Raw genomic sequence first — 52,470 nt, forward strand, 5'->3', positions numbered from 1 at the left:
AGCCTGGCCATTGCGCTGCTCACCCTGGCCATCATGCTGCTCTGGCCCCGGCTGAAAACCGGGGTGCCGGCGCATCTGCCGGCGGTGATCCTGGCCAGTGTCATCACCCTGTTGCTGAATCGCCAGGGCATGGAGATTGCCACCATCAGCAGTCAATTCAGTTACCTGTTACCGGATGGCAGCATCGGCCAGGGCATTCCGCCGGTATTGCCCGAGTGGGTCTGGCCCTGGCTGCAGCCGGGGCCAGATGGTGCTGCCTTGACGCTGAACTGGACCTTGTTGCGCGACCTGCTGCCGGCGGCCTTTGCCATCGCCATGCTGGGAGCCATAGAGTCGCTGCTGTGTGCCGTGGTGCTGGATGGCATGACCGGCAAGCGCCACAGCGCCAACAGCGAGCTGCTGGGGCAGGGTATCGGCAACATCATAGCGCCGTTTTTCGGCGGTATTACTGCGACGGCCGCCATTGCCCGCTCTGCCGCCAACGTCAAGGCCGGGGCCGAGTCGCCGGTGGCGGGCATGGTGCATGCGCTGGTGGTGCTGGTCGGGCTGGTGCTGCTGGCGCCCATGCTGGCCTACCTGCCGATGCCGGCCATGGCCGCCCTGCTGATGGTGGTGGCCTGGAACATGAGCGAGGCCCACAAGGCGGTCAAACTGCTGAACACCGCGCCTGTGGGCGATATGCTGGTGTTTTTGACCTGTTTTTCGCTCACCATACTGTTCGACATGGTGCTGGCGATTACCGTCGGCATGCTGGTGGCGGCGGTGCTGTTCGTGCGCGATATTGCCGCCATGACCCGGGTGTCGGATATTTCCTCTCATCGGCGACTGCTGGACGGCGACTTGCCGACGGGCTGGTCGGCATTCAAGATCAAGGGCCCTTTGTTTTTTGCCGCCGCCGAGCGGGTGTTCGGCGAACTGGCAGGATTATGCCGGCAACGACGGGGCGTTATCCTGTATATGGATGCGGTGTCTATTCTGGATGCCGGCGGACTGGCGGCCCTGAATCGCTTCGTGGAACAATGCCGACAGCGAAAGATTGTGGTAGTCATGGCGGATCTGCAATATCAGCCGCTCAAGACCCTGGCCAAGGCCGGGGTAAAACCCGTTCCCGGTGAGCTGGTTTTTTATCCCACACTGCAGGAAGCGGTGGAGCAGGTAGCCAGGGCACCACTGACGGCAGTCGGGTAAGCCGGCTTTGCCGGTGGTGTGCACCTTGATGACGCCAATCCGCAGCTACGCGTATCAGAGGGCATTGAGCCCGAGCTTGAGGTAGTCGAGCAGCATGCGGGAAGCGGAGGTCAGCTTGTTTGGATCGTAACTGAAGCCAATCGACATATTGCCAAGGGGCGGGCAGGGGGGATAGCTGGCCGAGGCTTCCAGCCCCTCGGGTACCGTGCTTCTGGTCAAGGCGCTGACCCCCAGCCCCGCCTTGATGGCGGCATGGATCCCCAGCAGGCTGGAGGTGCAGTATACGATGCGCCAGGGCTGGTTGGCCTGGGTCAGGGCGTTGATGATCGCCTTTCGATACAGGCAGCCCTTGGGATAGAGGATCAGCGGCAGCGGCGCCTCGGGCTCCAGTATCAGGTTATTACCGCGTACCCACACCAGCGGCTCTATGATGTAATCGGTCAACTGCGGCTGGGGCCGGTCGCTTTCTTCTATCGCCATCACCAGATCGTATTCGCCCTTGCCGTAGTCATGCAGCAGGTTGGCGCTGATGTCGCTGCTCACGTCCAGGGTGACGTTGGGGTAGGCCTGAGCAAAACGCCCTATGGTGGTGGCCAGAAACGAGACTTCGAAGTCGTTGGGGATCCCCAGCCGCACCGAGCCACTGACCTTGGGCGAACTCAATCGCGACACCACCGCATCGTTCAAGTCCAGCATTTTCTGGGCATAGCCCAGCAGCAGCTGACCTTCTTCGGTCAGCTGCAGGCCGCTGGCACGGTGAAACAGCCGGATATCAAGCAGCTCTTCCAGTCGTTTCACCTGCAGGCTGACGGCGGGCTGCGAGCGGCCCAGTCGCTCACCGGCCTGGGTAAAGCCTCCCAGCTGATTGATGGTGACGAAGGTGCGTAGCAGATCCGTGGGCAGATTCTTCATCCTGAAATCTCGACATTGTATAAGTCAATGAACACATTATTAACATTTAATTAATAAATGAAAGCCCCAATAAAGAAAAACAGACGAACTTGGTCGGGCTTTTGGCTACCATCGAGTCATTGCGTGTCACGGAGCCGACCCCCATGTCTATCTTGTTTGAATCCCAATCTGGTCATGGTCTGACCCGAGAGCTGATCGAAGTGCTGTTCCCCATGTGCGAGCAGGCCAGTGCCGGCGCCATTGCGGTCGACAAAAACGCTTGTATCAGCTGGATTAACCGTCGTTATGCCAGCCTGCTGGGGCTGGCCGATACTCACGGTGTGATAGGCCGGCCCGTGCTGAGCGTGATCCCTCACAGCCGGATGCCGGAGGTGCTGGAAAGCGGCCGGCCCCTGCTGCTCGATATCATGGAATACCGGACCCAGCAGCTGGTGGTGACCCGATTGCCGTTTTTTGATGAACAGGGGCAGGTCAGCGGTGCCGTGGCCTTTGTATTGTTCGACGACCTGCAGCCCCTGACGCCGCTGGTAAGCAAGTACCGCCGCCTGCATCAGGACTTGCTGGCCGCCAAACGGGCCCTGGCCAAAACCGGGCGGGGCACCCGTTACCATCTTGGTGATTTTATCGGTGCCAGCCCGGCGGCACTGGAAGCCAAGCGTCGGGCCCGGCTGGCGGCAGCGCGCGATATTCCGGTGCTGCTGCTGGGGGAAACCGGCACCGGCAAGGAGGTGCTGGCCCAGTCTGTTCATACCCTTTCTGCGCGGTCCGGAGGGCCCTTCGTGGGGGTGAATCTGGCGGCCATTCCCGAGAACCTGCTGGAAGCCGAATTCTTCGGGGTAGCGCCCGGGGCCTTTACCGGCGCCGACAAGCGCCTGCGCAAGGGCAAGTTTCAGCACGCCCAGGGCGGCACCCTGTTTCTGGACGAAGTGGGCGACATGCCCCTGGGCCTGCAGGCCAAGCTGCTGCGCGCCCTGCAGGAACGAGAAATAGAGCCGCTGGGCTCGAATCAGGTGGTGCCGGTGGATGTGCGGGTGATTGCCGCCACCAGCCGGGATCTGGATGCCATGATGGCCGAGGGCAGCTTTCGCTCGGATCTTTATTACCGCCTCAACGTGCTCGAAATCAAGATACCGCCATTACGGGAGCGGCGGGCCGATATCGGCATACTGTGCGAATTTCTGCTGGAAGACATCTGCAACGGCCAGGAACGCACCGAGATCACCGATGCGGCGGTGGCGCTGCTGAGCCAGCATGACTGGCCGGGCAACGTGCGCGAGTTGCACAACGTGCTGGAGCGGGCCTTTACCATGAGCGAAAGCGCGGAGGTGCTGGACACAGACATGATTCGCCGCGTATTGCCGGTGCCGGAGCGGCAGGTTGAAACGCCGCCGAACGCCGCGAGCAGGGCCCGGGACAGCTCGGACGGGGGCTGCTTGGACGGGGATAGAACGGACGGGGATAGAACGGACGGGGATAATTCGGACGGAGAAAGCCCGGACATACGCCCGCTGGCAGAGGTGCTGGCCAAGGCCGAAGCCGACGCCATTCGGGCCGCCCTGGCCCGGTGCGGGAACAATCGCAGCCAGGCCGCCCGGCTGCTGGGCATCTCCCGCTCCGTGTTTTACGACAAGCTCGCCCGATTGTCCTGAAAACCAGACACCTGTCCGGATTATCGGATGGTTCAAATGATTCCTCACTGACGCTGTCCGGTTTTTCGGTCAGTGGCCGCCATGGTTATCCTGGTTACCTATTGCAAGCCACTGTTTAACATTGCATTTACATAAGTGGCACGGCTTGTGCTCATATCTGGATGGAATATATCGCGCTCCATGGCTTCGGCAGCTGGAGCCAAAGGACTGAAGCAAGCAGAAGGAAATCTCCATGATCATCAAGCACACGCTGTCCAGATTACCCCATGCCATGACCGCCGCCGCCCTGTGCGCCACCGTCATCAGCGCCCCGGTGGCCGCCACCGAAAAGGTACGGTGGCAGGTTCCGCTGGCCTTTCCTTCCCATCTGGTGGGGCTGACCACGCCGGTCAAGCATTTGTCCGAATCGCTGGCCGCCGTCTCCGGCGGTAATGTAAAACTGCGTTACTACGAGCCGGGCGAGCTGGTGCCGCCGTTTGAAATCATGGATGCGGTCAGCGCCGGCAAGTACCCGGCGGGTTACACCTGGGTCGGTTACGATCAGGGCACCATTCCCGCCCTGCCGCTGTATTCGGGCGCGCCCTTCAACATGGAGCCGCCGGCCTATCTGGCCTGGTATTACGAAGGGGACGGCAAGGCCCTGCTGGAAGAGATCTACGCCGAGCGCAATATTCATCCCATGCTGTGCAGCATCATAGGTCCGGAAGGCGCCGGCTGGTTCAAGCAGCAGATCACCAGCCTGGACGACTTCCAGGGCCTGCGCATTCGCTTCGCCGGCATCGGCGGCAAGGTGCTGGAGAACCTGGGCGCCTCCGTGACCATGGTGCCGGGGGCGGAAATCTTCCAGGCGCTGGAGCGCAATACCATAGACGCCACCGAATTTTCCCAGCCGGCCATCGACAAGATGCTGGGCCTGGATCAGATCGTCAAAAACTACATCATGCCCGGCTGGCACCAGACCCTGACCACCTCGCATCTGCTGGTGAATCAGGATGTGTGGCAGGGCCTGGAGCCGGAAACCCGCGCCCTGATCGAAATGGGCTGCGAGTCGGCCACCCTCAAGGGCTTTGCCCAGAGCGAGTGGGCCCAGCCCACGGCGCTGCGTGACTACGAGAAGGAAGGGGTCACGGCCCAGGTATTGCCCGAGCCGGTATTGCGCGAGCTGGAAAACGTCACCAACAAGGTGATGGATGACATGGCCGCCGAAGACGAGATGTTCAAGCGGGTGCTGACCAGCCAGCGCGACTTCATGAAACATCATTCCATCTGGCACGGCAAGGGCTACCTGCCGCGCGACTTCTACCAGTACGACTGACTGATAGTCCCTTGGGGGGCGGGCTCGATGTAGCCCGCCTTGTCGCCGCTCTTGCCTGGAGATGATGATGTCCACCGATCCGTCTCGACATTTGTCCCAACATTCGTCCCAACATTCGTCTCGAGATTCATTTCAAGATGCGTCTCAAACAAAGGAGCACATTATTCCCCCCATGCACCCGGCCGCCGACGAGCTGCCGGTCAACGGGGTGTCACAATGGCTGGACGCTGTGGTGTCGGCCGTGGGCCGGCTCAGCTCCTGGCTGTGGCTGGCGGTGCTGCTGGTGGTGCTGAGCAACGTGTTCAGCCGTTTCGTGCTGTCGGCGGGCTCCATCGCGCTGGAAGAATTGTCCTGGCACCTGTTCGGCATCGCCATGATGCTGACCCTGGGTTTTGCGGTGGTGAAGGACGACCATGTACGGGTGGATGTACTGCGTGAAAAATTCTCTTTGCGTACCCAGGCCATCATAGAGCTGACGTGCATCGTGCTGCTGGCGCTGCCGATCCTGGCCCTGATGATCGACGCCCTGGTGCCCTATGCCTACAAGGCCTTCGTTTATAACGAACGATCCCAGGCGCCAAGCGGCCTGCCGTATCGCTTCATCTTCAAGAGTGTCTTGCCCATCGGCCTGCTGCTGGTGGTCATGGCGCTGTGTTCTCGTGGTCTGCGCTGCATGACCCTGTTGTTTGCCTTTCCCCGGGCCGTGCCGCCCACGGCCAGATCGGGCAGGCATGCTTCTTCCCGGTCGACATAAAAGAGGTCAAAATGGAGCTGGAAACCGTGTTGGTGGTGGCCATGTTTGCCTCCTTTATGGGGCTGTTGCTGCTGGGCTTTCCCGTCGCCTGGGTGCTGGCGGGCATCGGCCTGCTGTTTGCGCTGGCCGGCCATGTGCTGGTGGAGCAGTTTGACGCTAACCTCTGGTTCACCTGGAACGGCACCATAGGGGTGCTGGACGCCCGCATCTTCGGCATTGTCGCCAACGAACTGATGGTGGCGCTGCCGCTGTTTATCTTCATGGGCATCATGCTGGACAGATCCGGCATCGCCGAAAAGCTGATGCACAGCCTGGTGCGACTGCTGGGCCCCTTGCGCGGTGGCTACGCCATTACCGTGGTGATTGTCGGCCTGCTGCTGGCGGCCTCGACCGGCATCGTCGGCGCCTCCGTGGTGCTGCTCGGCATGCTGTCGCTCGGCCCCATGATGCAGGCCAGCTACAGCAAGAGCCTGGCGGTGGGCACGGCCTGTTCGGTGGGTACCCTCGGCATTCTGGTGCCACCCAGCATCATGCTGGTGTTGATGGCCGACCGCCTGGGTACGCCGGCCGCGTCGGTGGGCAAGCTGTTCATGGGGGCGCTGCTCCCCGGTGTCATGCTGGGCCTGATGTATGTGCTCTACATAGTGCTGCTGGCCTGGATCAAGAAGGACGCGGCACCGGCCCCGAAATACACCGAGCGCATGGATCTCCGTGCCTGGCTGGACGTCATCGGCGCCGTGGTGCCGCCCATGGTGCTGATAGTGGCGGTGCTGGGCTCCATCTTCATGGGCATTGCCACCACCACCGAAGCCTCGGCGGTCGGGGCGGCAGGGGCCCTGCTGATGGCCTTGCTGAGCAAGCGCCTGAGCCTGAAGGTACTGCAGGAATCCCTGTACCAGACCAGCCGCACCACCGCCTTTATCTTCGGGATTTTCATCGGCGCCACCGTGTTTGCCGCCGTGCTGCGCGGGCTGGGCGGTGACGACGTGATCCGTGATGCCATTACCGGGCTGCCGTTCGGCACCACCGGCATCATGATCACCATCCTCTTCATCACCTTTCTGCTGGGCTTCTTTCTCGACTGGGTGGAGATCACCCTGATTATCTTGCCGCTGGTGGCCCCCGTGGTGTTTTCGCTGGGGGTGGAGCCGGTGTGGTTTGCGGTGCTGTTTGCCCTGTGTCTGCAAACCTCGTTTCTGACCCCGCCGGTGGGCTTTGCGCTTTTCTACATCAAGGGCGTGTGCCCGCCGGGTATTACTACCCGCCATATCTATCTGGGGGTGCTGCCCTTTATCGCCCTGCAATTGCTGGGCCTGGTGCTGGTGTTCTGTTACGAGCCCCTGGCCACCTGGCTGCCGACCCGGGTCTACGGCGGCCTGTAACCAACGAATATGCTGCTTGAAAGGAGAAAGAATCATGCGTCTTGAACACAAGGTGGCCCTGATCACCGGTGCGGGCCAGGGCATAGGCCGGGCCATTGCCGAGCACTATGCCCGGGAAGGCGCCAGCGTCGCGGTGGCGGATCTGGATCTGGGCCGGGCCGAGCGGGTGGCGCTGGCCATCGTCGCGGCGGGGGGCCGCGCCATCGCCCTGGACATGGACGTGACCGACGAACAGGCGGTAGAGCAGGGCATGGCCCGGGTGGTGCGCCACTGGGGTCGGCTGGACATCGCATTGGCCAACGCCGGCATTCAGCATATCGCGCCCTTGCACAAGCTGACCTTAGATGACTGGAACCGGGTGCTCAAGGTGCACCTGGGCGGCGCCTTTCTGGTGACCCGTGCCGCCTTGCAGCAGATGTACCGCAACGGAGGCGGTGTCATGCTGTACATGGGCTCTGTGCATTCCATGGAGGCCTCGCCGCTCAAGGCGCCTTATGTCACCGCCAAGCACGGCATGCTGGGCCTGTGCCGCTCGGTGGCGCGAGAAGGAGCCGAACACGGGGTGCGCAGCAACATCATCTGCCCCGGCTTCGTGCGCACGCCATTGGTGGACAAGCAGATCCCGGAGCAGGCCAGAGAGCTGGGCATCAGCGAAGCCGAAGTAATCCGCAATGTGATGCTGAAAAACACCGTCGACGGCGAGTTCACCACCCTGGAAGACGTGTCCGAGCTGGCGGTGCATCTGGCGGCCTTTCCGTCGGCGGCCCTCACCGGACAGGCGATGGTGGTCAGCCACGGCTGGCACATGCAGTGATGGTGATAATGATGCGAGAGGTGAGAGGTGAGGCGTAAGGCGTGATACGGGAGGAGTAAATGCACCAAGGCATCACCCGGGGGTGATGCCTTGGTGTCAGGGAAAACGGTGGCCGGATCGGGGTAAAAGACAAATCCGTTGCCGTTCAGTCTTCTATCTCAGTCGTCTAGCTCAGTCTTCTAGCTGCAACACCGGTTGTCTGCCCAGCACATATTTCAGGACCAACAGATAAACCACCCCAATGGCTATCCAGGCAAGGCCCAGTGTCTGTGCTTCTTGTCCCATGCTGAACAGCACGTAACCGATGATCAGCAGACCCAGAACAGGACAGATCAGGTGACGAATAACCTGCCCGGAACGCTGGCGCACAAAATAGTGGTTGATCACCGACAGGTGCAACAGCAGGAAACCGGTCAGGGCCCCGAAGTTCACCAGCGACGTCAGCACATCCGGGCTGTCCAGGAACAGGACGCCAATCACCAGAGACAAGACGGTCACCAGATAGATGCTGATATGAGGGGTCTTGAACCTGGGGTGTACCCTGGCCAGCACCACCGGTAACTTCTTGTCTCGCGCCATGGAAAACAGCAAGCGGGATACCGCCGCCTGAGAGGTGACCGACACCGCTATGCCCCAGGCCAGGGCCGTGGCCACCGCCGCCAGGGTCGCCAGCCAGCTGCCGCCGGCCAGTCCGGCAATCTCGTAGAAGGCGGTATCCGGCGACTCGAAGGTCATGCCTACGGACAGATCGGCCGCAATCCAGGTTTGCAGCACAAACAGGCTGCCCATGATAAACAGGGTGGCCAATGCCGCCTGACCGATTTTCCTGGCCGGGTTGTCTTCCACTTCTTCGGCCAGGGTGGAGATGGCATCAAACCCGAGGAAAGACAACACGGCGATGGATACGGCCTTCATGATCAGTTCAGGCTCAAAGGTCTCCATGTTGAACAGGGGGCGCAGGGTCAGGCCGCCGGAGCCCATGCCCTGGGCATAGAGGGCATAGAGACCGACGCCGACAAACAAGGCCAGTACGATCAGCTGGCCAATCAGAAACAACCTGTTCAACCTGGCGGTAAACTTGATACCCACCAGGTTGCCGATGGTGGCGATCACCAGGAAGAAGAGCACCCAGGCGAGCTTGGGAATGAAGGGGAACAGGTGCGACAGTGCCAGGGCGCTGAATACATACAGCAGGGGCGGTATCAGCAGATAATCCAGCAACAGCACCCAGCCGGCGATAAAGCCCACCTGCTCATGAATGCCACGCTGTGCATAAGAATAAACCGAGCCGGCGATGGGAAAGGCCCTGGCCATTGACTGATAGCTGAGTGCAGTAAACAGCATGGCCACCATACCCACCAGATAGGCCGCCGGCACCATGCCGCCGGCATCGGCGGATACCCAGCCGTATACACCGAAGGGCGCGATGGGGATCATGAAAATCATCCCGTAGATGATCAGATCCGTCAGGCTGAGGGAGCGTTTAAGCTCCTGTTTATAGCCAAATTCATTGACTGACATAAGTCCTCCTTGATGTCTGGATATCAGATGGGTAATAAAGGCGCCAACCGGGCAGCCCATTGTGCAATCTGTTGTTCGTTACGCAGCAGATCATTGCGGATTTCCAGCAAGACGGCGGGCAGGCCCCTGGCGTCGCCATGAACCGGTACCGTCATGTCCTCATCCGGGTGAATGTTGTAGGGTTGATTGTCACCCACCGTCAGGGGATGGCTCGACAGCCCCTCGAGCAGCGAACAGGCGTAGTCAGAGGCTTCACCGTAGAGAATGCCTATTTCCCAGGGGCGACGCTGGCCATGGTAAACGGGGGTAAAGGAATGCACGCCCACCACCCGGGTCGCCTTACCGGCCTGCAGGCGGGCATCCAGCAACCGGGATACCTGCCGGTGAAAGGGGCGGTAAATCTGTTCGACCCGCCACTCCCGCTCGGTGGCCGTCAACGCATGGTTACCGGGAATATCATGGTGCTCACTGCGCAGAGGAATACAGTCCTCGGCCTGCAAGGGCCGGTTCAGGTCAATCAGCAACCGGGAATAATTACCCAGGATCAGCGGGGCGTTCAGTTTCAATGCCAGCGCCCGGGCCAGACCGGCTGCGCCCGGATCCCAGCTGATATGCTCTTCCAGCAGTTGCGGCGTCAGCCCCAGCCGTTGATAGCGGGCCGGTATATAGTTGGAGGCATGCTCGCAAAGCAGCAGGACCTCGCTGTCTCCGGTGGCATTGAAAAGGGTAAAGGCGGCTGGTTCGGTCGCATCAATAACCGAAATATCGGGATTCATCATGTATCAGTACACCTGACCGTAACGTTGGCACAGCTGCTCGGGATTCAGTCCGTCACAGATCCTGATTTCTGCTTCTTTCATGCACAGATAGGTCTCAACCAGGGCGGTCGGCAGCTGTTCGAGCAGCCGGGTGTCATCACGCAGCACGGACAATGCCTGGGAGAGCGACGAGGGCAGTCGGTGGATACCCAGGCGGGCACTTTCCGCATCGGATAATGTTTCCGGATCGGCATCACTGATCTCCGGCGTAGCAAGTTGCTCCCGCATGCCAATCAGGCCGGCCAGCAGCACGGTTGCCAATGCCAGATGAGGCGACGCTGTGGCGTCCATGGCGCGGTATTCCAGGTTATACTGTTTGGCCGGCTCCCCCCCGCCCATGCTCACCAGCGGACAGATCCGCAGGGACGTTTCCCGGTTTCTGTCGCCCAGGCTGGTGTAGGCCGCGCTCCAGCGGTGGGGTTGCAAACGCAGATAAGACACCGAGGTCGGCGCCGTAAAGGCACACAAGGCCGGCATGTGGCGCAGCACGCCCGCCGCCCAGGAACCCGTCAGCGGCGCCAGGCCATGAGCACGCTCGGGATCATACATCAGCGGTTTGCCCTGCAGATCCTGGAAGCTGACATGAAGATGTACGCCGTTGCCCACTCCGTCCGGCTGCTGGATGGGCGAAAATGAAATGCCGTATCCCAGGTTGCCGGCCACTTCACGGCTGATTTCCCGAATGTTCACCGCCCTGTCGGCGGCCTGCACCGGGCTGCAGGGGCGACAGGTCACTTCGTATTGGTGCTGGCCATATTCCGGCAGGAAGGTTTCCGGCTCGACGCCGGCTTCTTCCAGTACCCTCATCAGCACGGAGCCGAAAGGATCAACCTGACGCAGGCCCCGCAGTGAAAAGGCGGGGGTGTCGGCCGCCTGCTCTGTGGTCAGGGTGAACTCATGTTCGAATGCCACCACCAGCTCGATACCGAACTCTTGCCGGTACTGGCGTTGAACGTCCTTGAGCAAGGTGCGCGGGCAGGTTGGCCAGGGCGCACCATCGGTCTGAACCAGATCGCTGTGGTAATAAGCCAGTGGCGTCATCTCACTGTCGGGGAAGGTGTTTACCCTGACCAGGCTGGCCGGATCGGGTTTTAACCGGAGATCACCCAGGCTGCCCCAGGGATTGGGGTCGGCAATAATATCAAAGGGGGTCAGGGCACTGTTGGCCGGCACCCAGCCGCAGCCCTTGTCGAGCTGTTGCTCGGCTTCTGTTTCCAGCATGGCCCGGCCACGGGTAATGCCGGACAGATCGGTGGTGACAAAACTGGTCAGGGTCGGTTGCCGGGGCAACGACCGGTTGGACTGTGTCATGACTAACTCCACTATTTTTCGGGGCACGTTCTTCGGGGCAGGCTCTTCAGGACATGTTTTTCAGGACATATTCTTCAGGGCAGGCTCTTCAGGGCATGTTTTTCAGGACAGGCTTTTCAGGGCATTGAGACGGGCGACCACGGTGGCCGTGTCGGTGATCCAGCAATACCCCTTGATGGCATTCAGGCAGGCGGCATGGCGCTCCGGGGTCAGGGTGGCGCAGGCATCTTCCACCAGTGTCACGATATAGCCGCGATCGGCGGCATCGCGAACCGCCATGTCCACACACTGATCGGTGACGATACCGGCGATGATCAGGTATCTGGTATTGAGGTTGCGCAGCACATAATCGATGGCGGTGGAGTTGAACACCCCGGACGAGGTTTTGGGCAGTACGACCTCATTGGGCAGTGGGGCCAGCTCGGCAATCACCTGGCCTTCGGGCGCCCCCCGGGGAATATGCATATCGGATAACTTGTGATCCAGGGAACGATCCCTTCCGTCCTGGGTCAGGCTCTCGATGAGGGTATGCAGCACATTCTGTTTGGCACCGCGGGCGGCCGCCAGCAGCTTTTGCTGGTTGGGAATCACCTGTTGCTGCAGACGGGTGTAATAATAATCCGCAAGGCCCGGGTCCAGGTGGGGATCCAGCCCCGGCTCGACCCAGATCCGTTGCATATCAACGAATAACATCGAGGTCTCATCTGGTTGATAAGCCAGCGCGCGGGGAGAGTGTGCAAAGGTATCTGATGGCATAATGCCGTCCTTATTGGTCATGTTGTAACAGGTGGCTGCCGAACTGCTGACGGATCTGGTCGATTTCTTCCACCCGGGTCGTCATGGCGGAGTCCAGTCTGGCGGTCAATTCGGCAATCAAGGCTTCAACCTGTGCCATGGCGGGCACCAGGGTGTCGAAGGGCGAAGGGACTTCCACCGGGGCGGCAATGACAATGTCTGCCAGCGGACGCAGCGGAGAGTCATAAATATCGGTAAACAGCACTATCCTGGCCTGGCGACGACGGGCCGTTTCTATCGCCAGTGCGGCTGTTTGCTGATAGCGGCGATAATCAAATTGAATAAAAATGTCACCGGGCCGCAGATCGATCAATTGCTCCGGCAGTTGGGAGGGGGTGGCTATCCAGCTGCAGCCGGAGCGCAGCAGGTGCAGGTGGCTATACAGATAGCCAGCCAGAAAGCCGCTGAAGCGCCCACCATGGCAACAGATGTCTTTGCGCGGATCACCGAGCCAGGCAAGCAGCTGTTCGGTATCCTGGCGTACTTGCCATTGCCGGCATTCGCCCAGCTTGTCGATGGCGGCATCGATGAAATCGTCCCATTTATTCCCGCCCGGAGACCCTTGCCGGATTTTGGGCAGCATGCTTAACGGAGAACGCATCCGCTCGTCGATGTCCTGTACCAGGCTGGACTGAAACTCGGGATAACCGGAGAACCCCAGCTTTTTGACCAAGCGGAGTACGCTGGGATCACTGACCCCGCAACGCCTGGCCAGTTGTGACACCGTGGTCAAGCCTGACATGGGAAAATCGGCCAGCAACACCCGCACCAGCTTGCGTTCGGCCGGGGTAAAGGGTTTTGGGGGAGCCTCCAACAGGGCCTTGATGTCCTTGTGCATATTTAACTTTCATCCTTGAATTATTATTCTCGTATTATCTATTTCATTTACTGCTAGTCAAAATAATTTTGTAGCAAAAATTACTTTCTGGCGCTCGTCGGACCCGTGATGGTGGTCAGCCACGGCTGGCATATAAGCAATATCCTATAACTGATGTGGATTTTGGGGCTGGTTTGCCTTTCTCGTCACCCTCGCGAAGGCGGGGGTCCAGTACTTTGCAGGCGACTCGCAGTCTGACCGTTCTGCGCTACACACCCTGGATTCCCGCCTTCGCGGGAATGACAAGAGAGGGCGCGCAGGAATGTCGCTCCCCGCAGGCGGGAATTTATGCGGCGCCAACCTGCAGGCGGATACGCAGCAACACAAAAAAAGGCCGGGGCGCTTGTGCGCCCCGGCCTTTTGTTACCGCAACCGGTGAATGGCGGTCGGGATCAGTCGTTGCTGGTCGGTTTCTTGCGTTTCATCGGCGCCATGCCGTCATCGGAGCCCAGGCCGGCGCCGGTCGGCAGTCGATCGCTGCGATCTTTCTGCGCCTTGACCGGTTTCCTGGGCGGCTGGTAGGCATTGGGGCCACCTTTGCCTTTATAGCCGTTGCCTCGGGCGGCCGGCTTGCCCGCTCCCCTGGGGCCGGTTTTTTTGGCGGCCGGTTTCACCCCCTTGAACTTGCCTTCCAGCCCCTCGATGGTCACGAAGGCAATGTCCTGCTGCAGGAAGCGCTCGACCCGCTTGAAGGCGTCCCAGTCCTTGGGGCCCACCAGAGATACCGCCGTGCCCTTGGCGCCGGCACGGCCGGTACGGCCGATGCGGTGCACGTATTCTTCTGCCTGCTTGGGCATGTCGAAGTTCACCACCAGCGACACCTGCAACAGATCCAGCCCGCGCGAGGCCACGTCTGTGGTGATCAGCACCTTCTGCTGGCCACGGCTGAAGCTGTCCATGATGCGGTTACGCTCGGACTGGCTCATGTCGCCACTGAGGGCGGCGGTGGTCAGCCCCTGCTGCTGCAACAGGGCCGCCAGCCGTTCGGTGTCGGGCCGGGTGGCGGTAAAGATAATCGCTTGCTGGTAGCTTTCGGTGGTCAGAATATGCTGCAACAGTGCCTGTTTGTGATCCAGGTGATCACACAGATAAAAGCGTTTCTCGATATCCAGATGCTCGGCGTTGGCGGCGCCCACGGCCACCCGCTTGGGGGACTTGAGCAGCTTGTCGGCCATTTCGTTCACTTCGGCGTGATCCAGGGTGGCCGAAAACATCAGCGTCTGGCGGCGGCGGTGATCGGCGGCTGCGTTGATCTGATTCAGCTCCTTGGCGAAGCCCAGATCCAGCATGCGGTCGGCCTCGTCCATGATCAGCAGCTCCAGGCCGCCCAGCATCAGCGAACGGGCATCCAGATGATTGGCCAGCCGCCCCGGGGTAGCCACCACCACATGGGGCTCTTTACGCAGCGCCTTGATCTGGTCGTTGAAGTTTTCGCCGCCCAGCACCAGGGCGATGTTGGTGGAGCTGCCACTGGTGAGCGAGCGCAGCTGCACATACACCTGCTTGGCCAGCTCCCGGGTGGGCGCGAGGATCAGCGCCCGCGGATCGCGCTTGCTCAGCGCCCTGGTCTTCATCAGCCGGTGCAGCGCCGGCAGCAGGAAGGCCAGCGTCTTGCCCGAGCCGGTTTTGGAGGACGCGATCAGATCATGGCCGGTCAATATGACCGGAATGGCCCTGTCCTGGATCTCGGTAGGCGTGGTTAAGCCCATGTGATCCAATGCGGTCAATAGACGGGAATCCAGCCCAAGATCTTTAAACTGTTCGGGTTTTTGCGCCAACGTGCTGCTCCGGGTGTGTAATGAGTCAACTCAGAATGGATAGCGTGAGAGTCGACAGAGAAAAAGGAAGGAAAAAAACGACCGCCATTGTATAAGAATTTTGGCCGGATGTAATGATCCGGCGGCACCTGACTGTCGCCCGGCCTCCGGCCATGGTGAGCAGGGTCGTCAATGTTGCCGCTATTTCCCCAGCAGTTCGCCCATCGGCCGCAGGTTGGTGACGTGATCGCACAACGACTTGATCACCATCATCATGGGGGTGGCGATAATCAGCCCTACCGGGCCCCATATCCAGCCCCAGAACGAGAGACCGACAAAAATCGCCACCGGGTTGAGGCTGGAAAGATGGCTGGTCAGCCAGGGAGTGAGCAGATAGCCCTGAATGCTGGTGACCACCAGCGAGGCACCGGCCACGATAAACGCCATGTCCAGGGTGCCGAACTGTAAGAAGGCCGCCATGCCGGTGCCCAGCAGCACCAGCAGCGGGCCCAGATAGGGAATGGCACTGGCCACGCCGGCCAGTACGCCCCAGAGACCGGCCTGTTCCACATCAAGGATCCAGAAGGCCAGCCAGGTGAAGGCGCCGACAAAGACGGCGCTTAACAGCATCACAAACAGGAAGCGGCGTACCTGATGATGAAAGTCATCCATGATGTGGGCGGCCTTGCGCATGCGTTCAAACGAGGGGCCCGAGATACGGATTACCTTGCGTCGGTATAATTTTCCCACCGCCAGCATGAAATACACCAGCAGCAGGGCGGAAAAACTCTGGGACACCATCACCAGCGCCGCCGAGGCGCCGCCCAGCAAATATTCCTGCACATCGAAGGGCTTTTCCACGATACGCACCGAGGTTACGCCCGGCGTTCTGGCCTTCTTCTTGTCACTGGTGCTGTCTTCAATCTCTTTGGCGGCAGCCTGGGCTTTTTCTATGATACCCGCCTCTTTGGGCGGGGTGGTGGCGGCACTGCGTTTGAACTTGTTGATGGCCACCGGCACCTTGTCCAGCATGGTCACGGCTTCGCGCTGCAAGGGGATGCTGGCGCTGACCATGACTGCCAGCAACACGAATATCACCACGGCCGCGCTGAGGGGACGAGGCACTTTGAGCCGGTCGAAGGGAGAAAGCAGCGGGTCCAGGGCATAACTGATGAAAACCGCCACCATCAGCGGCAGCAGCACCGCCTGCGCCCAGTCGATGAAATACACGGTCGCCACCGACGCCAGTATGATCAGCGAGACACTGCGCACGTTCAGCGCGTCGATCAGGGGTTTCTGATCGTCCGAGGCCTTTTTACTGCCGAATAATGCGTTATCTGGGTCTGTCATGTGGTCAGTATCCGGTTTTGCTATGTTGCAGAGTTTAACCGTATTTTACCGGAGGAGACATGGCCATGAGATCGCACCCCCATGTCTCGTTTTGACATCTTTGTGTCTTAATCAGCAATGTTGCCAGCTTGTTTCACCTGTTTACTGTCGGTTATCCGAACAGGGGCACTGATGTGGCCGTCTGTCGCGGTTTGTGACGCCGGGGCCAGGTGCCGGCGTTGACTCCCGTTAGTAAAAAGGAAGTTCACTATGTCCACTACGTGCGCAATTCACGGAAACAGAGGCGTTGTCTATACCGGACCGGGCAAGGTCGAGGTGCAGTCCATTGCCTTTCCCGAGCTGGCCATCGGCAAGCGCGCCTGTCACCACGGGGTGATCCTCAAGGTGGTGTCGACCAATATCTGCGGCAGCGACCAGCATATGGTGCGCGGGCGGACCACCGCCGAGGCCGGCCTGGTGCTGGGCCACGAGATCACCGGGCAGATCATCGAATGCGGCCGCGATGTCGAGTACCTCAAGGTGGGTGACATTGTTTCCGTGCCCTTCAACATTGCCTGTGGCCGTTGCCGCAACTGCAAGGAAGGCAAAACCGGCATCTGTCTGAACGTCAACCCGGCCCGTCCCGGCGCCGCCTACGGCTATGTGGACATGGGCGGCTGGGTCGGTGGCCAGTCCGAGTACGTGATGGTGCCCTATGCGGACTTCAACCTGCTCAAGTTTCCGGATCCGAACCAGGCGATGGAAAAAATCCGTGACCTGACCCTGCTGTCCGATATTTTCCCCACCGGCTTCCATGGTTGTGTCACCGCCGGCGTCGGCCCCGGCTCCACCGTCTATATTGCCGGTGCCGGCCCGGTTGGTCTGGCCGCGGCCGCCTCGGCCCAGTTGCTGGGCGCCGCCTGCGTCATCGTCGGCGACATGATCCCGGACCGTCTGGCCCAGGCGCGCAGCTTTGGTTGCGAGACCATCGATCTGCGCGAAGACGGGGCGATGGAAGACAGGATTGAACAGATACTGGGCGAGCGTGAAGTGGACGCCTTCGTCGACTGCGTCGGCTTCGAGGCCCACGCCTGCGGCTGTGATCACGGCAAGGAGCAGCCGGCTACCGTGCTGAACTCGGCCATGGCCCTGACCCGCGCCGGCGGCCAGATTGGTATTCCCGGCCTGTATGTCACCGAAGATCCGGGTGCTGTCGACGCCGCCGCCAGGCAGGGTGCCCTGAGCATGCGCTTCGGCCTGGGCTGGGCCAAGTCCCACTCCTTCCATACCGGCCAGTGCCCGGTGATGAAGTACCACAGGCCCCTGATGCAGGCCATCCTGTTCGACAAGGTGAAGATTGCCGATGCGGTCAACGTACAGGTGATCAGCCTGGATCAGGCCGCCCAGGGCTATGCCGAATTCGACGGCGGGGTGGCGAAGAAATTTGTGATCGACCCCCATGGCATGGTGCCGGCGTAACGGATAGGGTTGACGGGTCCATGCCTTCCATCTTGCGGTGGAGGGCATGTTTTGGGTGGCGGGCATGTTCTGGTTGATAAAAAGCATTCGGCCAGGAACGGCCGGCAGCGCAGAACAACAGATGGCGGTACGCACAGCGCAGCCGCCATGACCGTTTTTACAAGGTCTGCTTTTACAAGGTTTGCTTTTACAAGGTTTGCTTTTACAAGGTTTGCTTTTACAAGGTTCGCTTTTACAAGGTTGATGATATGGATGAGATTCAAGCAGGCGTTCTTGACACTATCGAACAGATAGTGATGTCGACAAAACACAAACCCGGCGCGCTGTTGCCCATCCTGCATCGCATTCAGGATCAGTTCGGCTATATTCCCGATGCCGCCATCGCGGTGATGGCCACCCATTTACGCAGCACCGCGGCCGATGTACATGGGGTGATCAGCTTCTATCATTATTTTCGCAGCCAGAAGCCGGGCAAACACGTAATCGAGGTCTGTCGGGCCGAGGCCTGTCAGGCCCAGGGTAGTCGCGAGTTCGAGCGGCATGTGCGGGAAAAGCTGAACATCGACTATGACCAGACCACCCCCTGCCAGGATATCAGCCTGAAGGCGGTCTATTGCCTGGGCAACTGCGCCACCGGTCCCTCCATCCGGGTGGGCGACAAAATCAAGGGCCGCATGAGCCCGGCCAAATTCGATCGGCTGGTGGACGAGCTGACCACCTTCAAACTGGAGCTGAAATAATGACCCTGCGTGTCTATGTGCCCTACGAAACCACGGCCCTGTCCCTGGGCGCCGAAGACGTGGCCACCCTGATCCGGCGCGAAGCCGAACGCCGTGGTATGGAGATTGAATTAATCCGTAACGGCTCGCGTGGCCTGTTCTGGCTGGAGCCGCTGGTGGAGGTGGACACCGCAGACGGTCGCTATGGTTTCGGCCCGGTGGAGCCGGAGGATGTGGCCTCCCTGTTCGACGCCGGTTTCGAGCGCGGCGCCGTCGAGCATCCATTGGCCCTGGGCCTGACCGACGACATCCCCTGGCTGAAAAATCAGCAGCGGGTGACCTTCTCTCGCATCGGCATCACGAGTCCGGTGTCGCTGGACGATTATCGTGCGCTGGACGGTTTCAAGGGCCTGGACAGGGCGGTGACGCTGTCGCCCCAGCAGTTGGTCGATTGCGTTAAGGCGTCCGGCCTGCGCGGCCGGGGCGGGGCGGCGTTTCCTACCGGTATCAAGTGGCAGACGGTGCTCGATGCCCAGGCCGAACAGAAGTACATCGTCTGCAATGCAGATGAAGGCGACTCCGGCACCTTTGCCGACCGCATGGTGATGGAATGCGATCCCTACATGCTGATCGAGGGTATGATCATCGCCGGCCTGGCGGTGGGTGCCACCCAGGGCTACATCTACCTGCGGGAAGAATACCCGCTGGCTCACGAGTTGCTGAACCAGGCCATCGAACGGGCCACAGCCGCCGGCTATCTGGGCGACAATGTCGCCGGCAGCGGCCGCCGTTTCGAGTTGGAAGTGCGTCTCGGCGCCGGCGCCTATATCTGCGGCGAAGAAACCTCGTTGCTGGAAAGCCTGGAAGGCAAGCGCGGCATGGTCCGTGCCAAGCCGCCACTGCCGGCCATCGTCGGCCTGTTTGGTCGGCCCACCGTGGTCAACAATGTGCTGACCTTTGCCGCCATTCCCTCCATTCTCGCCGAGGGCGCCGAATATTATGCCGATTACGGTATTGATCGCTCCAGGGGCACACTGCCGTTTCAGCTGGCCGGTAACCTGGCGCGGGGCGGCCTGGTGGAGCTGGCATTCGGTCGGCGCCTGCGGGATCTGATTGATGACTTCGGCGGCGGTACCCGCAGCGGCCGACCGGTACGCGCGGTGCAGGTCGGCGGCCCCCTGGGCGCCTATCTGTCGCCGGAACAATTTGATGTGCTGCTGGATTACGAGGCCTTCACCAAAATCGGCGCCGTGCTCGGGCACGGGGGCGTGGTGGTGTTCGACGACACCGTCAACATGGCCGAACAGGCCCGGTTCTCGATGGAGTTCTGCGTCGAAGAGTCCTGCGGCAAGTGTACCCCCTGCCGAATCGGCTCGGTGCGCGGCGTCGAGGTGATCGACAAGATCATCGAGGGCGATAACAGCGCCGCCAATATCGAATTGCTGGAAGACCTGTGCGACACCATGATCCAGGGTTCCCTGTGCGCCATGGGCGGCATGACGCCGTTCCCGGTAAAGAGCGCACTCCAGTATTTTCCCGAAGATTTCAACCGTTCAGAGGGGGCGTAACAGATGGTTGAGCATTTTTATCCCGAGAAGGATTACGGGACGCCGGCCCGGCTGTCGGAAACCCTGATCACCCTGACCATAGACGGCGTCGAGGTCACTGTGCCCGAAGGCACCTCCGTGATGCACGCGGCGGCCAGGGCCGACATCAATATCCCCAAGCTGTGCGCCACCGACAGCCTGGAAGCCTTCGGCTCCTGCCGGTTGTGCACGGTAGAAATAGAGGGGCGGCGTGGCTATCCCGCCTCCTGCACCACGCCGGTGGAGGTGGGCATGGTGGTACGCAGCCAGACCCGGGCGCTGGCCAAGCTGCGGCGCAACGTGATGGAGCTGTATATCTCCGATCACCCCCTCGACTGCCTGACCTGCCCGGCCAACGGCGACTGCGAACTGCAGGACATGGCGGGCGCCGTGGGCCTGCGCGAGGTGCGCTACGGCTTCGACGGCGAAAACCACCTGGATGCGGTCAAGGACGAGAGCAACCCCTACTTCAGCTTCGACCCCAGCAAGTGCATCGCCTGCTCCCGTTGTGTGCGGGCCTGCGGCGAGGTGCAGGGCACCTTCGCCCTGACCATAGAAGGCCGGGGCTTCGACTCCAAGGTCTCTGCCGGCAAGAACACCAGCTTCGTTGAATCGGACTGCGTGTCCTGCGGCGCCTGCGTGCAGGCCTGCCCGACCTCGACCCTGATGGAAAAGTCGGTGATCGATCAGGGCCAGCCCGAGCACAGCGTGATCACCACCTGCGCCTACTGTGGCGTGGGCTGTTCGTTCAAGGCGGAAATGAAAGGCGACCAGGTGATCCGCATGACCCCCTGGAAGGGCGGCAGCGCCAACCATGGTCATTCCTGCGTCAAGGGTCGCTTCGCCTTCGGCTATGCCACCCACAAGGACCGGCTGACCACACCCATGATACGGGCGTCCATCGACCAGCCCTGGCGTGAAGTCAGCTGGGAGGAGGCCATCGACTTCGCCGCCCGCCGGTTGCGCGAGGTGCAGGATCAGTACGGTCGCAAGAGTGTCGGTGGCATTACCTCGTCCCGCTGCACCAACGAGGAAACCTACCTGGTGCAGAAGCTGATCCGCGCGGCCCTGGGCAACAACAACACCGACACCTGTGCCCGGGTCTGCCACAGCCCCACCGGCTATGGCCTCAAGATGACCCTGGGCGAGTCGGCGGGCACCCAGGACTTCGACTCCGTGATGGCAGCCGACTGCATCCTGGTGATCGGTGCCAACCCCACCGACGCCCACCCGGTGTTCGGCTCCATGATGCGCAAGCGCCTGCGCGAAGGGGCCAGCCTGATCGTGGCCGATCCGCGCCAGATTGATCTGCTGGACACCCCCCATGCGGAGGCGGGCATTCACCTGCCGATCCGCCCGGGCACCAACGTGGCCCTGATCAACGCCCTGGCACACGTCATCGTCACCGAGGGGCTGGAAGACCAGGCCTTTATCGCCGAGCGCTGTGAGCCGGAAGATTACCGCGCCTGGTGCGAATTTGTTGCCGAGCGGCGCAATTCACCGGAGCAGATGGCAGCGGTGATCGGCGTGCCGGCCGAGACCCTGCGCCGGGCCGCGCGCCAGTATGCCACCGCCGGCAATGGCGCCATCTATTATGGCCTGGGCGTGACCGAGCACAGCCAGGGTTCGACCATGGTAATGGGCATCGCCAACCTGGCCCTGGCCACCGGCAACATCGGTCGGCCCGGGGTCGGGGTCAACCCGCTGCGCGGCCAGAACAACGTGCAGGGATCCTGCGACATGGGCTCCTTCCCCCACGAACTGCCGGGCTACCAGCCGGTCAACAACGAGCGGGTGCGCCGCCGGTTCGAGGCGGCCTGGGGCGTGAGCCTGGACGCCGAGCCCGGGCTGCGTATTCCCCACATGTTTGATGCGGCCATTGCCGGCCAGTTCAAGGCCATGTATGTGCAGGGTGAAGACATCGCCCAGTCGGATCCCAATACCCAGCATGTGGAGGCGGCGCTGCGCTCGCTGGAGCTGCTGATCGTGCAGGATATCTTCCTCAACGAGACCGCCAAGTTCGCCCATGTGATTTTGCCCGGCTCCACCTTTCTGGAGAAGAACGGCACCTTCACCAACGCCGAGCGCCGCATCAACCGGGTGCGCAAGGTGATGCCGCCGCTGGCGGGCAAGGAAGACTGGGAAGTCACCATGGCGCTGGCCAATGCCCTCGGCTACCCCATGCACTACGTTCATCCTTCCGAGATCATGGACGAGATTGCCAGCCTGACGCCCTCGTTCGCCAATGTCAGCTTCGACAAACTGGACGAGCTGGGCAGCATACAGTGGCCCTGCAACGACGAGCACCCGGACGGCATGCCCATCATGCATGGCGACAGCTTCCCCATCGGCCTGGGCCGCATGGTGGTGACCGAGTTCATCCCCACCACCGAAAAGGTGTCGGAAAATTATCCGCTGCTGCTGACCACCGGCCGTATCCTCAGCCAGTACAATGTGGGCGCCCAGACCCGGCGCACCGACAACAATGTCTGGCACAGCGAGGATGTGCTGGAAATCCATCCCCACGATGCCCAGTTGCGGCAGATAGCGGACGGTCAGCCGGTCACCATCGCCAGCCGCACCGGCAGCACGGTGCTGAAGGCCAGGTTGAGCAGGCGCATGCAGCCGGGGGTGGTGTATACCACCTTCCACTTCCCGCACAGCGGCGCCAATGTGATCACCACCGACAATTCCGACTGGGCCACCAACTGCCCGGAATACAAGGTGACGGCGGTGCAGGTGTCGGGCTCGAACGCCCATGCGCTGTCCGACTGGCAACAGCAGTTCTATGCCTTTAACCGCGAACAGCTGGAGCACCTTGAGGCCGGCAGCAAGCAGGACAGTGATTAGGGGCTGAGCCGAGTCCCGGGCCGGGTGATATCCATCATAACGGGGCGCTTGCCTGGCAGGCGCCCCGTTTTTATTCGAACTGGTATGCGATGGCAAAGGGTTGCAATATCGGGAAGATGAATGCATTTACGGCGCAAGGAGCCACCATGAGCGACCAGCAGTCGAAGAGCTGCCCTGCGGGGGTGGTCAGCGCCGAGGTGGAGCGGATCCGTGATGGCAGCCGGTCCCGACAGCAGGATCTGGTGGCCGAAGAAGTGCCGGTGGCGCTGGTCTATAACGGCATCTCCCATGCGGTGATGATGGCCAGCCCCCTGGATCTGGAAGATTTTGCGCTGGGCTTCAGCCTGACCGAAGGCATCATCGGCCGGCGCGGGCAAATCTATGGCATGGAGTTCAGCCAGCAGCCGCTGGGTATTGAAATAGAAATCGAGCTTAGCAGCGAGTGCTTTCTCAAGTTGAAGGAAAAACGGCGGGCCCTGACCGGCCGCACCGGTTGCGGCCTCTGTGGCCGGGAGTCCCTGGTACAGGCGCTGCCGCCGGCACCCCTGGTCGGTCCGGCCGCCATGCCGTCCCTGGCGGCGATCAGCTTGGCCGGAGAGCAGCTGCAGTCCTGTCAGACCCTGCATCGCCTGAGCGGCGCCGTGCATGCGGCCGCCGCCTTTGACCAGGACGGCAAGCTGCTCATGGTGCGGGAGGATGTGGGCCGGCACAATGCCCTGGACAAGCTGATTGGCGCCCGGCTCGGCGGCACCATGCCGGCTGCCGAGTTCATCATGGTCACCAGCCGGGCCAGCTACGAGATGGTGCACAAGTGCGCCATGCTGGGGGTGGCCACCCTGGTGGCGGTCTCGGCGCCGACCTCGTTGGCCATCGACTATGCCCGCCAGTCGGGCATCAACCTGCTGGGCTTCGCCCGCGGCGACAACTGTGTTATCTACCACAGGGCCGATAATGAGTAAGCGGCGACCATAAAAAAGCTGGCCTGGGCATACCGCCCAGACCAGCAAAGTGGACCGACCTTAATTCACTCAAACTCAATAACTCAAGATGCCCGTTAAAGTCGGGTCAGAAGGCCACTTCCACGTTGCCCCGGGGCACGCTGCAGCAGCTCAGTACATAGCCTTCCTCTATGTCTTCATCGGTGATGCCGCCGTTGTGATCCATGGTGACTTCGCCCTTCACCACCTGTACCTTGCAGGTGCCGCAGATGCCCATGCCGCAGGCCTTGGGAATATGCAGGCCCACCTGGGCGGCGGCGCTGTGCAGGGTTTCGCCCGGCAGTATCTCCACCTGCAGATCGCTGTCCTGGAACGACACCGTCAGCCGGTCTTCGGTACGCTCCAGCTCCTCGGCCAGCTCGACCGCCTCGCGCACCTGCTCCTCGACGTCCTCGGCCACTTCCACCGGGGTGGCACCGAAGCTTTCCTCGTGGTAGTGCTCCATCGGGAAGCCGCTGTTCTGCAGCAGGGTGCGTACCGCCCGCATGTAGGGGTGGGGGCCACAGCAGAAGATTTCCCGCTCCATGAAGTCCGGGGCGATCAGGGCCAGCATGGAGCCGTTCAGATAGCCCTTGAAGCCGCTCCAGGTTTCGCCGATGTCGGTACGCTCGCAGATCAGGCTGAGGTGGATATTGTTCAGCCGCGAGTCCATGTGCTGCAGCTCCCGGTAGAACACCAGATCCTTGGGGGTACGGGCGCTGTGCACGAAGTGGATATCCACTTCGGCATTGGTGTCGAACCACCAGCGGGCCATGGACATCACCGGGGTGATGCCGACGCCGCCGGAGAGCAGCAGCACCTTGTCATTGGGGAAGTCGATACAGTTGAAGTTGCCGACCGGGCCATGGACCGCCAGGGCATCCCCTTCGTTCAGGTTGTCGTGCAGCCAGTTCGAGACCTCGCCGCCGGGCACCCGCTTGACGGTAATGGAGAAGCTGTAGGGCACGGAAGGCGAGGAGGCGATGGTGTAGCTGCGCATTACCGTCTGCCCTTCGATTTCCAGCTCCAGGGTCACGAACTGACCGGGCTTGAAGAAGAACAGCAGGGGGCTTTCCGCGGTAAAGCAGAAGGTCCTGACGTCCCAGGTTTCCTGGATGACCCGGACACACCGTACCGGATGGCGGCCGTTGCTCCAGGTCTGGGTATTGATGGGTGAGATAAAATCCTGATTCATCGCTGTTCTCCGACTGGGCTTCGTCTGATTGTCCTTAATACCCGCATTCTTGTGCACTTTGGCTGTTGGCGGTTGCTCAAAAACGACATGCAGTTATCTGCCAGCCCCGCTTTTGCCCATGGGCCGGCGGATAGTGGGCGGGGCGGGAGAGGAGAGGTCGGAAATCATCGGCAGACGGGTCGTTTTCAGACAACCAGTGCGGCGTAACCTTGGTGACAATGAGGCCAAGGTTCCCGCTCTGGTGGCAGGGACACACGGCTCAATCTCAACAGTAAAGGAAGCAGCAAACATGGAGCAGATCAACACCGCATTGTTAGGCACAGCCCCCGGCCTGGGTGATGCAGTGCAGATGTTGCAGCAGCGTCGTCCCGGTTATTCACTCCCACAGGCGTTTTACAACAGCCCCGAGGTCTTTGCCGCCGACATGGAGCAGATCTACTGCAAGGAATGGCTTTTTGTCGGCCTGACCTGCGAGATCCCCACAGTGGGTAATTTCATGACTCTGGAGGTGGGTAACAACCCCATTACCATAGTGCGCAACAAGCAGGGCATTCAGGCGTTTCATAACGTCTGCCGCCACCGGGGTTCGCGCCTCTGTACTCATAAAAAAGGCAAGGTGGCCAAGCTGGTCTGCCCCTACCATCAGTGGACCTACGAGCTGGATGGCAACCTGCTCTATGCCGGTAACGACATGGGCGACAGCTTCAACAAGGCCGACTTTCCGCTGAAGCAGGTGCACACCCGAACCGCCGGCGGTTATATCTTCATCTCTCTGGCCGACCATCCGCCCGAGATCGACGACTTCCTGGCGGAGCTGGAGCGTTACCTGGAGCCCTACGACCTGGAAAACGCCAAGGTGGCGGTGCAGTCCGAAATCGTCGAGGACGCCAACTGGAAGCTGGTGCTCGAGAACAACCGCGAATGTTACCACTGCAACGGCTCTCATCCCGAACTGCTCAATACCCTGCTGGAATTCGACGACACCACGGATCCCCGTGCTACCGACGCCTTCAAGGCCCACGTGGCGCGCATGGGCGAACAATGGGACGCCGAAAACATTCCCCATCACCATGTGTCGTTCGGGCTGCGCAACCGCATGGTGCGCATGCCGCTGGCCGAAGGCAAGGTGGCCATGACCATAGACGGCAGCCATGCCTGCGAGAAGACCCTGGGCCGGGTCAAGAACCGGGAGCTGGGTTCGCTGCGAATCCTGCACCTGCCCAATTCCTGGAACCATGGCCAGAGCGATCACCTGGTTACCTTCCAGGTGGTGCCCATGGGCCCACAGAAGACCAGGGTGATCACCAAGTGGGTGGTGCACAAGGACGCGGTGGAAGGCGTCGACTACGACGTTGAAAAACTGCGCCGGGTATGGGATGCCACCAATGCCCAGGACAGAACCCTGGCCGAAGAAAACCAGCGGGGCATCAACTCCATGGCCTACGAACCGGGTCCCTATTCGCCTACCTATGAATTCGGGGTGGTGAACTTCGTCGACTGGTATGCGGATACCTTTATCGGCCATGCCGCCGGTTACGCCACCGGTCACGCCGGCAGTCAGACATTGGCCGTCGAATTTCCCGAGTAAGGCTGGCGCACAATGACAAGGGGGAGCCAATGGCTCCCCCTTGTCATTCTCGCCCGTTATTCCCGCCCGTCATTCCCGCGATTTTTTGTCGTCATTCTCGCGCAGGCGGGAATCCAGTGCCCCCTGTCATGGATCTCCGCCTTCGCGAAGATGACGATTAAGGTCTTCGCGGAAATTAAGGTCTTCACGGAAATGCTGCTTATTTCATGCAGGCATCCAGCAGGGCCTGTACCTCGGGGTGTAGCAGCTCCCGCTTGGCCAGCAACGATGCCAGCCGTTGCTGCCATGGTTCCCGCTCCGGCCCTGCCAGCGCCTCGCTCAGCCGGTCACTGCACTCTGCCAGCGTCTGCCGGTTTGCGCCTTCCAGTCCCCATGCCTGCAGCCGGGCACGAAAATCGTCCTGATCCATCAGCTCGGTGATCATCATGGCCTTGCTCCCTGATTGATTGATTGATACCGCCACAGCCTATTCCGCCGATTTTGCTACTGCAACCGCGTTTCGGCTCGAATGTCGTTTTCGGAATGGTCTGGATGGAACAGGACGCACAGGCATAAACCGGTGTCGTATCGGGCACATTTCATCCCGGGGTTAGCTGTTGTTATAGAGACCGGTTTTTGCCCATCACGACAGCCCGCTGGCGTGCTGGGTAAAGGTTGTACCGGCAAGCGCCGGGCTGGCAGGACCCCTGGCCCTCGATTGCCGTTTTGATGTTTACCAACCCGACGGAGACCTTGTCCCATGTTAGCCAAAGATGGACTTTTGAAAGGAATGAGCCCGGCGGCGACGATCAGTTCCATGATTATCGTTACCTTGTTTGTGGTGGGAGGCGCCTTGTTACCCGATGCGGCGACCGCCCTGTTTGACAGCATATCGGGATATCTCATCAACAATTTCAAATGGTATTACATTGCCATTCTGACGTTGATGCTGCTGTTCTGTGTGGTATTGGCCTTCAGCCGATTTGGCAGTCTGCGCCTGGGAGCCGATGATTCCCGCCCGGAATACGGTCTGTTTTCCTGGTTTGCCATGTTGTTCAGCGCCGGCATGGGCATCGGCCTGGTGTTCTGGGCGATTGCCGAACCCATCTATCATTTTCAGAGTAATCCCTTCATTACCGAGGGCATGACGCCGGAAGCGGCAGAAGTCGCCATGCGGCTGACCTTCTTCCACTGGGGCCTGCATCCCTGGGCCATCTATGTGGTAGTGGGCTTGTCCCTGGCCTATTTTTCCTACCGCAAGGGGTTGCCACTGACCATCCGCTCGGCGCTCTATCCATTGATTGGCAAACGCATGTATGGCTGGGCGGGGCACACAGTGGATACCCTGGCGGTATTCGGCACCATCTTCGGGGTGGCGACCTCCCTCGGTTTCGGGGTAACGCAAATCAATACCGGCCTGAATCACCTGTTCGGTATGGAAATCGGCACCGGCAGCCAGTTGATTCTGATCGCGGTGATCTCGCTGATTGCCACCCTGTCGGTGCTGTCCGGCCTGGGCCGGGGCGTGAAATGGCTGTCGGTTGCCAACATGTGGTTGAGCGCCGCCATCCTGCTGTTCCTGTTGTGCTATGGTCCCACCCGCTATCTGTTGTTGAGCTATGTGCAGGGCCTCGGTGATTACCTGACTCATGTGGTGGGTCTGAGCACCTGGACCGATGCCGGCAAGGACAGCCAGTGGCAGTCCTGGTGGACCGTGTTCTACTGGGCCTGGTGGATGTCCTGGTCGCCTTTTGTCGGCATGTTTATCGCCCGTATTTCCAAGGGCCGTACCATTCGGGAGTTTATCTGTGGTGTGCTGCTGGTCCCGACCCTGTTGGGCCTGCTCTGGCTGACCCTGTTCGGTGGTACTGCCCTGTATCTTGAGCTGACCCATACGGTGACCAATGCGGCCGGAGAAGCGGTCGCGGCTGTCGGTCAGGCCGGCATCGTCACGGCGGTGGCTGAAGACGTCACCTCGTCGCTGTATGCGACGCTGGAACTGCTGGATGGCGGCGTCATGGGCACCCTGGCATCAATACTGGCGACCCTGCTGGTGGCGCTCTACTTCATCACTTCTGCCGACTCCGGCACCCTGGTGGTGACCACCATACTGTCGCTGGGCAATGAACATCCGCCGCGCAGTCAGCGGGTGTTGTGGAGCATGGCGGTGGCGGCGGTGGCGGCCATACTGATGCTGGCCGGTGGTCTCAAGGCAGTGCAGACCGCGGCCATTATCGCGGCCTTCCCGTTCTCGTTCGTTATCCTGATCATGATGTGGGGTCTGTACCGCGCCCTGCATCAGGAGGTACCCGTCACCCAGCCGGTGACCGTCGACGTACCGGTCGCCATAGAAGTGCCGGTAAAGCTACCGCCGGCATCCTGAACCTCATATCAGACAGTAACAAAAGGGGCGAAAGCCCCTTTTGTTTGCTCAGCGAAGCCGGCAAACATGCTGGGCTGAAAGATAACCACATCTCCCGGACCAAGGGTAAAAAATAATCCGGCCGACAAGGACCTCGATCAAGGTTTGGTGTGACGGGGTTGATGCGAATTTGTTTGGGTATGGTTGCCAACTTTAAAGGTATTAGTGATGGTTTGTTCAGTGGTTAGACTAGAGCATAACTATTTGTTATTAAAAAGGTATTGGCATGTCTCACTCTCTGACGGCGCCCGTAGAGAAATCCTGTACGCAAGTCAGCGGCTTTAAACCGTTCTCCTTGACACTGGGTATCATCATTGGATTGGCCGTCTTCGTTCTGTTACCGGAATCGCTGGCGCTGGATGCTCGTATTGTCGCGGCCATCGCCATGCTCATGGCAACCTGGTGGATGACAGAGGCTATTCCCATTCCCGCCACCTCTCTATTACCGTTGGTGCTGTTCCCTTTCTTCGACATAGCGTCGATAGGCACAACGGCATCACCCTATGCCCACAGCATTGTCTTTCTGGTGCTGGGGGGAGTGCTGCTGGGCCTGGCGGCGCAACGCTGGAACCTGCACCGTCGCTTCGCACTGCTGACGGTGCTCACCGTAGGTACCAAGCCTGCTCAGATCGTCTTCGGCCTTATGTTTGCCAGCTGGTTCATTACCATGTGGGTGAGTAATACCGCGACGGCGGTGATCATGGTACCAATTGGCGGTTCCATCATTGCACTGGTGAAGTCATTGGGTAATGGTGATGACACCCCCAAATTTTCTGCCGCAGTGCTGCTGGGCATTGCCTATTCAATCACTATCGGCTCCATGGCGACATTGGTTGGCCAGCCACCCATGGCGCTGATGCGTGCCTACATGGAAGACTCGCATGGACTGACCATAGGTTTTGGCCACTGGATGCTTATGGGTGTGCCCTTCTCCTTCACTATGCTCATCCTTGCGTGGGTTGTTCTCAGCAAGGTTGTATTCCGTTCGGAAGTGGGGGATATCCAGGGAGGGCGGGAGCTTATCGAATCTGAGCTCAAGGCCATGGGCAGGCTTTCACCCGAAGAGCGGCGCGTGCTGAATATCTTTGCGGGGGCCGTCTTTTTCTGGGTATTCGTGCCGCTGATTGCCAAGGTGGCAGCAGTGAATGCAGCCCTACCGTGGTTGTCCAATATCAATGACACCAGCGTTGCTATTTTGGCTGCCATTCTGCTGTTTGTGATCCCGGCATCGAAGGGAAGGGGAATGCTAATGGAATGGTCGGCGACGCGAGATGTTCCCTGGGGAGTGCTACTGCTGTTTGGTGGCGGCTTGACCTTGTCTGCGCAGTTCACGGCAACCGGACTCAGTGCCTGGGTGGGCGAGAGCGTGTCAGGCCTGGCAGGCTTGCCACCTATTCTGGTGCTGGCTTTTACTGCTATCGTCATTATCTTGTTGACCGAGCTGACCAGTAACACGGCAACGGCCGCGGCCTTCTTCCCGATCATGGGGGCCATTGCCGGCGGTCTGAATATAGATCCCTTTTTGATGACGATAGTCGTCACCTTTGCCGTCAGTTGTGCCTTTATGCTGCCGGTGGCGACGCCTTCCAACGCAGTGGCTTTTGCCACTGGTGATCTGCCGATTCAGAGCATGATTCGGGCCGGTATCTGGCTTAATATTATCGGCCTGTCGGTCATATTAATAGCGCTCTACACCATAGTCCCTTTGGTATTCGGCGTGTCCTTCTGATGATGCGGCATCACACCCACGACGCCGCTGTTAAAAGCCTGTTTGCGATCTTCTGAGCAACAGGACAATGAAAGTAAAGAGGGTGAACTGCAAGCTGATATCAAGTTCTGTTTGCAGTTCCTCCACCATCTTCAAAGCTTCTCTAACTACTTGAAATAGGCACGACGCACCAGCGTTTTATCATCAATGCAAGGTATGCAAATACAAGATAAGTAATCCCGCATAACTGGTGTGGTTCTGTCATCATTTCTGCGTATCTCTTGTCATTCCCGCGAAGGCGGGAATCCAGGATTTGTGGCGAAGAACTGACAGCCTGCGGTCGCCTGCAAAGACACTGGACCCCCGCCTTCGCGAGGGTGACGATAAAGGCAAACTAGCCCCATAGTCCACATCAGTTATGCCACATTACTTATGCACTTCGTTGGTTGTGTCATTTCTATCACTGCATTCAGTCTTTAACCGCGTCCGCTACTGGCTTACCCACACACCTTCTATTACCCACACCTTCTATAGGCAGGCGACCTTACCTGCGCCTGTGTGTCCGGGAAACGATAGGCACTGCAATAGCCGCTTCATTTGATGTGTTTTCTGTCGGGAAAATCCTGCCGCATATTACTAATGAATATAACGGAAGTGGTTGTAATGTCTTGTTTTTTAAAGGTATGTCGGTGACGGTTGAGTCTTTTAGCTCTGTGAAAGTCATGGAATTATCGTAGCTTGGTCACAAGTTAAGACTGAATGCTAAAAAATAAGCGGTTAAGGGTTTGCGAAATCCCGATCATGGTATATGTTTCGCAAATGTGGTTATTTGTAATTCAAATGCTCGATTCTTGTTATCGAGATGCCATCGTATCAACAGGGATCCCGACAGCGGTTGTGCAGGGACCAGGAGCAAGCGAAATGAGCCAAACACAACGTGTCGGTTTCCTACTGATAGACAATTTCACCATGATTTCCCTGGCGTCCGCCATCGAACCCCTGCGCATGGCCAATCAGTTGTCGGGCCAGCCGCTCTATGAATGGGTGATGCTGTCCGAAACCGGATCCCCGGTGCGGGCGAGCGATCACATGCTGGTCACCCCGGATCACAGCATTCAGGATTGTGGTCATCTGGACATGATGATTCTCTGCGGCGGAGTAGGGGTGGTCAATGCCCGCAGCCGGGCATTGCGGGCCTGGCTGCAGCAGCTGGCCAGGCGCCGGGTCAAGCTCGGCGCCGTCTGCACCGGCAGCTACCTGCTGGCCGATGCCGGCGTGTTGAGTGGTTATCGCTGTACCCTGCACTGGGAATACATGGCCTCGTTCAAGGAAGCCTTCCCTCAGCTGGAAACCAGCAGCGCCCTCTATTGCATCGACCGGGACCGGCTGACCTGCAGCGGCGGTACCGTGCCCATGGACATGATGCTGCACCTGATCGAAAAAGATCATTCCAGCGCCCTGAGCACCGCCATCTGCGACATGTTTCTGTGCGAACGTATTCGCGAGGGGCAGGAAGAGCAACGGGTGCCGCTGCGCCATATGGTGGGCACGGCCCAGCCCAAGCTGGCCGAGGTGGTGGCGTTGATGGAAGCCAACCTGGAAGAGCCGATCACCCTGGACGAACTGGCCTGCTATGTGGGGCTGTCCCGGCGTCAGGTCGAACGGCTGTTTCAGCGCCATGTGCAATGTTCCCCTTCCCGCTATTACCTCAACCTGCGGCTGAAGCGGGCCCGGCAACTGTTGCGCCAGACTTCGCTGTCGATCATCGATATCGCCACCGCCTGCGGCTTTGTGTCGACGCCCCATTTCAGCAAGTGTTACCGGGAGAACTTCGGGGTGCCACCGCGAGATGACCGCTGTAGTCGTTCAAGACCCAAGCCGGTGGCCGCCTCTCCGGTATTGTCGGAGCTGGTGATGAACATTCAGCTGGATATGGCGCGGGGCGAGCCCACCTTTGCGTCGGTGACCTTGTAGCTTTTTCCTTGAAGTGAATTCCCATCTTATCGTCATGCCCGCGAAGGCGGGCATCCAGGGCAGGGAGCACGGGCCTGACCACGGTGCCCGGTCTGCTGGGGCGCATGGACTCCCGCCTTAAATGATGTCGGGCCACAGATCCCGCCAGTCAGGGTTGTGTTCTTCAATCAACCGTAGCTTCCAGGCGCGGTTCCATTTCTTGAGTTGTTTCTCGCGGCTAATCGCTGTGTACATATCCGCATGAAGTTCGAAGTACACCAATATATGTAATGCGTAGCGGGCGCTAAACCCGGCTACTTCTTCCTGCTTGTGTTGCCATATACGCTGTACCAGATTGCTGGTCACGCCAATATACAGGGTGCCGTTTCTATTATTGGTCAGCATGTAGACGGCGGGCTGTTTCGACATGGTGATAACCATTCTGAAAACGGTACTTCCAAGCTTAGCGATAAAATGACAAGCAACCGGCGTTCATGGATCTCGCTCCCAATATGTTTTTCTTCAAGGTTCCTTTTCACTCTCGTTATGCCTGTTTTTCTTGTCATGCCCGCGAAGGAACGTCATCCCCGCGGAGGCGGGGACGGGCATCCAGGGCAGGGAGCACCGGCCTGACCACGGTGCCCGGTCTGCTGGGGCGCATGGACTCCCGCCTTCGCGGGAGTGACGAAAGGGGCGCGGGAGTGACGAAAGGGGAGCGGGGTGATTTTTACCCTCGTCATGCCCGTTTGTCTTGTCATGCCCGCGAAGGAACGTCATCCCCGCGGAGGCGGGGACGGGTATCCAGGGCAGGGAGCACCGGACTGACCACGGTGCCCGGTCTGCTGGGGCGCATGGACTCCCGCCTTCGCGGGAGTGACGAAAAGAAGCGCGGGAGTGACATCAACGCCGTCATGCCCGCGAAGGCGGGCATCCAGGGACAGGGAGCACGGCTTTGGGCATGGTGCCCGGTCTGCAGGCGCATGGACTCCCGCCTGCGCGGGAGTGACGAAAGGGGCGCGGGAGTGACGAAAGGGGAGCGGGGTGATTTTCACCCTCGTCATGCCCGTTTGTCTTGTCATGCCCGCGAAGGCGGGCATCCAGGGCAGGGAGCACCGGCCTGACCACGGTGCCCGGTCTGCTGGGGCGCATGGACTCCCGCCTGCGCGGGAGTGACGAAAAGAAGCGCGGAGTGACGTACTTTCGTGGCAGGGGTGACAGTGTCGTCACTGCAGTGACGTTTTTGGCTATGTGCTCGTCGCTTTCAGCCAGTGTACACAGAGAGCCGCGGGCTAGACTGCCCTTGAATCCGGTGGCCACCATGCCACCTGCCACATTAATTCAAGGAAGGTCTGGCTATGCAAAGTGCTGCTGAACTACATCATCAAGCGGTCGTTATCGACGGTCTGATCATCGCCAACTGGGGGCGGGAACTGTTTGAAGACATGCGCCGGGGCGGCCTTACCGCCGCCAACTGCACCGTGTCGGTATGGGAAGGGTTTCAGGACACGGTCAACAACATTGCCGTCTTCAACCGCCACTTTCAGGAGCATGCGGATCTGATCCGTCCGGTGCGCACCACCGCCGACATCCTCAAAGCCAAGGAAGAAGGCCGCACCGGGGTGATCCTCGGTTTTCAGAACACCCATGCCTTCGAAGATCAGCTCGGTTATGTAGAAATCTTCAAGCAGCTGGGCGTGGGCATAGTGCAAATGGCCTACAACACCCAGAACCTGGTGGGCACCGGCTGTTACGAGCGCGACGGCGGCCTGTCCGGCTTTGGCCGCGAGGTGGTGGCCGAAATGAACCGGGTCGGCATCATGTGCGATCTGTCCCATGTGGGCGCCCAGACCTCCAGAGAAGTGATCCTCGAGTCCAAGAAGCCGGTGTGCTATTCCCATTGCCTGCCGGCGGGTCTGAAAGACCACCCGCGCAACAAGTCCGATGAAGCGCTGCGCTTCATCGCCGATCACGGCGGTTTTGTCGGCGTGACCATGTTTGCGCCCTTCCTGAAAAACGGCATCAATTCCACCATCGACGATTATGTCGAGGCCATCGCCTATGTGATGGAGCGGGTGGGTGAAGATGCCATCGGTATCGGTACCGACTTTACCCAGGGCCACGATCAGAACTTCTTCGAGTGGCTGACTCACGACAAGGGCTATGCCCGTCGCCTGACCCGTTTCGGCGACATCATCAACCCCGAAGGTATTCGTACCATCGGCGAATTCCCCAACCTGACCGAGGCTCTGCTGCGGCACGGCTTCTCACCGCGTCAGGTGGAAAAAGTCATGGGCGGCAACTGGATGCGTGTGCTGAAAGACGTCTGGGGCGAATAAGCCATCACGGGTAAGTCATCAAGGAGAATCACAATGTCAGTACATGCACCCGAAATGCCTATAGAAGTGAACAATGAAACCGGTATCTGGACCACAGACGCGCTGGCCATGCTCTATGTGCCGCGCCACTTTTTCGTCAACAACCACATGGGCATCGAGGAAGAGCTGGGCCCGGAGCGCTATGCCGAAATTCTGTACCAGGCCGGCTACAAGTCTGCCTGGCACTGGTGCGAGAAAGAAGCCGAGTGTCACGGCCTCAGCGGTGACGCCGTGTTCGAACACTACATGAAGCGGCTGTCTCAGCGTGGCTGGGGTCTGTTTTCCATCGAGAACCTGGATATCGCCGCCGGTACCGCCAGGGTCCGCCTGGATCATTCCGCCTTCGTCTACCAGTACGGCAAGGTGGATCGCATGGTGGACTACATGTTTACCGGCTGGTTTGCCGGCGCGGTGGACCAGATTGCCGCAAGCCAGGGGCTGTCGGTGCGCACCGTCGCCCGCCAGACCCAGAGCGGCGCCCAGACCGGCTGTGATTACGGCCTGTTCGAAGTCAGCCCGCTGTAAGGCGTAACGCCCGCGAAGCAAACGCCGTCATGCTCGCACCCACGCCGTCATGCTTGCACCCACGCCGTCATACCCGCGAAGGCGGGTATCCAGGAGCAGGGAACACGGGTTAGAGCAACAACGCCGGTTTGCAGAAATGCATGGACTCCCGCCTTCGCGGGAGTGACGAAGGGGAGACGGGAGTGACGAAGGGGAGAGGGAGTGACGAAGGGGAGACGGGAGTGACGAAAAAGAAGGCGGGAGTGACGAGAAAGGCGCGGGAGTGACACTCACGTCGTCATACCCGCGAAGGCGGGTATCCAGGAGCAGGGAGCACGGGTTAGAGCAACAACGCCGGTTTGCAGAAATGCATGGACTCCCGCCTTCGCGGGAGTGACGAGAAAGGTGCGGGAGTGACGAAAAGCAGGCGCTCAACGCGAGCAGGTTTTAATTTTCGGAGGGCCGGTTGTCGGCCGCCAGACAAGTCAGCAGAGGGATCCAGGATGGGACAGTTCGACGCCTTGTTTCAACCCATGAATATCAACAAGCTCACCATTCGTAACCGGGTGGTGAGCACGGCCCATGCCGAGGTGTATGCCACCGACGGCGGCATGACCACAGAGCGTTACGTCAAATATTACGAAGAAAAGGCCAAGGGCGGCCTCGGCCTGGCCATCTGCGGCGGCTCCAGCGTGGTGTCCATCGACAGCCCCCAGGAATGGTGGAGCTCGGTCAACCTGAGCACCGACCGCATCATTCCCCATTTCCAGAACCTGGCCGATGCCATGCACAAGCACGGCGCCAGGATCATGATACAGATCACCCACATGGGGCGTCGTTCCCGCTGGGATGGTCATAACTGGTCAACTCTGGTCAGCCCGAGCGGCATCCGCGAGCCGGTGCACCGCGCCACCTGCAAGGTGATCGAGCCGGAAGAAATCCAGCGCATCATCGGCGATTACGCCCAGGCGGCCCGCCGCGCCAAGGAAGGCGGCCTGGACGGCGTTGAGCTGTCCGCCGTGCACCAGCACCTGATCGATCAGTTCTGGAGCCCGCGGGTCAACAAGCGCGAAGACCAGTGGGGCGGCAGCTTCGAGAATCGCATGCGCTTCGGTCTGGAAGTGCTTAAAGCCGTTCGTGCCGAGGTGGGTCGCGATTTTGCCGTGGGCATGCGCATCTGTGGTGACGAGTTCCACCCGGACGGCCTCAGCCACGACGACATGAAGCAGATTGCCAAATATTACGACGACACCGGCCTGCTCGATTTCTTCGGGGTGATCGGCTCCGGTTGTGACACCCACAACACCCTGGCCAACGTCATCCCCAACATGAGCTACCCGCCCGAGCCGTTCCTGCACCTGGCGGCAGGCATCAAGGAAGTGGTGACGGTGCCGGTGATCCATGCCCAGAACATCAAGGATCCCACCCAGGCTCAGCGTATTATCGAAGGCGGCTATGTCGACTTCGTGGGCATGACCCGGGCTCACATGGCCGACCCGCACCTGATTGCCAAGATCAAGCTGGGCCAGGTGGATCAAATCAAGCAGTGCGTGGGCGCCAACTACTGTATCGACCGTCAGTATCAGGGCCTGGACGTACTCTGCATCCAGAACGCGGCGACGTCTCGCGAGCACATGGGCATGCCCCATATCATCGAGCCCACCAGCGGACCCAAGCGCAGGGTGGTGGTGGTCGGCGGTGGTCCCGCCGGCATGGAAGCGGCCCGGGTCAGTGCCGAGCGCGGCCATGAGGTGGTGCTGTTCGAAAAGGCCCCCGAGCTGGGCGGCCAGGTAACCCTGGCGGCAAAGGCGCCCCAGCGCGATCAGATTGCCGGTATCACCCGCTGGTATGCCCTAGAGCTGGCGCGCCTGAACGTGGATCTGCGCCTGAATACCGCGGCCGATGTGCCGGCCATGATGGCGGAAAACCCGGACGTGGTGATCCTGGCCGTTGGCGGTCAGCCCTTTATCGAGCAGAACCCGGAATGGGGCGCCAAAGACGGCCTGGTGGTCAGCAGCTGGGATGTTCTGTCGGGCAAGGTCGAGCCGGGCAAGAACGTGCTGGTCTACGACACCATCTGTGAATTCAGCGGCATGTCGGTAGCCGACTACCTGGCGTCCAAGGGCAGCCTGGTGGAGATGGTGACCGACGACATCAAGCCGGGTGCGGCCATCGGTGGCACCACCTTCCCCACCTATTACCGTTCCCTGTACGAGCGTGAGGTGATCATGACCTCCGACATGGCGCTGCACCAGGTGTACAAGGAAGGCGACAAATTGGTGGCGGTACTCGAAAACGAGTACACCGGCCAGAAGGAAGAGCGGGTAGTGGATCAGATCGTGGTGGAGAACGGTGTTCGCCCCGACGAGCGGCTCTACTACGAGCTGAAGGCCGATTCCGTCAACAAGGGTCAGATCGATCTGGAAGCCCTGTATGCGGCCAAGCCTCAGCCGAGCCTGTCTCACGATGGCCAGGGATACCTGCTGTTCCGTATCGGTGACTGCGTATCCCAGCGCAACACCCATGCCGCCATCTATGACGCCCTGCGCCTGTGCAAGGACTTCTGATCTGAAGGCGCCGGAGCCTGCTCCGGCGCCATGAGGTAAGCCGCTATGTTTGAGCCTGTGATCCCCTATCTGTTATTGCTCACCTTCGCTCTGGCCGTGGTCGGAGCGGTACGGCGGGTCCGCCTGTGGCGTCAGGGACAGCCCAGCCCGGTTTCGTTCTGGCAGGGACTGGCTTCCATGCCCCGGCGTTATCTGGTTGACCTGCACCATGTGGTCGCCCGCGACAAGTACATGTCCAACACCCACGTAGCCACCGGCGGCGGCTTTGTGCTGGCGCTGGTGCTGGTGGTGCTGGTACACGGCTTCGGCCTGAAATCCGCCTGGCTGACCTGGCCGTTGCTGGCGGCCTCCCTGCTGATGGCCACCGGCGCCTTCTTTGTATGGAAGCGCCGCCGCAAACCGGCTGCCGAGCTGCCCAACTCCCGCCTCTCGCGCGGACCCTGGCAGCGCCTGCCCAAGAGCCTGAAGGCCTTTTCGGTCGGCTTTTTCCTGGCGACCCTGCCGGCCACCGGCATCTTGCCCGAAGGCACCGGCAGCGGACTGCTGGCCCTGCTGTTGCTCGGCGTCTGTGTCTGGGGCCTGGGTGAGATGGTGTTTGGCATGACCTGGGGCGGCCCCATGAAGCACGCCTTTGCCGGCGCCCTGCATCTGGCCTTCCATCGTCGTCCGGCCCGTTTCGACGGCGGTCGTGATACCGGTCTCAAGGCGCTGGATCTGAATGCCGACAAGCTGGGTGTGGAGAAGGTAACCGACTTCAAGTGGAACCAGTTGCTGGGCTTCGATGCCTGCGTGCAGTGCGGTCGTTGCGAAAGCAAATGCCCGGCCTTCGCCGCCGGCCAGCCGCTCAACCCGAAAAAGCTGATCCAGGACATGGTCATCTCCATGGCCGCCCAGGAAGAAGTGACCTATCGCGGCAGCGCCCATCCGGGCCAGGAGCAGGCCGCCCGTACCGGCTGCCCCGACAAGCCGCTGGTGGAAAGCATCCTCGACAGCCAGACCCTGTGGTCCTGTACCACCTGCCGGGCCTGCGTGGAAGAGTGCCCCATGATGATCGAGCACGTGGACGCGGTGGTGGACATGCGCCGTTACCTGACCCTGGAGCGGGGCGAAACCCCGGGCAAGGGCCAGGAAGTGCTGGAAAACCTGATTGCCACCGACAACCCCGGCGGCCTGTCGCCGGCCAGCCGCAGTCACTGGGCGGCAGATCTGTCGATTCCGCTGCTCAAGCAGACCAAGGAAACAGATATCCTGTTCTGGGTGGGTGATGGCGCCTTCGACATGCGCAACCAGCGTACCCTGCGTGCCCTGGTCAAGCTGCTCAAGGCCGCCAACGTGGAATTTGCCTTCCTCGGCGACGAGGAGCTGGACTCCGGTGATCTGGCCCGCCGTCTGGGCGACGAAGCCAGCTTCCAGCGGCTGGCGAAAACCAATATCAAGACCCTGGCCAAGTACCGGTTCAACCGCATCATCACCGCCGATCCCCATGCGCTGCAGTGCCTGGGCACCGAATATGCGGAGCTGGGCGGAGACTACCAGGTGGTGCATCACACCGAGCTGCTGGCCGAATTGCATCAGCAGGGCCTGCTGCAGTTTAATGCCAACGGCAAGGCGCGGCTGACCTACCACGATCCCTGCTATCTGGGCCGGTACAACGGCGTCTATGACGCACCTCGCTACCTGCTCGATCAGCTCGGATTCGAGCGCACCGAAATGGAACGCAGTGGCTTCCGTTCCCGCTGTTGCGGCGGCGGCGGCGGCGCCCCGGTCACCGATATTCCGGGCGAGCGCCGTATTGCCGACATGCGCATGGAAGACGCCAGGGCGGTGAACGCCGAGGTGATGGCGGTGGCCTGCCCGCAATGTACCCAGATGCTGGAAGGGGTGGTAGAGCCGCGGCCCGAGGTGAAGGATATTGCCGAACTGCTGCTGGAGGCGCTGGTTGTGCCTCTCTCGCAGCAAAAAGTGCAGCAAACGCCGCAGCAACAGCCAGAGGAGGAAGCTGCTCATGTCTGATTTGAATCGTCGTGATCCGCGCCGGTCGTGGATACTGCGCAACCGGCTGCATCCCTGCCATACCGAGATGAATGCCGAGCTGAATGGCCAGCCGACCCGGGGCCCGACCGGCCTGCTGCGCAAGAACCCCAGGCCCCGGTGGCAATACGGCCCCAGCGGCCTGCGCCGGCTGGATCGGCTGAATATGGGTGGTGCGGCCGGGGTGACCCAGCTGTCTTCCAGGAAGCGCAGCGAACAGGTGGTATTGCCGCTGCACCAGGTGGTGGAGCCCCAGGCCTATATCGCGGTCTGGCTGCAGACCAGCGGTGGCCGCCTCACCAGTCACTGCAAGGATGTGCTGGGCCAGGCCCAGCAGCTGGCGGTCGCCCGTACAGAGCCTACCGCGGTGCTGGGCGTGCTCTGTGGCGAACTGAAGGAAAGCGTGGAGGGTGCCGGAATCGATCGGCTGCTGCAGGTGCAGGGGCCGGAATATGACGGCTATCAGCCCGAGGCCTGGAGTCAGCTGTGCGTGCAGGTAGAAAAGGGCCTGACCCCGCTGTACTGGCTGCTGCCCGACAGCGGCGAGTCGGCCGAGCTGGGCCGCCGCCTGGGCGTGGCCCTGGGCGAGCGTCCGGCCACCGGGGTATGGAAGCTGGAAGCCGACCAGTTGATCGCGAGAAACGGCGCCGGCAACCAGGATATCAGCCGGCCCTGGTCCCGGGTCATGCTGTTGCTGGAAGAGTGCGCCCTGCCCTGTGGCGAGTATCGCTATGAGGCCGGCCCGCTCGAACTGGAGCAGAAGCTGGATCAGTCGGCGCCCATCGGATCCCGACTGGAGGATTTGGGGCGGGTGGCGGTGGATCCCGCCGAAATTCCCCTGGCCGAGGCCGAGTTCATCCTTTCGGCCGGCAACGGGGTGCACGACTGGCCCCAGTTCCACCAGGCCGCGACCCAGCTCGGTGCCTCGGAAGGGGCCAGCCGGGTGGCGGTGGACGACGGCTTTATGCCCCGCAGCCGTCAGGTGGGGGCAACCGGTACTTGGGTGAGCGCCCGGGTCTATATCGCGGTGGGAATTTCCGGTGCCGTGCAGCACCTGCAGGGCATCGGCAAATGTGAAAAGGTGGTCGCCATCAACAAGGATGCCGACTGTGACATGGTCAAACGGGCCAGCCTGGCCGCCATCGGCGACAGCAGTGAAATACTGTCTGCGTTGATGAAGCTGGTTGAAGCCCAATCTCTCCAGGAGGTGAGTGATGCAGCCTGATACCCTGAATATTGCCGTGCTGATCTCTCAGGGCCAGCATCCGGTATCCGGGCGCGCGCGTCGCGCCCATCAAGACGCCTGCGCCCTGGAGCTGGCGATGTCTTTGAATGATTCTTTGCCGCAGTCGTTGAACAGCAAGGTGAGCGCCATTCATGCGGGTGATCCCAAGCAGGAAGCCCTGCGCGACTACCTCGGCATGGGCATCGACGGCCTGACGGTGTTGAACCAGACGGAAGAAGACGATGCCCTGGCGGTGCTAACCCCTTACCTGAGCGAACAGCAGCCGGATATTCTGCTGACCGGGGTGCGCGCCGAGTACGGCGAAGGCTCCGGCCTGTTGCCCTACCTGCTGGCCGAACGTCTGGGCTGGCCTCTGGTGACCGGCATCGCCGCTATCGAGTCTATCGAACATGGCGAAGCCAGCCTGTTGCAGGCCCTGCCCAGAGGCCAGCGCCGGCGCATCAAGGTCAAACTGCCCTTCGTCGCCAGCGTGGAAAGTGCCGCCGCCGAGCCCCGGCAAATTGCCTTTGCCAAGGCCAGACGCGGCAACATAATACGACTGACCCCGGCCACCGAGGCCGATCAGCAACGGGCCGAATGGACGCTGTCGGCGGCTAGATCCAGGCCCAAACGCCTCAAGGTGTCGACCGCCAAAACCGCCGCCGACCGCCTGAAGCAGGCCACGGCCAAGGCCCAGGGCGGCAAGGGCCAGATCATCCGCGATGATCCCCAGGCCGCCGCCAAAGCCATCTACGATCTGCTGGTAGAGGAGGGGGTATTGCGCAAGTAGGGTTAAGGTTTGCCTTGGGGAAGACAATGTAAAAACGCCGGCAAATGCCGGCGTTTTTTATCGTCATTCCCGCGAACCACCCCTCGTCATTCCCGCGAAGGCGGGAATCCAGGGCAGAGGGCACGAAACCTGGCCGCGAGCACCGGCATTCCAAAAAAACGACACCCAACACCACCGCCGAGGCGGTGTTTCGTTTGATGGGGCAGGGTGGCAGTATTAATGCTGATCCAGATCCCGGGCATGGTGGCGTTCTGCCAGTTGCAGCGACGCATCTCCCCACACCCGGTTGACCCGGCGGCCGCGCTGTACCGCCGGGCGTTCAAAGACCCGATCGGCCCAGCGTTTGAGATTGGGATAGTCCGACACCGACAGAAACTCGGGTACCTCGGCGTTATACAGACCGCCGCGCACCAGATCGCCGTACCAGGGCCAGATTGCCATGTCGGCGATGCTGTATTCCTCGCCGGCAATGTAGGTACGGCCGGCCAGCAGCTCTTCCAGCATGATGGTGACCTTGGCGCCATTGGGGGTGCCCAGGGAGTAAAGCTGCAGGGGGTGCTCGCCGACCGGCAGGTTTTTTTCATGGGGAGCGCCGGACACGGGCCGGTTGATACTGGCAAACTCACCGCCGTTGGTGCTGTCCCAGGTCCAGACCCGGGGGGGAATATAGCTTGAGCTCATGGACGGACTCCTGTTGGTTCAATGGTTAAAGAGCTATGTGGTTCACGATGCCGCGCATTATTCGGCAACGGAATAATCCGTGTAGCCTTCTTCGCTACCGCCAAACAGAAACGCATCACGGATGGGCGCCAGCGGCAGTTGGTGTTGCAGGCGGTAGGGCAGATCCGGGTTGGCGATAAAGGGGCGACCAAAGGCCACCAGATCCGCATAACCTTGATCCAGCACCTGTTCTGCCCGCTCCGGGGTGTAGTTGCCCGCCACGATGATCTGATTGGGGAAAATGGCCCGGGCCAGAGCGCGGAATTCTTCCGGCACATTGGGCTCGGCGTCCCAGTCCGCTTCGGCGAAGTGCACATAGCCGATGTTGAGATCCGCCATGCGCTTCAGGGCCAGCAACACGGTTTCCGGCGTATCCGGATCGTCCATGCCTCGGGCCATGTTGTGGGGCGCGAAGCGCACACAGATGCGCTCGGGTGGAAACACCCCGGCCATGCGCTCAAGAATTTCGGTCAGAAAACGGATGCGGTTTTCCGGGCTGCCGCCGTATTGATCGTCGCGTTTGTTGCTGCTTTTGCGCAGAAACTGGTCGATCAGATAGCCATTGGCCCCGTGCAGTTCAATGCCGTCAAAGCCGGCTTCACGGGCGTTGACGGCCGATTGCACAAAGGCATCCTGAGTGCGTTTGATGTCGTCCAGGGTCATGGCTCTGGGCGGGGTGCAGGCCTGTATGCCACCGCCGCCGCTCCGATCCCCATCCAGTTCGTTATGGGCCACCCAGACACTCAGGTTTTCATCGGTGTCCATCGCGGAAGGGGCCATGGGCGCCTGGCCGTTCTGGAACACGGCATGAGAAATGCGGCCGGTATGCCAGACCTGCAGAAAAATCCGGCCGCCGGCTTCCTGTACCTTGCGGGTGACCTTCTGCCAGCCCTGAATTTGCTCACTGCTGTGAATACCCGGCGCCCAGGAATAGCCCTGAGCGTCTTCCGACACCTGGGTGGCTTCCGCAATCAGCAGGCCGGCACTGGCCCGCTGGGCATAAAAATCGGCCATCATGTCGTTGGGAACATTGCCCGGCTGATCGGTGCGGCAGCGGGTCATGGGGGGCAGCACCATGCGGTTTTTAAAGGTCTGGTCGCCAAAGGCGTGGGCTTCAAACAACTTGCTCATGTTTTTTTGATACTCAAAATAGGCTGATACAACCGGTTTCAGCGAAAGGAACTACCGGGCGAAGTGAGTCTGAGGCTCACTTCGCCATAAAAAGATCAGGGGCAATGGACAGAGAAGAATCTCCAAAGGGGGTGTATTGCATCACCAGGCTCCGTTGTTCAATCAAGGGAATGTTGAGAGCGCCATGATGGCATTTTGTTTAGAATTAATAATTAGCCGATTGATGAATATATTGTTTGGGAATAATTGATAATGATGGAGTACCTTTCCGATCTCAGGCTGTTCTGTGAAATTGCCAACACCCTGAACTTTCGTCAGGCGGGGGAGCAGCTGGGGTATTCTCCCGCCGTGGTCAGCATGCGGGTCAAACGGCTGGAAACCATTACCGGCAAAACCCTGTTTCTGCGCTCCACCCGGCACATCAGCATAACCGAAGAAGGCAGGGAGCTGCTGGTGCTGGCGCAGAAAACCCTGGATCTGACCGAGCTGATGACCCTGGATCGGCAGCGCCTCAACGGGGGCCGCATCAGTGGCCAGGTACGGATTGCGGCCCCCCACTCCTTTGCACGGGTATTCTTGCTTCAGCCCATTCGCCAACTGCATGTACAGAATCCGGGGTTGACCATAGAGCTGCTGCTGGATGATCAGTTTACTCCGCTGGTGCGAGAAGGCATCGACCTTTCATTTCGAGTAGGGGAGGTGCGGGAAAATAACGTCGAAAGCGAGAACCTGATTGAGGACAAACGTATTCTGATTGCCAGTCCGGACTACCTGACGCAATACGGCGAGCCCCGGCGACCGGCCGATCTGAAACAGCACCTTATTCTCAGCCACCTGCATATGAAACACTGGGAGCTGACCGGTAACGGCGAAACCGTGCGCGTGCCATTGAAACGGGTGATGTTTTGCAATACCGGCGATTATCTTACCTGGCTGGCGGTGGACGGCGCCGGCATCACCATGAAGTCGGACTGGTCGGTGCGGGATTACATCGAGCGCGGCCAGTTGCAGCATGTGCTGCCGGACTACACCCTGGGAGAGCAACGGTTCGTTCGGGTGGTCACGCCCCGGCGGGAAGTCACTCCGCTACGGGTCAGGCATGTGCTGGAGGTGATCCGGGAGCACCTGTAACACCGAGGTAAATCCCCTTTTCTGTACGACGTCAGGGCGCTGCCTCAAAAGGCGTCGTTGTATCCGATATTCCGCACCCGTTTCAGGAACACACCGCCGGGCAGGGTTCGCGAGTGTCTCAGCATGCGCTGTTGCCGTGGCTGAAGAGGGAGTTGATACAGGTTAATTGATTTGTTTTTTATTTTTAAATCAAATACTTAAAAATATTTCTCGCCGTGTTGTATTGTAAGTTCCTGTTTATACAGCAAATTGTAACCAAGATGTGTTGGCCTGGTGCGGTAACACTGGTATTGTTGACTCTGGTCAATGGTTTCAAAAAACAACCATTGTATCTTGACATAAAAGTAGGAGCAGCAGGGCCAAACCACGCTGTTCCTTAACATGGCTTCGTCGGAGTGCGTGGCTGAAGGTAGTAAAAGCTGAACCTTGTAAAACAGGACTAACAATATGAATCAATCCGCTGCCGCCGAAGTAACTTACCAGGGTAACGACCGGCTCTTGTTTGGCATCATAATGGGGCTCCTGGCCTTTTGGCTCTTCGCCCAGACGACGCTAAACATAGCCCCGACCATGGCCGCCGATCTCGGTGTAGAACAAAGCCTCATGAACATAGCGGTGTCTATCACGGCCTTGTTCTCGGGTATCTTCGTGGTGGTGGTCGGTGGCCTTGCCGACCGCATAGGCCGTGTTAAAACGGTGATGTGGGGGTTCGCCTTTTCCATTACCGGCTCGCTGCTGCTGGGATTTGCCCCGTCGGGTGACTGGGGCAGCAGCTTCCTGCTGCTGGGTCGTATTTGTCAGGGCCTGTCGGGCGCCTTCATCATGCCGGCGTCACTGGCGCTGGTGAAAGAGTACTGGCAAGGGGCAGGCCGGCAGCGGGCGATTTCGCTGTGGTCGATGGGCACCTGGGGCGGCACCGGCTTTGCGGCACTGTTCGGTGGTTTGATGGCCGAGAACGTAGGCTGGCGCTGGATCTTCATCGTCGCCGCCCTTGTCTCTCTGCTCGGCATGCTGATGGTGCGTGGTACACCCGAATCCAGAGCCAGGGTTACCGGTGGCTCCAGGTTCGACGTCAAGGGGATCATGGTGTTCGTGACGACCATGGTCGCGCTGCAGGTGCTGGCCACTCAGGGCAGCAAGTTCGGCTGGACCAGCCCGATGGCACTGGGCCTGATGGCACTGGTGGTGGGACTTGGCGTGACCTTCTTCAAGCTGGAGTTCGGCAACCCCAACGCCTTTGTTCAGTTCCGCCTGTTCCGCAACCGCATCTACACCGGTGCCGCCCTCTCCAATCTGCTGCTGAATGCCACCGCCGGCATTATCATCGTGACCATGCTGGTGCTACAGCAGGGGGGCGGGCTCTCCGCCCAGGCAGCCGGCCTGGTGACCCTGGGTTACGCGATTTCAATCCTGGCCTTTATCCGCGTCGGCGAAAAACTGCTGCAACGCTTCGGGCCGCGCCAGCCGATGCTGTGGGGCTGCTGTATCGTTGGACTCACCATAGTGCTGCTGATGCAGACCCACCTGATGCTGGAGTCGTACAAGCTACTGTCGGTCATCGCCTTTACCCTGTTCGGTGTGGGGCTGGCCTTCTACGCTACCCCCTCTACCGATGCGGCGCTTTCCAACCTGCCATCCGAGCAGGCCGGTGCCGGCGCCGGTATCTACAAGATGGCATCGTCGCTGGGGTCCTCCTTCGGGGTGGCGATTGCCTCCGCCGTCTATACCGCCATCGCGAGCGACAATGCCGGTGTGAACTGGATCGAAGGGGTGGTCACCTTTGTGGGTAACCAGGAGAACCTGGCCTCACGCGAAGCGGCCTTCTTTGCCCTGCTGTTCACGCTGGTGTTACTGGTGACCGCCACCGTTTCGATCGTACTGACGATCCCGAAGGGAAAGGTTGCCGAGCGCGGCTGAGCCATTATCAGGCGTCGGCTTCGGTGCCGGCGCCATCCCATTAATCGCCAAATGGAAGTAACGACATGAACGCAATCGTGAAAGATATAATGCAGGACAAGTCCACCTTCAGTGAATGGTTCGAGCATATGCACAGCCACCCCGAGCTATCCATGCAGGAGGCCGATACGGCCCGCTACATAGAGCAGACCCTGCGCAGCTTCGGCGAATACGAGATCGAAACCGGGGTGGGCAAGTACGGCATCGTCGCCTCCTTGAAGGTGGGCGACAGCGACAGGGCCATCGGGATCCGCGCCGACTTCGACGCCCTGCCGATCCAGGAAAGCAACGAGCTGCACTACTGCTCCAAAGCAACGGGCGTTTCTCACCTGTGCGGCCACGACGGACACACCACCATGCTGCTGGCGGCGGCCAAGTATCTGGCCGAAAAGAAAAACTTCAACGGTACCGTGCGGCTGATATTCCAGCCGGCGGAAGAAACCATGCAGGGCGCTCCGGCGATGATCGAGGACGGCCTGTTCGAACGCTTTCCGGTCGATGCGGTGTTTGCCATGCACAATATGCCGGGGCTGGAGCAGGGCAAGCTGTATTTCACCGAAGGCAACGTAATGGCGGCCGTGGACAACTGGGAGGTGGTGCTCACCGGCAAGGGCGGCCATGGCGCCTTTCCCGAACTGGCCATCGACCCGGTCGTGGCGGGGTCGTCGCTGGTGATGGCGCTGCAGTCGGTGGTGGCGCGCAATGTCGCCCCGGCCAACCGTGCCGTGGTCACCATCGGTTCCTTCCAGGCGGGCGAGGCCGGTAATGTCATCGCTCACACCGCCACCCTGCGCCTGTCGATCCGCACCACCACCCCCGAAGACAGGACCATGGTGCTGGACAACATCAAGCGCCTGGTGCAAATGCAGGCCGAGTCCTTCGGCTGCACCGCCGAGATCCGCGAGGGCGTGCCGGGCGCCGTGCTGATCAACGATCCCGAGGAAACCCGCAAGGCCGCCCAGATCGCCAGGGAAACCTTCGGGGACGAGAATGTCTGCGAGGAGGGGCCGACCTATCTGGCCTCCGAAGACTTTGCCTTCATGCTGCAGAAGCAGAAGGGCACCTATTGTTTTCTCGGCAACGGTGACAGCAAGTTCGTTCACCACCCCGAATACGTGTTCAACCAGGATATAGTTCCCATCGGCGCGGCCTATTGGGTTGCCATAACCGAAGGTTACCTGCGCTAGGCATCCAGCGGCGGGGGCAGGGGGCTAGCCTCCTGCCCCCGACCCCCGCCGGCGTCGGTCAGGGTCGCGCTGGCGACCCCGAGGGCGGATAACGACCGTTTGTCAGCAAGAAGCCGCCCTGGTATCACGGCGGCTTTTGGGCTTTATACCAGGGCTGATGATTCCGGGGTGAAGCGTGGCTCAAGCCTCACCGTCGGGCCAGGTCGGCATGGCCTTGCGGCGCAAACAAAAGCTGCGCCGGTAGTCCGAAGGCGAGGTGCCAAGCTGGGCGCTGAACTGCTGGCGCAGCGACAGGGGCGTGCCAAAGCCGACTTCCGCCGCAATGTGCTCGATGGGCAGTTCGGTGGTTTCCAGCAGTTGCTGCGCCCGGGCCACCCGCTCGGCATTGAGCCACTTGAGCACTGTGGTGCCGGTGGCTTCCCGAAAGCGCCGGGTAAAGGTGCGCCGGCTCATCATGGCCACCTCGGCCAGCTGGTCGACCGAGAGCGGCTCGGACAGGTGCTCACGGGCCCATTCCAGCACCCCGGGCAGGCGGTGTTCACTGTGGATTTGGGGCACCGGTCGCTCTATGTACTGGGCCTGGCCGCCCTGGCGGTGTGGCGGGGTGACCAGCAGCCGGGCCAGGTGATTGGCGGCGTCCGAACCCTGGCGATCACGTACCAGTTGCAGGCAACAGTCGATGGCGGCGACCGTGCCCGCCGAGGTGACCACGGTGCCGTCCGCCACATACAGCACATCCGGCCGGAACAGGGTATGGGGAAAGCGCCTGGCGAACAGGTCTTTCTCTATCCAGTGGGTGGTGGCTTCACGGCCGTCGAGCAGGCCGGCGTCGCCCAGCACGAAAGCCCCCAGACACAAGCCCACTATCTGCGCCCCCCGGTCATGGGCCTGGCGCAGCGCCTCCGTCAGTTCAACCGGCGCGGCCACCTCGGGGTCGCTCCAGGCCGGCACCACCACAATGTCGGCCCTGGCCAGCGCGTCCAACCCGTCCGGCACCTCGATCATCAGCCCCTGCTCACTGCGAATGGCGCCGGGCTGCTGGGCGCAGTAGCGCACCTCATAACGGGGAGCGTCTGCCGACCCCTTGAGGGTATCGAACACTATCCCCGGAACGGAAAGCTGAAACAGGCTGATGCCTTCAAAGGCAAGTACGGCAACATGGATGGAAGACATAATGTTCCTCGTGGGCATGAATGGCCCAAAACTATCCTACATTGTCACTCAGGTCAATGGCGCTCCCCCTGGTATCCCGGCACACTGGCTGTCGTTAAACAGGCTCCCCGATATAGCCGGGGGGCGGATTACCCTAATTGGAGTCGAACCATGAAAATCAGAATGTTAGCCACTTCCGTAGCCCTGGCCCTGGGCCTCGCCGGCAACGGCGCCTTTGCCGATGAATCCACCGCCAGGGGCGCGCAAGACGGTGAGGTGCAGGTGCAACTGATCCGCAACGCCACGGTGAAAATAACCTACGCCGACACTACCTTTCTGATCGACCCCATGCTGGCCAAAAAAGGGGCCTACCCGGGGTTTGAAGACACTTATCGCAGCCATTTGCGCAATCCGCTGGTCGAGCTGCCGATGCCGGCGGCAGAGGTGTTCGGCGATGTGGATGCCATCATCGTTACCCACACCCATCTCGACCACTGGGATGATGCGGCTCAGGCCATGCTGCCCAAGGACATGCCGCTGTTCGCCCAGCATGAGGCCGATGCCGAGCTGATCCGTTCACAGGGCTTTACCGACGTGCGCATCCTCGACGACAACACCGAATTTGGCGGTGTCACCCTGAGCCGGACCGGTGGCCAGCACGGCACCGACGAGATGTACGCGAACCCGGTGCTGGCCGGCTCCCTTGGTGAGGCCATGGGGGTGGTCTTCCAGGCGCCGGCGCATGAAACCCTGTACCTGGTGGGCGATACCATCTGGCGCAGCGAGGTCGGCCAGACGCTGGCCGAGTACCGCCCGGAGGTGGTGGTGGCAAACGCCGGCTATGCGCGGGTCAACGGCTTTGAAGGCGCCATCATCATGGGCAAGGAAGATGTGGTACGGCTTGCCGAGCAAGCGCCCGAGGCCACCGTGGTGGCGGTGCATATGGACGCCATCAATCACATGGGCCAGAGCCGCGCCGAGTTAAGCAGCTATGTGCAGGAGAAGGGGCTGGAGGACCGTATCGAGATCCCTGAAGACGGCGCCACACTGAGCTTCTAAACCAGAATTCTGAACAAAGAATCCTGAATAAAGAGTCCTGAATAAAAGAGAGGCCGCCTTGCTACCAAGGCGGCCTCTTTAGCTTCATGTTCGGGCAGAAGGGTAAATCAGGCTTCACAAGCTGTGCTTGGCCGATATGGTCTCCGTTGTGCTTGTGCGGCCACCACAGAGGAACAATTGGGCCCAGAGCATCCGCGATGATCCCCAGGCCGCCGCCAAGGCGATTTACGACCTGCTGGTAGAGGAGGGCGTATTGCGCAAGTAAAATGAATAAGGTTTGTCTTGGGGAAGACAATGCAAAACGCCGGCAAAAGCCGGCGTTTTTATGAAAGCTAATTTGTTATATTTACCCTGTTACGTATGTATGTGGGAATATCAATAAAATCTTTCGGGTTGAAGAGGGGATGTGTATGCCCGGCATTGCGTTTTTCACTTTCAATGACTGCATTCAAGTCATCAAAACTAACGCCCAAAATACGTGCTGCTTTCATTATCCCATTAATAAACTGTTTCTTTTCCTGTTTTACCTGGGGCTCCTCAGTGGGGATTTGGCAGTACTCCTGAAACTCAATTCTCAGGTAATCCAGAAACTCTATTTTCTCCATGTTTGGCTCCATCATTCGTTGAAGAGGGGGTGGGTTTGATTTGTACGTATAGCGTTACGAGGTGAGGTCTTGCATTTTGACCATTAGGTGTTATTCCAGAGAAAAAGACAAGACCTGACCCCGAGGCTTGCCCCATCCCTTCTCTATAAACACACCTAGATTTTGCTGCATCTTCCAATTAACCATGAATGACGTTGCTCTCCCTTATCGGGAAGAGTGAGTATGCTCAATACAAATACATTATCAGCGTCCATCATAAAATTCCCGCTCCACAATCCATCTGAACGTTCACACCAGATTGGTCTAACGTTATTATCGCGATTACATTTGTCCAGCATAATGGTGTCTTTTCCAAAAAACTGCAGCCCTTCATTTGTAATGATCAACTTGTCATAATTTAAGAAGCTGTTGGAACTTAAGATATCGCTTTTCTTTTTAACCTGAGCGCCGTGTTCTCCAATACATAGCCAATTTGGTGTATCCGCAAATGAAGGGGCGATAAGAGATAACAAAAAAAATGGCATAAACCTCATATATTTTCTCCTAAGAAATCATGAGAATTTGATACTTACAATCAATCTCACTTTAACGTTTGACATAAGTCGCAGGGTGAAGGATTAGTACTTCGACTTATTAAATGTTTTACCCGCGAGGATACCAACCCTTGTTATTATGCTTTGGAGTAGGCAAGCCATTTACTTTTAACAACTGGGATCAGATGATACTTTTCTTTGGTCTGTCCATCTTCCCTGACCTACCCTTCGCCGATACAGAGACTCTACCTCATCCTTAAACCGTTCGCTGCCTAAAGCCAGACCTTTGTTAACTGTGTTCCGAATTAACTTTAGCTATCCACTATCAACATGACTTTTGAATAAGTTACGGTATGCAGCAGCTCGCTCCGATTTGGTTTTACCTAGTTTTAAATATTCTTCGTGTGGCGTACATAAGTCATTTTCGACGGCCAATCCGTTATGGCGATAGCTCAACCAAGCATAGTCGGCAGGATCATGAACCATCGCTGCACGAACAGGGTTCAATTCAATATAACGGTAGCATTGCAACATTCGTAGGATCTTAAGCGGAGGCTGCTGTCAAAGCTTGCTACAGGGAGGCTAGTCGATTGATTTATCAGAAAAATGGTTTGAAGTGTGCTGCT

Annotated in this window: 42 protein-coding genes (1 of these 42 only partly in view); 25 read left to right on the top strand and 17 right to left on the bottom strand. The window is 59.9% G+C overall.

Annotated elements, in window-relative coordinates; genetic code table 11:
* Positions 1–1,188, top strand: the 3' portion of a protein-coding gene (gene dauA / locus HNR62_RS08540) for a C4-dicarboxylic acid transporter DauA (RefSeq protein WP_204795665.1). The gene continues 555 nt to the left of window position 1, outside the view; the window shows 1,188 of its 1,743 coding nt (coding positions 556–1,743); the start codon falls outside the window, past its left edge; its stop codon occupies positions 1,186–1,188.
* Between the two features lie 54 nt (positions 1,189–1,242).
* Here dauA and HNR62_RS08545 read toward each other — a convergent pair whose 3' ends face one another.
* A complete protein-coding gene (locus tag HNR62_RS08545; RefSeq protein WP_204795666.1) occupies positions 1,243–2,100 on the bottom strand; it encodes a LysR substrate-binding domain-containing protein in 858 nt (285 codons plus the stop codon).
* Positions 2,101–2,243: 143 nt separating this feature from the next.
* Between HNR62_RS08545 and HNR62_RS08550 the strand changes: the two genes are divergently transcribed.
* From HNR62_RS08550 to HNR62_RS08570, 5 genes are all read left to right on the top strand, one after another.
* The gene (locus HNR62_RS08550; RefSeq protein ID WP_204795667.1) at positions 2,244–3,749 is read left to right on the top strand and encodes a sigma-54 interaction domain-containing protein; all 1,506 of its coding nucleotides are present in this window, start codon (positions 2,244–2,246) and stop codon (positions 3,747–3,749) included.
* A gap of 232 nt (positions 3,750–3,981) precedes the next feature.
* Positions 3,982–5,064 carry a TRAP transporter substrate-binding protein gene (locus tag HNR62_RS08555; protein WP_204795668.1) on the top strand — a complete coding sequence of 361 codons (1,083 nt, stop codon included), beginning with the start codon at positions 3,982–3,984 and terminating at the stop codon, positions 5,062–5,064.
* Between the two features lie 172 nt (positions 5,065–5,236).
* Positions 5,237–5,818 (top strand): TRAP transporter small permease subunit, encoded by a 582-nt coding sequence (locus HNR62_RS08560; protein WP_204795669.1) that lies wholly within the window; start codon positions 5,237–5,239, stop codon positions 5,816–5,818.
* 11 nt (positions 5,819–5,829) lie between these two features.
* On the top strand, positions 5,830–7,200 hold the full coding sequence (locus HNR62_RS08565; protein WP_204795670.1) for a TRAP transporter large permease: 1,371 nt from the start codon (positions 5,830–5,832) through the stop codon (positions 7,198–7,200).
* A gap of 34 nt (positions 7,201–7,234) precedes the next feature.
* Complete coding sequence (locus HNR62_RS08570) at positions 7,235–8,014, top strand: 3-hydroxybutyrate dehydrogenase (RefSeq protein WP_204795671.1); 780 nt, start codon at positions 7,235–7,237, stop codon at positions 8,012–8,014.
* 171 nt (positions 8,015–8,185) lie between these two features.
* Here HNR62_RS08570 and HNR62_RS08575 read toward each other — a convergent pair whose 3' ends face one another.
* The 7 genes from HNR62_RS08575 to HNR62_RS08605 form a co-directional block, all read right to left on the bottom strand.
* On the bottom strand, positions 8,186–9,535 hold the full coding sequence (locus HNR62_RS08575) for an APC family permease (RefSeq protein ID WP_204795672.1): 1,350 nt from the start codon (positions 9,533–9,535) through the stop codon (positions 8,186–8,188).
* 23 nt (positions 9,536–9,558) lie between these two features.
* A complete protein-coding gene (locus tag HNR62_RS08580) occupies positions 9,559–10,314 on the bottom strand; it encodes an N-formylglutamate amidohydrolase (RefSeq protein WP_204795673.1) in 756 nt (251 codons plus the stop codon).
* A gap of 3 nt (positions 10,315–10,317) precedes the next feature.
* Positions 10,318–11,664, bottom strand: coding sequence for a type I glutamate--ammonia ligase (locus HNR62_RS08585; protein WP_204795674.1), 1,347 nt, complete (start codon positions 11,662–11,664; stop codon positions 10,318–10,320).
* Positions 11,665–11,766: 102 nt separating this feature from the next.
* The gene (locus tag HNR62_RS08590) at positions 11,767–12,357 is read right to left on the bottom strand and encodes a cysteine hydrolase family protein (protein ID WP_204795675.1); all 591 of its coding nucleotides are present in this window, start codon (positions 12,355–12,357) and stop codon (positions 11,767–11,769) included.
* Between the two features lie 73 nt (positions 12,358–12,430).
* The gene (locus HNR62_RS08595; protein ID WP_204795676.1) at positions 12,431–13,297 is read right to left on the bottom strand and encodes a MurR/RpiR family transcriptional regulator; all 867 of its coding nucleotides are present in this window, start codon (positions 13,295–13,297) and stop codon (positions 12,431–12,433) included.
* A gap of 431 nt (positions 13,298–13,728) precedes the next feature.
* Positions 13,729–15,045 carry a DEAD/DEAH box helicase gene (locus HNR62_RS08600; RefSeq protein WP_239552694.1) on the bottom strand — a complete coding sequence of 439 codons (1,317 nt, stop codon included), beginning with the start codon at positions 15,043–15,045 and terminating at the stop codon, positions 13,729–13,731.
* Between the two features lie 249 nt (positions 15,046–15,294).
* Positions 15,295–16,443, bottom strand: a complete 1,149-nt coding sequence (locus HNR62_RS08605; RefSeq protein ID WP_204795678.1) for an AI-2E family transporter — start codon at positions 16,441–16,443, stop codon at positions 15,295–15,297.
* A 249-nt stretch (positions 16,444–16,692) separates the two neighbouring features.
* Here HNR62_RS08605 and fdhA point away from each other — a divergent pair, with 249 nt between their 5' ends.
* A complete protein-coding gene (gene fdhA / locus HNR62_RS08610; RefSeq protein ID WP_239552695.1) occupies positions 16,693–17,901 on the top strand; it encodes a formaldehyde dehydrogenase, glutathione-independent in 1,209 nt (402 codons plus the stop codon).
* Here fdhA and HNR62_RS16445 read toward each other — a convergent pair.
* Positions 17,832–18,242, bottom strand: coding sequence for a pentapeptide repeat-containing protein (locus HNR62_RS16445; protein WP_420827149.1), 411 nt, complete (start codon positions 18,240–18,242; stop codon positions 17,832–17,834). The genes fdhA and HNR62_RS16445 overlap by 70 nt on opposite strands.
* Here HNR62_RS16445 and HNR62_RS08620 point away from each other — a divergent pair.
* From HNR62_RS08620 to fdhD, 4 genes are all read left to right on the top strand, one after another.
* Entirely contained in the window at positions 18,150–18,641 is a 492-nt protein-coding gene (locus tag HNR62_RS08620) for a formate dehydrogenase subunit gamma (RefSeq protein WP_204795680.1), read from the top strand. The two genes, HNR62_RS16445 and HNR62_RS08620, sit on opposite strands and share 93 nt — an antisense overlap.
* On the top strand, positions 18,641–20,188 hold the full coding sequence (locus tag HNR62_RS08625; RefSeq protein ID WP_204795681.1) for a formate dehydrogenase beta subunit: 1,548 nt from the start codon (positions 18,641–18,643) through the stop codon (positions 20,186–20,188). The genes HNR62_RS08620 and HNR62_RS08625 overlap by 1 nt, the downstream gene beginning before the upstream one ends.
* Before the next feature lie 3 nt (positions 20,189–20,191).
* Positions 20,192–23,056 carry a formate dehydrogenase subunit alpha gene (fdhF, locus tag HNR62_RS08630; RefSeq protein ID WP_204795682.1) on the top strand — a complete coding sequence of 955 codons (2,865 nt, stop codon included), beginning with the start codon at positions 20,192–20,194 and terminating at the stop codon, positions 23,054–23,056.
* A gap of 146 nt (positions 23,057–23,202) precedes the next feature.
* Entirely contained in the window at positions 23,203–24,015 is an 813-nt protein-coding gene (gene fdhD / locus HNR62_RS08635; RefSeq protein WP_204795683.1) for a formate dehydrogenase accessory sulfurtransferase FdhD, read from the top strand.
* A 106-nt stretch (positions 24,016–24,121) separates the two neighbouring features.
* Here the strand turns inward: fdhD and HNR62_RS08640 are convergent, their stop codons facing one another.
* The gene (locus tag HNR62_RS08640) at positions 24,122–25,228 is read right to left on the bottom strand and encodes an FAD-binding oxidoreductase (protein ID WP_204795684.1); all 1,107 of its coding nucleotides are present in this window, start codon (positions 25,226–25,228) and stop codon (positions 24,122–24,124) included.
* Positions 25,229–25,517: 289 nt separating this feature from the next.
* Here HNR62_RS08640 and HNR62_RS08645 point away from each other — a divergent pair, with 289 nt between their 5' ends.
* Complete coding sequence (locus HNR62_RS08645; RefSeq protein ID WP_204795685.1) at positions 25,518–26,816, top strand: aromatic ring-hydroxylating oxygenase subunit alpha; 1,299 nt, start codon at positions 25,518–25,520, stop codon at positions 26,814–26,816.
* A 199-nt stretch (positions 26,817–27,015) separates the two neighbouring features.
* On the opposite strand, the gene HNR62_RS08650 is transcribed toward HNR62_RS08645, so the two are convergent.
* On the bottom strand, positions 27,016–27,243 hold the full coding sequence (locus HNR62_RS08650) for a hypothetical protein (protein WP_204795686.1): 228 nt from the start codon (positions 27,241–27,243) through the stop codon (positions 27,016–27,018).
* A gap of 312 nt (positions 27,244–27,555) precedes the next feature.
* Here HNR62_RS08650 and HNR62_RS08655 point away from each other — a divergent pair, with 312 nt between their 5' ends.
* The 3 genes from HNR62_RS08655 to gbdR all read left to right on the top strand — a co-directional run bounded on the left by HNR62_RS08655 (position 27,556) and on the right by gbdR (position 32,899).
* On the top strand, positions 27,556–29,178 hold the full coding sequence (locus HNR62_RS08655; protein ID WP_204795687.1) for a BCCT family transporter: 1,623 nt from the start codon (positions 27,556–27,558) through the stop codon (positions 29,176–29,178).
* Between the two features lie 265 nt (positions 29,179–29,443).
* Positions 29,444–30,946: an SLC13 family permease gene (locus HNR62_RS08660; RefSeq protein WP_204795688.1), complete on the top strand. Its 1,503-nt coding sequence runs from the start codon at positions 29,444–29,446 to the stop codon at positions 30,944–30,946.
* Between the two features lie 900 nt (positions 30,947–31,846).
* Positions 31,847–32,899, top strand: coding sequence for a choline metabolism transcriptional regulator GbdR (gene gbdR, locus HNR62_RS08665; RefSeq protein ID WP_204795689.1), 1,053 nt, complete (start codon positions 31,847–31,849; stop codon positions 32,897–32,899).
* A gap of 117 nt (positions 32,900–33,016) precedes the next feature.
* Here the strand turns inward: gbdR and HNR62_RS08670 are convergent, their stop codons facing one another.
* Positions 33,017–33,307, bottom strand: a complete 291-nt coding sequence (locus HNR62_RS08670) for a GIY-YIG nuclease family protein (protein ID WP_239552696.1) — start codon at positions 33,305–33,307, stop codon at positions 33,017–33,019.
* 926 nt (positions 33,308–34,233) lie between these two features.
* Between HNR62_RS08670 and HNR62_RS08675 the strand changes: the two genes are divergently transcribed.
* From HNR62_RS08675 to etfB, 6 genes are all read left to right on the top strand, one after another.
* Positions 34,234–35,214 carry a dipeptidase gene (locus tag HNR62_RS08675; RefSeq protein WP_204795691.1) on the top strand — a complete coding sequence of 327 codons (981 nt, stop codon included), beginning with the start codon at positions 34,234–34,236 and terminating at the stop codon, positions 35,212–35,214.
* A gap of 33 nt (positions 35,215–35,247) precedes the next feature.
* A complete protein-coding gene (locus tag HNR62_RS08680; RefSeq protein WP_204795692.1) occupies positions 35,248–35,778 on the top strand; it encodes a 4-vinyl reductase in 531 nt (176 codons plus the stop codon).
* A 482-nt stretch (positions 35,779–36,260) separates the two neighbouring features.
* A complete protein-coding gene (gene dgcA / locus HNR62_RS08685; RefSeq protein ID WP_204795693.1) occupies positions 36,261–38,324 on the top strand; it encodes a dimethylglycine demethylation protein DgcA in 2,064 nt (687 codons plus the stop codon).
* Positions 38,325–38,369: 45 nt separating this feature from the next.
* Entirely contained in the window at positions 38,370–40,337 is a 1,968-nt protein-coding gene (locus HNR62_RS08690; RefSeq protein WP_204795694.1) for a (Fe-S)-binding protein, read from the top strand.
* Complete coding sequence (gene etfA, locus HNR62_RS08695) at positions 40,330–41,580, top strand: electron transfer flavoprotein subunit alpha (protein WP_204795695.1); 1,251 nt, start codon at positions 40,330–40,332, stop codon at positions 41,578–41,580. Before HNR62_RS08690 ends, etfA begins: the two co-directional genes overlap by 8 nt.
* Positions 41,570–42,370 (top strand): electron transfer flavoprotein subunit beta, encoded by an 801-nt coding sequence (gene etfB, locus HNR62_RS08700; protein ID WP_204795696.1) that lies wholly within the window; start codon positions 41,570–41,572, stop codon positions 42,368–42,370. The genes etfA and etfB overlap by 11 nt, the downstream gene beginning before the upstream one ends.
* 216 nt (positions 42,371–42,586) lie before the next feature.
* Here etfB and HNR62_RS08705 read toward each other — a convergent pair whose 3' ends face one another.
* Both HNR62_RS08705 and HNR62_RS08710 read right to left on the bottom strand, forming a co-directional pair.
* Positions 42,587–43,051, bottom strand: a complete 465-nt coding sequence (locus tag HNR62_RS08705; RefSeq protein WP_204795697.1) for a glutathione binding-like protein — start codon at positions 43,049–43,051, stop codon at positions 42,587–42,589.
* A 57-nt stretch (positions 43,052–43,108) separates the two neighbouring features.
* A complete protein-coding gene (locus HNR62_RS08710; RefSeq protein WP_204795698.1) occupies positions 43,109–44,221 on the bottom strand; it encodes an alkene reductase in 1,113 nt (370 codons plus the stop codon).
* Positions 44,222–44,473: 252 nt separating this feature from the next.
* Here HNR62_RS08710 and HNR62_RS08715 point away from each other — a divergent pair, with 252 nt between their 5' ends.
* From HNR62_RS08715 to HNR62_RS08725, 3 genes are all read left to right on the top strand, one after another.
* On the top strand, positions 44,474–45,352 hold the full coding sequence (locus HNR62_RS08715; protein ID WP_204795699.1) for a LysR family transcriptional regulator: 879 nt from the start codon (positions 44,474–44,476) through the stop codon (positions 45,350–45,352).
* Positions 45,353–45,799: 447 nt separating this feature from the next.
* On the top strand, positions 45,800–47,269 hold the full coding sequence (locus HNR62_RS08720; protein WP_204795700.1) for an MFS transporter: 1,470 nt from the start codon (positions 45,800–45,802) through the stop codon (positions 47,267–47,269).
* Positions 47,270–47,334: 65 nt separating this feature from the next.
* On the top strand, positions 47,335–48,495 hold the full coding sequence (locus HNR62_RS08725) for a M20 aminoacylase family protein (RefSeq protein ID WP_204795701.1): 1,161 nt from the start codon (positions 47,335–47,337) through the stop codon (positions 48,493–48,495).
* A gap of 180 nt (positions 48,496–48,675) precedes the next feature.
* Here HNR62_RS08725 and HNR62_RS08730 read toward each other — a convergent pair whose 3' ends face one another.
* Positions 48,676–49,668, bottom strand: coding sequence for a GlxA family transcriptional regulator (locus HNR62_RS08730; RefSeq protein ID WP_204795702.1), 993 nt, complete (start codon positions 49,666–49,668; stop codon positions 48,676–48,678).
* A gap of 162 nt (positions 49,669–49,830) precedes the next feature.
* Between HNR62_RS08730 and HNR62_RS08735 the strand changes: the two genes are divergently transcribed.
* A complete protein-coding gene (locus HNR62_RS08735; protein WP_239552697.1) occupies positions 49,831–50,706 on the top strand; it encodes an MBL fold metallo-hydrolase in 876 nt (291 codons plus the stop codon).
* A gap of 332 nt (positions 50,707–51,038) precedes the next feature.
* Here the strand turns inward: HNR62_RS08735 and HNR62_RS08740 are convergent, their stop codons facing one another.
* Both HNR62_RS08740 and HNR62_RS08745 read right to left on the bottom strand, forming a co-directional pair.
* Positions 51,039–51,311 carry a hypothetical protein gene (locus HNR62_RS08740; protein WP_204795703.1) on the bottom strand — a complete coding sequence of 91 codons (273 nt, stop codon included), beginning with the start codon at positions 51,309–51,311 and terminating at the stop codon, positions 51,039–51,041.
* 155 nt (positions 51,312–51,466) lie between these two features.
* Positions 51,467–51,844 (bottom strand): hypothetical protein, encoded by a 378-nt coding sequence (locus HNR62_RS08745; protein WP_204795704.1) that lies wholly within the window; start codon positions 51,842–51,844, stop codon positions 51,467–51,469.
* Positions 51,845–52,470: the final 626 nt, after the last annotated feature.

Origin of the sequence: Oceanisphaera litoralis, assembly GCF_016907015.1 — a bacterium.
GTDB lineage: Bacteria > Pseudomonadota > Gammaproteobacteria > Enterobacterales > Aeromonadaceae > Oceanimonas > Oceanimonas litoralis.

What these genes read in the sequence shown, in the direction of transcription:
- HNR62_RS08645 (WP_204795685.1), top strand. Translation starts at nt 25,518, where the DNA reads ATGGAGCAGATCAACACCGCATTGTTAGGCACAGCCCCCGGCCTGGGT.
- HNR62_RS08670 (WP_239552696.1), bottom strand. Translation starts at nt 33,307, where the DNA reads ATGTCGAAACAGCCCGCCGTCTACATGCTGACCAATAATAGAAACGGC.
- HNR62_RS08575 (WP_204795672.1), bottom strand. Translation starts at nt 9,535, where the DNA reads ATGTCAGTCAATGAATTTGGCTATAAACAGGAGCTTAAACGCTCCCTC.
- HNR62_RS08620 (WP_204795680.1), top strand. Translation starts at nt 18,150, where the DNA reads ATGGATGAGATTCAAGCAGGCGTTCTTGACACTATCGAACAGATAGTG.
- fdhA (WP_239552695.1), top strand. Translation starts at nt 16,693, where the DNA reads ATGTCCACTACGTGCGCAATTCACGGAAACAGAGGCGTTGTCTATACC.
- HNR62_RS08565 (WP_204795670.1), top strand. Translation starts at nt 5,830, where the DNA reads ATGGAGCTGGAAACCGTGTTGGTGGTGGCCATGTTTGCCTCCTTTATG.
- HNR62_RS08555 (WP_204795668.1), top strand. Translation starts at nt 3,982, where the DNA reads ATGATCATCAAGCACACGCTGTCCAGATTACCCCATGCCATGACCGCC.
- HNR62_RS08715 (WP_204795699.1), top strand. Translation starts at nt 44,474, where the DNA reads ATGATGGAGTACCTTTCCGATCTCAGGCTGTTCTGTGAAATTGCCAAC.
- HNR62_RS08705 (WP_204795697.1), bottom strand. Translation starts at nt 43,051, where the DNA reads ATGAGCTCAAGCTATATTCCCCCCCGGGTCTGGACCTGGGACAGCACC.
- HNR62_RS08580 (WP_204795673.1), bottom strand. Translation starts at nt 10,314, where the DNA reads ATGATGAATCCCGATATTTCGGTTATTGATGCGACCGAACCAGCCGCC.
- HNR62_RS08655 (WP_204795687.1), top strand. Translation starts at nt 27,556, where the DNA reads ATGTTAGCCAAAGATGGACTTTTGAAAGGAATGAGCCCGGCGGCGACG.
- gbdR (WP_204795689.1), top strand. Translation starts at nt 31,847, where the DNA reads ATGAGCCAAACACAACGTGTCGGTTTCCTACTGATAGACAATTTCACC.
- HNR62_RS08590 (WP_204795675.1), bottom strand. Translation starts at nt 12,357, where the DNA reads ATGTTATTCGTTGATATGCAACGGATCTGGGTCGAGCCGGGGCTGGAT.
- HNR62_RS08660 (WP_204795688.1), top strand. Translation starts at nt 29,444, where the DNA reads ATGTCTCACTCTCTGACGGCGCCCGTAGAGAAATCCTGTACGCAAGTC.
- HNR62_RS08725 (WP_204795701.1), top strand. Translation starts at nt 47,335, where the DNA reads ATGAACGCAATCGTGAAAGATATAATGCAGGACAAGTCCACCTTCAGT.
- fdhF (WP_204795682.1), top strand. Translation starts at nt 20,192, where the DNA reads ATGGTTGAGCATTTTTATCCCGAGAAGGATTACGGGACGCCGGCCCGG.
- HNR62_RS08545 (WP_204795666.1), bottom strand. Translation starts at nt 2,100, where the DNA reads ATGAAGAATCTGCCCACGGATCTGCTACGCACCTTCGTCACCATCAAT.
- HNR62_RS08605 (WP_204795678.1), bottom strand. Translation starts at nt 16,443, where the DNA reads ATGACAGACCCAGATAACGCATTATTCGGCAGTAAAAAGGCCTCGGAC.
- HNR62_RS08745 (WP_204795704.1), bottom strand. Translation starts at nt 51,844, where the DNA reads ATGAGGTTTATGCCATTTTTTTTGTTATCTCTTATCGCCCCTTCATTT.
- HNR62_RS08675 (WP_204795691.1), top strand. Translation starts at nt 34,234, where the DNA reads ATGCAAAGTGCTGCTGAACTACATCATCAAGCGGTCGTTATCGACGGT.
- etfA (WP_204795695.1), top strand. Translation starts at nt 40,330, where the DNA reads ATGTCTGATTTGAATCGTCGTGATCCGCGCCGGTCGTGGATACTGCGC.
- etfB (WP_204795696.1), top strand. Translation starts at nt 41,570, where the DNA reads ATGCAGCCTGATACCCTGAATATTGCCGTGCTGATCTCTCAGGGCCAG.
- HNR62_RS08720 (WP_204795700.1), top strand. Translation starts at nt 45,800, where the DNA reads ATGAATCAATCCGCTGCCGCCGAAGTAACTTACCAGGGTAACGACCGG.
- HNR62_RS08730 (WP_204795702.1), bottom strand. Translation starts at nt 49,668, where the DNA reads ATGTCTTCCATCCATGTTGCCGTACTTGCCTTTGAAGGCATCAGCCTG.
- HNR62_RS08585 (WP_204795674.1), bottom strand. Translation starts at nt 11,664, where the DNA reads ATGACACAGTCCAACCGGTCGTTGCCCCGGCAACCGACCCTGACCAGT.
- HNR62_RS08740 (WP_204795703.1), bottom strand. Translation starts at nt 51,311, where the DNA reads ATGGAGAAAATAGAGTTTCTGGATTACCTGAGAATTGAGTTTCAGGAG.
- HNR62_RS08710 (WP_204795698.1), bottom strand. Translation starts at nt 44,221, where the DNA reads ATGAGCAAGTTGTTTGAAGCCCACGCCTTTGGCGACCAGACCTTTAAA.
- HNR62_RS08595 (WP_204795676.1), bottom strand. Translation starts at nt 13,297, where the DNA reads ATGCACAAGGACATCAAGGCCCTGTTGGAGGCTCCCCCAAAACCCTTT.
- HNR62_RS08680 (WP_204795692.1), top strand. Translation starts at nt 35,248, where the DNA reads ATGTCAGTACATGCACCCGAAATGCCTATAGAAGTGAACAATGAAACC.
- dgcA (WP_204795693.1), top strand. Translation starts at nt 36,261, where the DNA reads ATGGGACAGTTCGACGCCTTGTTTCAACCCATGAATATCAACAAGCTC.
- HNR62_RS08550 (WP_204795667.1), top strand. Translation starts at nt 2,244, where the DNA reads ATGTCTATCTTGTTTGAATCCCAATCTGGTCATGGTCTGACCCGAGAG.
- HNR62_RS08560 (WP_204795669.1), top strand. Translation starts at nt 5,237, where the DNA reads ATGCACCCGGCCGCCGACGAGCTGCCGGTCAACGGGGTGTCACAATGG.
- fdhD (WP_204795683.1), top strand. Translation starts at nt 23,203, where the DNA reads ATGAGCGACCAGCAGTCGAAGAGCTGCCCTGCGGGGGTGGTCAGCGCC.
- HNR62_RS08690 (WP_204795694.1), top strand. Translation starts at nt 38,370, where the DNA reads ATGTTTGAGCCTGTGATCCCCTATCTGTTATTGCTCACCTTCGCTCTG.
- HNR62_RS08650 (WP_204795686.1), bottom strand. Translation starts at nt 27,243, where the DNA reads ATGATGATCACCGAGCTGATGGATCAGGACGATTTTCGTGCCCGGCTG.
- HNR62_RS08570 (WP_204795671.1), top strand. Translation starts at nt 7,235, where the DNA reads ATGCGTCTTGAACACAAGGTGGCCCTGATCACCGGTGCGGGCCAGGGC.
- HNR62_RS08640 (WP_204795684.1), bottom strand. Translation starts at nt 25,228, where the DNA reads ATGAATCAGGATTTTATCTCACCCATCAATACCCAGACCTGGAGCAAC.
- HNR62_RS08735 (WP_239552697.1), top strand. Translation starts at nt 49,831, where the DNA reads ATGTTAGCCACTTCCGTAGCCCTGGCCCTGGGCCTCGCCGGCAACGGC.
- HNR62_RS08600 (WP_239552694.1), bottom strand. Translation starts at nt 15,045, where the DNA reads ATGGGCTTAACCACGCCTACCGAGATCCAGGACAGGGCCATTCCGGTC.
- HNR62_RS16445 (WP_420827149.1), bottom strand. Translation starts at nt 18,242, where the DNA reads ATGCAGGATGGGCAACAGCGCGCCGGGTTTGTGTTTTGTCGACATCAC.
- HNR62_RS08625 (WP_204795681.1), top strand. Translation starts at nt 18,641, where the DNA reads ATGACCCTGCGTGTCTATGTGCCCTACGAAACCACGGCCCTGTCCCTG.